This window comes from Marinobacter sp. JSM 1782161 (assembly GCF_011421605.1).
GTDB lineage: Bacteria > Pseudomonadota > Gammaproteobacteria > Pseudomonadales > Oleiphilaceae > Marinobacter_A > Marinobacter_A bohaiensis.
Genome location: NZ_WSSA01000004.1, coordinates 568,337 through 611,887, shown reverse-complemented (window position 1 = coordinate 611,887; position 43,551 = coordinate 568,337). Strand labels below are relative to the sequence as shown.

Here is a 43,551-nt window from a genome sequence, read left to right as displayed (position 1 = left end):
ACGGCCTGCGCGCCGACGCCAGCGTGGGGGAAGGGGAAAGCAACCGCCCCGACTTCGCCGCCGGCTGCCGGGTCAGCCTCACCGACCACGACCAGGCCACCTACAACCGCGACTGGCTGATCACCGGCGTCACCCACACCGGCAAACAGCCCCAGGCCCTGGAAGAGGAAGGCGGCTCCGAGCCGACCACCTACAGCAACACCTTCAAAGTCATCCCCGGCGACAAGACCTGGCGCCCCAAGACGCCGAACCGCCCGATCATGGACGGCCCGCAGATCGCGATCGTCACCGGCCCCGCCGGCGAAGAGATCCATTGCGACGCGCACGGCCGGGTCAAAGTGCGATTCCCCTGGGACCGCTACAGCCAAAATGACGAACACAGCAGCGCCTGGCTGCGGGTCAGCCAGGGCTGGGCCGGGGGCAACTACGGCTTCATGGCCCTGCCCAGAATCGGCCACGAAGTGATCGTCTCCTTCCTGGACGGGGACCCGGACCAGCCGATCATCACCGGGCGCACCTACCACGCCACCAACACGCCGCCCTACGCGCTGCCGGAACACAAAACCCGCACCACCCTGAAAACCCAGACCCACAAGGGCGAAGGTTCCAACGAACTGCGCTTCGAAGACGAAGCGGACAAGGAACAGATCTACGTCCACGCCCAGAAGGACCTGGACCTGCTCACCGAAAACGACCGCACCGAGGTGGTCCACAACAACAGCCACCTGACCGTCGACCAGGACCGTTACACCCAGATCAAAGCCAACGACCACAACACCGTGACCGGCGAGAAGCGGGAGAAGATCGGGGCTGATATGAGCCTGACAGTCGGTGGCACATTCCACCAGAAATCCGGCGCCTCCATCCTCAGCGAAGCCGGCAGCGAAGCCCATTACAAGGCCGGCGCCAAGGTCGTGCTGGACGCTGGCGCGGAACTGACCATCGCCGCCGGCGGCAGCTTCCTCAAAGTGGACGCCAGCGGCGTGACCCTGTCCGGCCCCAGCATCAAGCTGAATTCCGGTGGATCGCCGGGCAGCGGGTCCGGGCAGGCGGCTCTGGTGCCCACTCTGCCCCAGGCCGTCGAACCCGCCGAGCACGAGGTGATCGATCCGCCCCAGTTGCCGCTGACACCGCCGCAGATCGCCAACCTCAAGGCGGACACGCCTTTCTGCGAGGAATGCGTGGCCTGTCAGGACGGAGTCTGCGATGTCTGATCGTTCCGGCGTCAAGGCCGGCCTGGACGCCCTGCTGGAAACCCGCGGTCCCAGCGACAACCTGTACCTCGTGCTGAGCGGTACCAGCGAGTGCCAGCCCGTGCGTCATTACTTCAGCCAGGACGGCGCCAATGCCTTGCCCCTGTATATGGGCACGCCCTACGCGGGTTGGCAGGAAGTCATGCCCTATCTGGCGGCGATCACTCCGGACAGCCCATTCCTCGAATGGATCAAAACCGAGGCGGACGCCGACTGGGGCTGGGCGGCGCTTTCCAGCGCCTACATGGACCGCGTTTTCAGCCACCTGCGCAGCCTCACCCAGATCACCCTGGCCTCCGGCAAGGACGTCTTTTTCCGTTACTGGGACGCCCGCTTCCTCGGCCCGATCATCGACCAGCTGGATCCGAACCAGCAGGCCAGCCTGATGGGCCCAGTCACAGCCTGGGCCGATCCGCATGGCCAGTTGCGCCAGACGCCGCCGGCCCGGCTCGAAACAGAAGCCAAGCCTTTTCCCTGGTTCCATCTGCCCGCTTCGGTGGAAAAGGGCCTCGCGGCCAACAGCCGCGACCAGCTTGTGGACAACGCCCTGACGGCCCTTGAGAAGCTCGAGCCCTCACCCATCGCCCCCTATCCCAAGCCGGTGGCCCGCCAGAAGGTAGCCAGGCAGCTGCGCCGGTTGCTGGGAGACGCGCCGGTGAGCGAACTGGACAGCGCCACATTCAAGACATTGCGAGATCGCCTCCGGCACGAAGCCGGGCGACACGGATGAAGTAAGGATTCGCCATGAGCATTGCGCCAAGGATGGGACGGTCTGCTCCCAGCAACGGTCACCAGGACGTCACCAAACCCGATATCAACGCGCTGACCCGCGAGCTAAGGGAATCCGTTGTCCGCAACTACGATGACTGGAAAGACGACTGGTTCAAATCCGTATTCCTGAGCCACGAGCAGGTGCTGGAAGTGAACGGCGAAAGTACCAGCGAGGGCGCTGATGAAGACGAAGTGGTATCAGCCACCGTCGCCCCCTGTCAGGCGCAGCGCACGCTGAAAATCGCCCATTTCCACGAAAACGTAAAGAAGACACCGATTCCCAGTACTCGGTTTGAGGTTCAGGAAAAGGACGAAGGCTGGGTCTTTGACAGTTGGGAAACCGTGGCTTCCGGTACTACCGATGCCAATGGACTGGCGGAGGTCACCGTAAGCCCCGGTAAAGAATACCGCGTGGTCCTGTCTCCAGACATCTCCAGCGCCGACATGGACACGCTATACAGCAGCTACGACGGCTTCATCGAATCCTGCTGCGGCGTCCTGCAACAGGCCTGGGACGGTGGTATCAACAGCCGCTGGGAAAACTACCTGGCCCTTCCCGAAGATCAGCGCTCCGACGCCGTCTACGCCAGCGCCGTTAACGGCGTGGTGGACGGCTTCAGTGGCGTCGTCGACGATCTGAAGCGCATCTACGACGTGATCTGCGGGATGCTGGATTACGATTTCTCGGATATGCCGGACGATCTCGCATCACAGTTCGAGAAACTGAAAGAGGCCGACGACGCCTATCTCAAAGCCTGCCTGGTGGCCAACGACGAGATTTTCCTGTTCATCGTCCTGTACACCGTTCGCCAGTACTTCCGGTTGTTGACGCCCACACAGCTGGCTGAAGTGGCTGGCGAGCTGGTCGGTCAGATCCTGTTCGACGTCGTCGTGGGACTGCTCATCACCGGCGGCCTCGGCCTGGCTACCAAGTACGGTGCCCGCGTGGGCTCCAAAGCCGCCGCACGTGTTGTTGGCCGCGCCGAGTCCGATGCCGTCGACAACCTGAGTCTGGGCGACTTCATGGCCAGTCTGGCCAACGGTTTCCAGATCTACATGGACGACGTCGGCACCAACCACCGGCGCCTGCAGTTTGCCGGCGATGGCAACCTCTCCCCATCGGGTACCGTCACCGGCGGCGCCTTGCAGCGCCAGCACCCAGCCTACGCCTCGGTGGCCAGTGACGACCGCGCCGCAGCGCTGGAAGCCACCCACCAACGCAGCGCCACGGTATCCGAGCGCGACACCGATTCGGCCGGCCCCAACGAAGACTCTCCGTCATCAACCGATCAGGGCGACGCCACCCAGGACATCGAATCGACCGCGCATTGCGGCGATCCGGTCAGCACCGTCACCGGCGAGGAAGTCCTGGAACTGGTGGACGCCCGCCTGGAAGGCCCGCTGCCGTTCGAGTTCAAGCGGGTCTACCGCTCCGGCTCCAGCGACCGCCAACTCCACATGGGCTACGGCTGGCGCCACAGCCTCAACCACAGCCTGACGTTCGACCGCGACGGCATCACCTGGCACGACCACGAAGGCAAGAACACCCGCCTGCCGTCGCTGGACTTGGCACCGTTCGCCAGCAACGCCCAGGCCGGCATGGCCGCCTGGCGCGACGGCAACACCATTGTCGCCTGCGCCGGCGAAAAAGCGCCGCGCTATCACTTCGAACGCCACGGCGACACCGGGCGGCTGGTGCGCATCAGCGACCGCTACGGCAACGCGCTGCGCATCGACCATGACATGCACGGCCGCGTGCAGCGGATCATCAGCGGAGCGGACCAGGCGCTGGCCTTCGAGTACCAGGACGAGCGACTGGTGCAGGTGGACCTGCTGCACCGCGAGCTGACCCACGACGGCCCGGCCTGGAGCGTGCTGCAAACGGCGCACCGATACGTCTACGACGACGCCGGCGACCTGGTGGAAGCCACCAACGCCGCCGGCGAAACCGAGCGCTATGCCTTCGACAACCACATGCTCACCCGGCGGACGCTGGCCAGCGGCTACAGCTTCCACCTGGCCTGGGACGAGGCCACGCCCAAAGGTCGCTGTGTGCACCAGTGGGGCGACAGCCCGGAAGTGGATACCCGCTTCGCCTGGGACGACGAGAAACACACCTGCACCGTCACCTACGCCGACGGCAGCGAAGAGCACTGGCAGTACGACGGGGCCGCCCAGCTGCAGACCAAGATCGACCCGGACGGCGCCGAACACCTCAACGAATACGACGACCAGGGCCGCCTGACCGCCAGCATCGATCCGCTGGGCGCGAAAACCACCTACAGCTACGACGACAGCGGCCGCCTGATGAGCAAGGTGGGCCCGGACGATCAGCCGATCCAGTTCGCCTACAAACAGGGCCGGATCGCCAGCATTCACCGCCGCGGCCAGACATGGCAGTTTGCCTACACCGCCGAAGGCGACCTGGCCCGGGAGACCGATCCCAAGGGCCGCGTCACCGCTTACCACTACAACCGGCAAGGCCAGCTCAGCCAGGTCGAATTGCCGGACGGCCGCTTCCACACCTGGCAGTGGAACGACAAGGGCCAACTGCTGGAAGAGCGCACACCCACCGGCGCCGTCGAGAAATACCGCTACGATGCCTTCGGCCGATTGCTCGCCCGCAAGGACGCCCGGGGCGCCATCACCCAGTACGTGCACGATTCGCTGGGGCGGGTGATCGAGGAACGTCTGTCCGGCAATCGTTCGCGTCGCTACGCCTACAACAGCTTCGGCAAGGTGACCCGGTTTACCGATGAGCAGGGCCGCGAGACCCGCTACGAGTACGATCGCAACCTGCACCTGCTGTCCCGTCGCATCAACCCGGACGGCAGCGAGCTCAGGTACCGCTACGATCACCACCGGTTCCTGCTGACCCAGATCGAGAACGAGCGCGGCGAAACCTACCGCATCGACTACTACCCGAACGGCCTGGTACGACAGGAAACCGCCTTCGACGGTCGCCGTACCGGCTACAGCTACGACCTCAACGGCCACCTGCTGGAGAAGACCGAATACGGCACCGGCGACGAAGCACTGCAAACCACCGTCTACGAGCGCGACCCGCTGGGCCAACTCAGCAAGAAGATCCTGCCAGACGGTCGCGAGATCGCCTACGCCTACAACCCCGACGGCCAGCTCACCGGCGTCGACGACGGCCACTGGCCGCTGGCGTTCCAGTACGACGAACAGGGCCTGCTGCGCACCGAACACCAGGGCTGGGCGACGTTGCAGTACCACTACGACGACGTCGACCGCCTGACCGGCCTCACCCTGCCCGACGGTCAGACGCTGGGTTACGAGCGGGATGCCGCCGGCCTGCTGGCAGGCATCAACCTGAACAGCGCCGTGCTCACGCGCCACCGCCTGTCGTCCACCGGCGAGGAAATGGAGCGCCAGCAGGGCGCCCTGTTCAGCGCTTACGAATACGACGACGAAGGCCGCCTGACCCAGCACCGCCTGCACCAGCAGAAAGCCCAGGGCATTCTCCAGCAGCGCGACTACCGCTACGACACCAGCGGCAACCTGCAGTCGATCAGCGACAGCCGCAAAGGCCTGCGGGAATACGTCTACGACCCGCGCGACCGCCTCACCGGCGTGCGCGGCGACGTCTACGAACGCCTGGTACACGACCCCGCCGGCAACCTGCTGGAACAGACGGAGAGCGCCGCCGGCCCGGCCCAGGCCAACGTGCAGGGCAACCGCCTGACCATGCATGGCGACTGCCATTACGAGTACGACGATTTCGGCAACCTGATCGCCGAACGGCGCGGCAAGGACCAGAGACTGGTCACCACCTACCGCTACGACTGCGAACACCGGCTGGTGGAAGTCACCCGCCCGGACGGCCTCAGCTTCCGCTACGAGTATGACGCCTTTGGCCGCCGCATCGCCAAGGAAAGCGACTACCAGCGCACCGAATTCGTCTGGCAGGGCGACCGCCTGATCGCCGAGGAAGCCGGCGACCACTACCGCACCTACCTGTACGAGCCGGACAGCTTCCGCCCGCTGGCCCTGGCGGAGGGCTACGGCCCGGACCACAGCCGCGTCTACTACTACCAGCTCGACCACCTGGGCACGCCCCAGGAAATGACCGATGCCAACGGCCAGCTAGTCTGGTCCGCCACCTACCGCGCCTACGGCAACGTGCTCCGGCAGGACGTGGCGGTGGTCGACAACCCGCTGCGTTTCCAGGGCCAGTATTACGATCCCGAAACCGGCCTGCACTACAACCGCCACCGGTATTACAATCCCACTAACGGGCGCTTCATGACGCCCGACCCGATTGGGTTGGCGGGTGGTTTGAACAACTACCAGTACGTGCCGAATCCGACCGGGTGGGTCGATCCGTTGGGGTTGGCTTGTAAACGGACCAACTGCCCGGAAAGGGATGGAAGTCATGTCTCTAATCGGGGTTCAGACGATCGTGATATTGATCCTCCGCTGCCAAGTAGAAGAGCAGCGTTTAGAGAGGCAAAGAGAGATCTAGGAATTCCTCAGAGCCAAAATCCCGAAGAAGTTAACAGAGTGCCTTTGACTGATAGCAATGGCCACTCTATTCTCGGCGAAGACTACATGCCGGTTATGACTAGAGAATATATTTTTAGGCGTTCAGACAATAGCCAAATTGTAATCCAAGACCATTCTGCAGGCCACGAGTTCGGAGATGGTGGCGCAGGCGATCAAGGACCACACTTCAATGTTCGACCTATACAGAACACTCGCACCGGATCTGTATCGGGAACAAGAGCACACTATGAGTGGAGCAGCAAATAACATGGCAAGCTGGTTAAGTCATATTACGAACGCAAACGGTATAAAATCAATATATGGAGAGTCATTGCCAAGCCTGAGCAATTGCGTGATACACGAAGTAACATTTCACCGCGATGGGCCTCGGGCCATGCTAAGAATAGACTTACCGGATTACCCAAAGACAGCGCCCGAAAAATGGAAGGCCTCGGAGTGCAACACTGTTCAGATTAACCTCATGGCCGTAGCTATTTCCGTATCTGAACTGCGTGGCTGGAACACCGATGGAAAAGTTAACATTGAAGTTGGGCAGGCGGATATTGAAAAAACAATATTAGCTCATAGTAACGACGGCTTGATACTAAAAATTCAAGCAAAAAGCCTATTTATAACAGAAATTACAGCATACAGAAATTCATTGAAAAAGAAATCAATTTAACCCGCCACCTTTCAGGCAAATGCAACCCGAATATGTCAAGCGATCATTATTAAGCTGGATTGACATTATCCGATAGGATTACAGAACAAAATCTAAAAGGGATTAGATAATTAATTACTAACTGAAGATAATTATAGAGTTAAGCCACTCCCTCAACGCTTTACAACGCTGAGACACTAGGAGGCTAGCCACTGCAGCTAACAAGACGGATTTCCCAACAGACTGTAGAGGACGGCTGCTTGCTGTTGGAATTCCGGCACGATACTTCGGCCGCCGCATAGCCAAGGAGAGCGACCACTACCGCACCTACCTGTACGAGCCGGACAGCTTCCGCCCGCTGGCCCTAGCAGAAGGCTACGGCCCGGAACACAGCCGCGTCTACTACCAGCTCGACCACCTGGGCTCGCCCCAGGAAATGACCGACGCCAACGGCCAGCTAGTCTGGTCCGCCACCTACCGCGCCTACGGCAACGTGCTCCGACAGGACGTGGCGGTGGTCGACAACCCACTGCGTTTCCAGGGCCAGTATTACGATCCCGAAACCGGCCTGCACTACAACCGCCACCGGTATTACAATCCGGCTAACGGGCGCTTTATGACGCCCGACCCGATTGGGTTGGCGGGTGGTTTGAACAACTACCAGTACGTGCCGAATCCGATCGGGTGGGTGGATCCGTTGGGGTTGGCTTGCGAATCTGGGGCTTGCCCAGGGGAACGGGAGCATAGAACTTGGGGCGATCTCCCCCGCCTTCCAAACGACGAACCTGGACAGTATCTATATCGAGGCGTACACGCAGAGCATCCAGACCTATCCAATGCGTTAGGCGGAAAGGTAACTCCTGGAAATGTAGAGGGCTCGGTCAGCGCCGATGCTCACAACTTAGGTGGCCAATCAGCCAATAGCCCTTTCACTTCATGGACTCGCTCGCCTGAGATAGCCCGTAAATTTGCTTCAGGCAAAGGCGATGGAGGTGTGATACTTCGAGTACCAGTTGGGGCTCCAACCCCAAACGACAACTGGGCGTGGGAATGGTCTCCAGATGAGTGGGGAAAACAGGAAATACTGCTAAAAGGTCCAAGGCAAAATATTGAGGTGTTTCGACCATGACCAAAAAACAGATTGCCGAGCTACTCTCAGACCACCGTTTTTCAACAGAAAGTACCCCTAACATGGCTAAGATCCTCGAAGCTGCGGATTTTAGACTGTTAACGAGTATGCCGGCTGAAGTCGAACCTAAGCTCGAGTTATCTCAATTACGGATTCATCAAGAGTCTGCAAAGCATGAAAATATTGAAAGCTGGGGTTTTGATGCCGCGATTAAGGTACTTTCCAATTTAGATACCAATAAGATCCAGTTTTTTGCATTTAAAGGGGCGGGCTACTCCGCCAAACTGTACATTGATGCACGGTCGGGCTCTCCGATTGCAATTGTCGTTACTCGCAGATCAACTCCTGCTCCGCCTATAAATGCTTCTGGCAAAGTGCTCCCAAACAAGTCGTAACTCTCTTTATTTGGATAAAAACCGGTTCCGACACCCGTATACCCTGCTCCTACAGGCCCCAAGCGGAGACAAAATCTGGCAGCCATATCCGCGCAGGGCACTCGAAAACTGAAAAACCAGGTTCCCAGCAGCGCGGGCTTCATGCCTTAAGGTTGTTAAAAGCCATCAAATCAAATAAAGGAAGGGTTTCATTTGAGTGACCTTCATCAAATTGTGATCAGCAACGATGAATCATGGACTTCCCCCAGTGCAGTGGACACTCCTAGCCTATGATTAGAGCATAGGAGGATTGCCATGAGCAGCCAACGTTACACCCCAGAATTTAAGGATATTGCTTCCGCCCGCTGGCCCTGGCAGAAGGCTACGGCCCGGAACACAGCAGCGTCTACGACTACCAGCTCGACCACCTGGGCACGCCCCGGGAAATGACCGACGCGGCTCGCCAGCTGATCCGCTCTGCTACCTCTTTTGCAACGATAAGCCATTGGCGCAGGACCACTGACACCATCCTCTTCATCTCACTACGCCCAAAAAGCCGCTCTCCCCTTCCAGAGAGAGCGGAAACGTTCTGGCCGGTTTCTACATTCCGCGGCTGACCGACCTTTCCTGAGTTAACGCGTTACGGCAGGTAGGCGTATTCCTCCAGTTTCTCGCAGCTGTAGTTGTCGGCGTCGTTGGTGTCGGTGCCGCTCGCGCTGGTGAAGGCCGGGTAGTACGGGAAGTGGCAGACCGGGCGGCTGCCCAGTTCGTTGCCGCTGACGTCGGTGGACACCAGGCTGTCTTTCGGGGCGACGTCCTGCTCCACCCAGTTTTCCAGGGCCGTGAGCCAGTCGACGCTGGCGGTGTAGTAGCCGTGCCCGTGGCCGAAGCCGGGGATCAGGTAGAAGCTGTAGAAGTCGTTCACCACGCCCTCGTCGATGGTGATCGACGACTCGTCGTTCTGGGACACCGCCATGTTGGTCGTGGCGTCGTCCGTGCCCCAGAAGGGATTGGTACCCAGGTAATCGGTGTTGTCCGAGAACTGGCCGATCATGCGCAGGTAGAGGTCGACGGAGTTGTACGGGGTGATCGAAACGTCGGCCGCCCCGTGATAGTGGATGAGCTTGCCGCCCTGGCTGCGGAACGTCGAGTAGTCGACGCTGCTGGTGTCGATCCAGCCGGACAGTGTGGTGATGCGATCGATCCAGTTGGCCGGATCGAAGTCCTGCAGGATGTCGGAGGGCTGGGTGTAGGCGCTCTGGGTGATGATGTTGTACTGGTCCTGGGAGGGGAAACTCGCCTGGAAGGCGTCGTAAGCGTCCCACTCGGAACCGAAATCTTCCTGATTCCCCAGGTTCTTCGATTCGTCTTCGGCGATCCAGATCCCGTCCAGCATCGGCCAGTGACCGTAGCTGCGCACGCCGCCGTCAAGCACCAGGCCTGTGGGCAGGTTATAGCGCGAGGTGATCCGCGCCAGGGTCTCGATCTGGGGATCGGACAGGCACGTCTCTTCATCGGACACGGCGTGGTCCGTGCTGGTATGGGCGCCGCCGGCACAGCGCATCGGGTTGGTGGCGTCATGGGCCAGCAGATCGTAGCCCTGATCCTGCAGGAGCTGGCGGCAGGCGCCGGCGTCACTGACCATGCCGTCGGCGGCTCCGTCCAGGGCCTCACCGCCATTAGCAGCCAGGCTGTCGTTCTCGCAGGCATCGACAATGTACTGGGACAGCGCGCGGGTCTGGGTGCGGCTGATCCAGCCGTCACCGGCGTCCGCATCGTAACTGTAGCCGTTCACGCCGGCGGTCCGGGCGTTGTAGAGCGTCTTGCCGTAGTCCATGGCGCCCAGGTGCATGGCTTCGGGGTTGTAGGCCGGGTAGCCGGCAATGACGCCGTCGTAGTCATCGGGGTAGAACTGGGCGGCGATCAAAGCCTCGTGCCCGCCCTGGGAGCCGCCCATGAAATAGCTGTGATCAGGCGAGGTCTGGTAATAGGCCCGCACGATGGCCGAAGCCGCATCGTGGGTTTTCTTGATCTGCTCGCGCCCGAAGTTGCGCAGCGCCTCGCTGTTCCAGAGTTCGTTGGGGTCGCCGCCAATCGCCGGGGAGACGTGGCCACTGTCGCTGCCGAGCGTCGTGTAGCCGCGGGCCAGGGCGCTCTCGATACCGTTCTCCGAAGCGCGGTCGACAGAGGGGATGGTGCCGTCAAAGCCGCCACCGCCGTATTGCAGGGTCTTGTAGTTCCAGTCCGCCGGCAGCGCGACGTTGAAGTTGATGTCAGGCGTGGCGACCTCGACTTCATCGGCCGTGCCTTCGTGGATCACTTCCGATTCCGTTTCCGGATGGATCTCGCCGACGACCAGGCAGTAGTCCACGCCTGCCGAGGCGTCCGCCGCGGCCACCTGGCTGGCGGACGTAACGGTGGCGCCCCCGGTAGCCAGGCCAATGTCGGAAGCGGCGATGGTCATGCCTTCCAACGCGGCGCAATCGTTGCTCGCCTGGTCGGCGTCGGACGAGTCGTCGTCCAGTACGCAGCCACCCAGGACCAGCGATACGCCGACGAGCGGGCCCAGAATGAAACCGGCTGTTCGGTGGGAATTCATCTTGTTCATTGTTGGTTCCTCTGCTCCATGCTTTGTTCTTATTCGGTAATAGTTATTTCTTTTTTTGAATAGCCGGGCACACCTCCTTTAAGCTGTAGGATGACGACCGATTCAACTCACCTTCGGCGTATCGCTTCCCTCCAGTGCCACCCTTCCCTGTTTTCCTGACTTTTCTTCAGGCGAAAGAAGGCCCGAGCCATATCATCAACAACTTGAAAAATAGGGCTTTATCTATGGAAAGAAACGCACCTTGTGAATGAAAACAACGCTCAATCAGAATCGGGTCGGTCGATGGTTAGGTATTTTTATTATGTGATTCGAGTATAGGTTCGAGCTCTTCGGGAAAACAAACCCGAATACGGAAACCCTTCGTTTCCAATTTGGAAAACAAAAACGAATGGCCTGGAGACGGTAACGGAAGGGACTGGGAATAGACGTGAATGGCGCCGGAGAGCGGCGAGCAACCGCCGCTAACCGCATGATGAAATGCCGTTAGCGGCGCTGTTTCAGAATCCGGTGAGCCTGTGGCCGTCAGGCTCCCGGCTCCGCAAGGGCTTCCTGAAGCAGGGCCTGCAAGTGCTCCGGTAACCCACCGGCCAGCTTCAACGCCGCCTCATGCCCACGGGGCGACATCTTGCCCCAGGTGCGGCGCACAATGCGCAGCCACTTCTCGCGGTCGTAGTCGTCTTTTTTGTCGTAGAAATCCACGAAGTAGCGCTCCAGGAACACCATGCAGGCCACGTCTTCCAGCAGCTGGGTGTCGGGGTCGTTGCGCAGTTCACGCTTGGTGAGGATGGTGGCAACGCGCTCGCATTCGTCGGCGGGGAAGCCGCAATCGGCCATGATCGACGCCGCGCGCTCGCCGTGGAAGCGGCCGCAGTCCTGGCGCCACTGGTAGTAGCCCTTGCGGCCTTCGGGGTAGTCGGCGCGCGGGCGGGTCCAGCGTTCAATGTGCTGGGCGCGACAGGCGATCTGCATCCGTGGCGACGGGTTTGGCTCCAGCTCGAACAGCCAGCGGGTCATGTGCTGGCTGTAGGCGTATTCCCGGGGCAGGTCCTGGCCATCGACCGTCTCCACGTTCGGGTCGGCGCGATTGGCCTGGTCGATGGCTTGCAGGGCGCAGGTCAGGGAAGCGGATTCATCCATGGGGAAACAACTCGGGTCAGCGTGTACCGCCATGGTAACCGCTGACCCGGGGACAGGCCACTTCACCGGCCCCGAACGACCTCAGGCCGCCGCCGAAGGCCGTGCCTTGATGCGGTCGTACCAGGCGCGCAGGTGCGTCTGATCCGGCTGGATGCGGATGTCGTTCACCTTGTTGAAATCGATGGTGGTGAAGGCGTTGATGTCCGCTGCGGTAAACTGGTCGCCGCAGATGTACTCACGCCCTTCCAGATGTTTGTTGAGGAAGTGGAAGAACTTGGACACGTTCCTGCCGCACTCCTCCCCCCACTCCCTGACCGGGTTCATACGATCCTTGAAGTAGCCGGTGGTGTGCTGGAAGCACATGCCAGTGGGCAGGAAGAAAAAGAGCTCGATCCAGCGCAGCCATTGCTCCACCTGCGCCCGGCCCAGTGCGCCCTCGCCCAGCAACGGCGTGCGGTCGGGATGCAATTCCTCGAAATAGCGGCAGATGGCCATAGTCTCGGCAATGCAGGTGCCGTCGTCCAGCTCCATGACGGGCACCTTCTTCATCGGGTTCATGGCCGTGAATTCCGGGGTCAGGTTCTCGCCCTTTTGCAGGTCGATCTGCACGAACTCGACGCCGTCCAGCAGGTCTTTCTCCGCCAGGAACATGCGAACGCGGCGCGGGTTGGGTGCCGTTCTGGTCTCGAAAATCTTCATGGTGCCTCCTCGGCTCTGTTTGTTGTTGTGGTTCGGGAACAGCGATGACAGGCAGGAACCGCCTTGCGGAACAGCCTGCCGCAAAAATCCTACCGTCCCAGAGACTGCCGCGCCCCCGGCGGAGCGTCAAGCGGCACCCACTTACTTTCCAGATAGCGTCGGATTTCCGCGATGACCCAGTCCGGATCGTCCAGCGGCAGGTCGTGCCCGGCGTCCGGGTGCAGGCGCAAGCTCCAATGCCAGCGTTCAGCCATGGATTCGCTGCAGTACCAGTCGACGATCCGGTCCCGCTGGCTGGCGAGCACCAGCGCATCCGGCAACGGGCGTTCACCGGCCGGCCGGAAACGGGCCGCCGCCCAGAGTTGGCGGAAGGCGTTGCCGGCGCTGACCGGGCGCTGGATCTGGATGCTGTACCAGCGCTGGACCGTAGCGGGATTGAACTGACGGTTGGAACTCAGGGCCAGGATCTGCGCCTCGCGCTCGCGCACATCACGCAGGGTCAACAGGCGCACCAGCAGGGGCCAGATTTTCGGCCGCAACCGGTGCCACGGCTTGTTGAAGCCGCTGCTGGTGTTGATCAGCACCAACTGCTGGATTTCGCCGGCGGGTGCATTCTGGGCCCAGTCCAGCGCCACCATGCCGCCCATCGACAGGGCAATCAGGCCAAACGGCGCCGGGATATGACTGCACTGGCGCTGCACCGCGCGGCGAATGGCGGGAATATCCGCCGGACTGCGCTCGCGAAAGTGCGTGCCGGTGCCGGGCAAGTCGACGGTGTGGAACTGGTGTCCGGGGAAGCTGTCCCGCAGTCGCTGGGGCAACACCCCCCAATGCGCCTGCTCCCGGGTCAGGCCCCGCAGGAGTATCCAGTGCATGCGCCTCCCTAACCGGGATCCCGGTACCAATGCATGATCGCCGCTTCCCTCAGCATGGGCTCCTCAGCGGCACTCGGCAACCAGTTGCCGTGGTTCGCCGCCGCGCGCAGCAGGAAGTCGATAAAACTCAGGTGCGAGCGCAGTACCCGCTGATGGCGATGCGGCACCATGGGGTTGAAAAAGCCCTCCAGCCGCAGCAACTGCCGCGGCCGCTTACGGATCCAGCGCCAGGACCCCATTTCCAGGGTCAGCGGGATAAAGCCGCCGGATTCGGCACGATTGAAGGTTTTGTAGAAGTAATCCCAGAGATCACCGTGGGTAAGGTAATGCCGGGACTGGGGTTCGAACGCGTAGGTGTGATTTGGATACGCCTGCTCCCACAACAGCTTCAGGGCCAGCACCGAAGCGATCTTGCGCATGGGGCGCCGGCGGTAGGCGTAGGGAAACCAGATCTGGTCCTGCCAGCCGAAGCCGGAATGGCAATCCAGCGCCAGACTGAACGGGCGTCCCGGCAACAATTCCCGGATCACCCCTTCCAGGGCCCGGTTTTCCACTTCCATCCCCTCGTCCGGCGTGCCGGTGTACCAGGGCAGACGCCGGGACAACCGCTGACCACCCAGAAACGGCGTGCTGCGCCCCTGGGCCTCGATGGGTGCGTTACGCATCAGATCGACGCCGTTGGGGTTGGAGCGCTGGTTGAGGAACATGCCGCCGGGATTGAGGATCGGCAGCAACGTCACCCGGATGCGACCGAGCAGGTCTTTCAGCTCCTGATCCCAGGTGATCCGGTTCAGCAGGCTCTGCAGCCAGGCGATGATGACCTGGCTGCCGATGCGCTCCAGGCCATGCACGCCGCCCACCAGCAACAGCGCCGGTGCGTCCGGTGACGCCGTGCCGATGTCGATCCGGTAGAGCGGCAAAGTGACGGCTTTGAGTTGGACCCGTTCCACCACCCGGGTTTCCACCCGCGCCGGCGCTTCCGCCAGCAACCGTTCGAGCCCGATCAGCTCCGGCAGGTAATCGCGCAGCAGGCGGCGTTGGTGCTTGTCCCGCGACGCCTGCTCAAGCGGAATGGCAACGTGCGGCGTCAGGTCCCGCAGTTCGGTCATAGCGCTTCCCCAAGGCAGGTCTGGAGCCCAGAGGCTATCAGGCGCAGACTACAGATTGATGACGCCGGGCCTGCGTGTCGGGCCATTTAACTGTAGTCAACATTTACTGACTTACCTATTATGGCCCATAAGGATCGAACAACCATCGTCTCGGGCCATTAAGCCGTTACGCTCGCAGGCGTCTTCAGGGACAACGGGACATTGAACCTCAAGAGCCGATTTTTCCTGCTGGTCAGCGGGTTGATTATCGCTGCCTCGCTGGCGACGTGGGCGGTTTTCCAGCGTATCACCGAGGACATCATCGAACGCTGGGGCGCCAACATCGCCGAGATTCAGGTCCGTTACGACAGCTCGCGCCTGCTGCAGAACATCGAGCGGGAACTGGGCCTGGCGCGCCAGATGACCGACTCGGAAATCATCCAGCGCTGGGCGCGCTATCCGGACGATCCCTTGCTGGAACGCGCCGCCATCGAAGAGATGGAGCGCTTCCGCCAGAACTTCGCCGGACGCAACTACTTCCTCGCCCTGCGGGATTCCGGCGCCTACTACTACAACAATGCCGACAACGAGTTTGCCGACCGCCAGCTGCGCTACAACTTGAATCCGGACACCCCTACCGACGCCTGGTTCTACCAGCTCATCGCCGAAGGGCGCGAGTTCCACCTCAACGTCAATCCGGACGAGTCCCTGGGCGTCACCAAGCTGTGGGTCGATGTGCTGCTGCGGGCCAATGACCGGATCGTGGGGGTGGCCGGCACCGGTATCGACCTGGATCAGGTGCTGCAGAAAATCGTCGATCTGGAGCAACCGGGCATCAACACCCTGTTCGTCGATGCCAACGGCGCCATCCAGCTCTATCGCGACCGGCGCCTGATCGACTACGCCAGCTTCGTCAAACCCGAAGGCCAGAAGAAGACCGTCGACCTGCTGCTGGATCGCCCAGCTGACCGCGCCTGGCTGGGCAACACGCTGCGCAGCCTGAAACAGCTGGACAGCCCCGACCATGGCGTTCACACCGGGTTCGTCCAGGTCGATGGCCGCCGCCACCTGGCGGGCATCACCTACCTGCCATCCATTGGCTGGTACGAGATCACCCTGCTCGATCTGGACGTGGTGCTGCCCATGGGCAACTTCGCACCGTTGCTGCTGGTGTTTGCGCTGACCCTGCTGCTGAGCCTGGCCGCCTTCCACGTCGCCCTGCGGCGCCAGGTGATCGATCCGGTGGTGGCGCTCGAGTCGGCGATGGAGCGCCTGCGTACCGGTCAGCCCCTGCCGCGCAACCTGCCTGATCGGCCGGATGAGATGGGGCGGCTGGTGACCCACTTCGAACGCATGGCGGACAGCATCCACCGCCACACCCGCGAGCTGGAAGATACCGTGTCCGAGCGCACCGAGGCCCTGCACCGCCTGGCGCGCAAGGACGCCCTCACCGAACTGTTCAACCGGCGCGGCATGAACGAGTTGCTGGACGAAGAGATGCACCGTATGCAACGGGAGAACCGGACCTTCGGGCTCATCTGGCTCGACATCGACAATTTCAAGGGCGTCAACGACCGTCTCGGCCATGCCACCGGCGACCGGGTGCTGCAGCGGGTGGCCGCCTGTCTCAATGCCAGCATCCGCCCCTACGACCACGCTGCCCGCTGGGGCGGCGACGAGTTCCTGGTCATCCTGGCGCCCTGCGACAGCGAGTGCCTGCAAGGCATCGGCGAGCGCATTCGCCAGAGCCTGGAAGCCAGCCCCGAAGCGCCGGCCATCACCGTCAGCATCGGCGGCGCCCTGGCCCAATCCGACGACACCCTGGAAGCCATCCTGTTGCGTGCGGATGACGCCCTCTACCAGGCCAAGGAAAACGGCCGCAACCAGTTCTACGTGGCACAACAGGAAGCGCTGGTCCGGGTGGGCGGATGACAGGGTCGCAATGTCCGTCATCTTGCTGTCATACAACGGATTGGTCAGGATAGGAGCTCAACGAAAGAGCGCATCGCGCCTCGGCTAACGTGACGCAACACCTGTCAGGAGGAGCCATCCCATGCGTATTCGGCCGGCCACGATCGAGGATGCCCCGGAAATCGCCCGCCTGTCCCGGGCGCAGGGTTACGCCAGCTCGACCGAGCAGATCCTGGCGCGACTCGATGGCCTGCTGGGCCACCGTGACCGGTTCATCGCCGTCGCCGACCTGGACCGGCAGGCCTTGCTGGGCTGGATCGCCGTCGAACGCCGCCTGCTGCTGGAATCCGGCGAGAAGGCCGAGATCGTGGGCTTGATCGTCAGCCAGGACCGGCATCGCCAGGGAGTGGGCAGCGCACTGGTCGACGCCGCTGAAGACTGGGCCCGGGCCCTGCACCTGCCAACCCTGGCGGTACGCTCCAACGAAGCCCGCATCGCCTCACATCCGTTCTACCAGGCGCGCGGCTTCGAACGCGCCAAGACCCAGCATGTCTACATCAAGACACTGGACCGGGAGAGCCGACACGACCACGCCATGACCCCTTAGCACCGCACGACCGCCAGCCGGTCCGCGCTCGCCTTCCACTCGCAAAAGGAACTGACGAATGATGGAAACGCCCGAGCTTGATGTACCGACCATTCCCCTGCCGCATCCGCCGCACAGCAGCCAGGTGCCCCTGGAAACCGCCATTGCCTCGCGCAGCAGTTGCCGCCATTACGCGCGCCGCATGCTGACGCTGGAGACCCTGTCCCAGCTGCTCTGGGCCGCCCAGGGCTGCGACCCGCAAACCCATCGGCGCACGGCACCATCAGCCAAACAGGCCTATCCGCTGCAACTCCACGTGCTGGCCGGCAACGTCGCTGACCTGTCCGCCGACGTCTACCGCTACGACCCGGCCCACCATCGCCTGCACGGCACCGCCATCGGCGACCTGCGCGACACCCTCCAGACCCTGGCCATCGAGGAGCAACCCTGGCTGCAGGAAGCGCCTCTGGTGATCGCCATCAGCGCCAACATGCCGTTGATGACCAGCCTGTTCGGCGAGCAGCCGCCGGCTGGCGAACGCGGCATCCGCTATGCGTATATGGAATCCGGAGCGGTGGCGGAGAATATCCAGCTGCAGGCCACCGCGCTGCAACTGGGCTCCGTCCTGGTAGGCGCCTTCAGCGACCGCGGCGTGGAACTGGCCCTGGAGCTGGACGACGGTTTCCAGCCCACGGCCCTGCTGTGCATCGGCCACCCGGCGCCATGAGCGAGGCGGGACCCGCGCTCCCGCTCACATGGGCACCGGCGACACGCCGATCAGCACCCGATGCAGCCAGACCACAAACGCGCCGTAAACCAGCAGCCCGCCAACGACCGCGATCAGGTCATTGCGCGGGCTGGCGGGTAGCGCGGGCACGGCTCGCGGCGTGCGGCGCTTGAGGGAGATCCGCTCCGCCACGGCCCAGGCCAGGAACGCCCCGAACAGCACGACGTCCGCCAACATGCCGTTAGCCAGCAGGTGCGCCAAAGCCCAGAGTTTCACCGCAATCAGCGTGGGATGTTTCGTCGCCCGCTGGATGCGGCCGGGCAGGTAGGTGGCCAGCAGCAACGGGAACACCGGCAGCAACAGCAACAGCGCCAGGTGCCGCAGCCACGCCGGCGGCAGGTACACCACCACCGGTTCCTGCCGTGCCAGGCCGTAACCCCAGATGATCAGTATCAGTCCGACCAGGGACGCCAGCGAATACAGGCCCTTGAAGGGCTGCTCGCCCAGCCGCGCCACCAGTCGGTCGCGACCGCCAGACGCCACGATCGACAGGGAATGCACGCCCAGGAAAAGGACCAGCCCGAGAATGAGTACGCCCATGAGTTCTCTCCCGTTTTTTATTGCAGGGAGCTTAGACGAGTCCGGTCGGGCGTCAATGGAAAGGAAATGGCCAAGAGAAAGAGAAGAGGCCAGGCGGTGGGGCGACGGCCGTCGCCCCACCGTGGAACGCCTTAAAGCTCGGCGTTGTGATAGACGTTCTGCACGTCGTCCACATCGTTGAGCATGTCTAGGAATTTCTCGAACATCTCCACATCATCGCCGGTCACCGGCGTGGTGGTCTGCGGCAGGAACTGGATTTCGTCGGCGTCGAAATCGATCTCGCCGAAGGCGTCGAGCAGCGCCTGACGGGTCTTCGCGTATTCGGTGTTGGGGGCGAATACGGTGATGCGGCCGTCTTCACACTCGATGTCGGTGACGTCGACATCGGCTTCCATCAGCGCTTCCAGCACCTTCTCCTCGTCATCCCCGGCAAAGGCAAAGATGGCGCAGTGATCGAACATGTGGCTGACGCTGCCCTGGGTGCCGATCTTGCACTTGGTCTTGGTAAAGCAGGCGCGCACGTCGCCGAAAGTGCGGTTGGGGTTGTCGGTCAGGCACTCGACGATGACCATCGCCTGGCCCGGGCCGAAACCTTCGTAGCGCGCCGCGGCGTAATCCTCGCCGCCGCCGCCCTTGGCCTTTTCGAGGGCCCGGTCGATCACGTGGGTCGGCACCTGGTCTTTCTTGGCGCGCTCGATCAGGCTGCGCAGGGACAGGTTGGCGTCCGGATCGGGGCCGCCCTGCTTGGCACACACGTAGATTTCACGGCCGTACTTGCTGTAGACCTTGGTTTTGGCGTTGGCCGTCTTGGCCATGGATTCTTTGCGGTTTTGGTAGGCTCTGCCCATACCCTTGCCCCACTGCTGTTATTCAACGCGATTGAGGAGCCTCTGAAAAAGGTCGTCTGCCGGACGATTTTCCCGAAACCGGGCCTTTCCCGAAACTTTTTCAGAGGTGCCTGAAGAGAAGCGCCGATTCTACACCCACTCCCCGGCGCATTCTATTCCCGCGCTGATTCCGGATCGGGCCGCCGCAGGGCGCTGATCGACAGTTGCACCGCGGCGCCCACCACAATGCCCCAGAAGGCCGCGCCAATGCCCCACAGGGTCAGGCCGGACGCCGTCACCAGGAACGTCATCAGCGCCGCTTCCCGGCCTTCCACATCGTCGAGCGCCGCGTGCAGACTATTGCCGATGGTCCCCAACAGGGCGAGACCGGCGAGCGCCACCACGAACGCCTGGGGGAAGGCCGCGAAAAGCGCCACCACGGTTGCCCCGAACAGACCCACAACGGCGTAGACAACACCGGCGCACACCGCCGCAAGGTAGCGGGACGAGCGCTTCTCGCCCGCTTCCTCGCCCATGCAGATGGCGGCGGTGATTGCCGCCAGGTTATAGGCAAAGCCGCCGAACGGCGCCAGCACCAGATTGACCAGCCCGGTAAAGGTCAGTACCGGCGACAGCGGCGTCTGGTAGCCGTTGGCACGCAGTACCGCCAGACCTGGCAGGTTCTGAGACGTCATGGTCACGATGAAAAGCGGCACGCCCACACCGATCAGCACGCCCGGGGAAAAGTCCGGCATCACGAACTGCGGCGTGGCCAGCGACAAACTCAGGTGCTGTCCGTGGAACTCCCCCTGCGCCACAACCACCAGCATGCCCACCGCCAACACCAGCAGGATGGCGTAACGCGGCAGGCGTTGGCGACCAACGACGTAGGTCACCAGCATCGCCGCCACCAACAGGAAGTGATGCTCCAGGGCGGCGAAAGCCTCCAGCCCGAACTGGAACAGGATACCCGCCAGCATGGCCGCCGCCAGCGACTGGGGCAGGTGCTTGAGCAAGCGTTCGAACCAGCCCGTCCAGCCGACGATGACGGTCAGCAGGGCGGCGAACATGAAGGCGGCCGTCGCCTCGGCCAGGGAAAACCCCGACAGGCTGGTCGCCAGCAGTGCCGCGCCGGGCGTGGACCAGGCCGTGAGCACCGGTTCGCGGAAGTACCAGGACAGCCCGGCGCTGGTGATGCCCATGCCCAACCCCAGGGCCCAGATCCAGGAACTGACCTGGGCCGAGTCGGCGCCGGCGGCCTGGGCAGCCTGCAGGATAATGACCACCGAGCTGCTGAAGCCGATCAGCACCGCGACGAAACCGGCGGTCAGGTGGGAGATGGACAGGTCGGAAAACGGGGAGGAATCTTTCACGGCGGGCTTCCCGGCATGGCTGGTCCAGATGGGCGTTACGTGCGCTATAGCGCACACTTGGATCGACGATAGCATTGTGCGCTATAGCGCACAACCGTAGAATGCAGGCAAAACCCAAGTGGAACGACCTATGGAAATCGCCCACCATCTCGCCGACACCCTGCGCCAGCTGCGCCGCGAACGCGGCTGGAGCCTGGACCGCACCGCCGCGGCCACCGGTGTCAGCAAAGCCATGCTGGGGCAGATCGAGCGGGGCGAATCGAGCCCGACGGTCGCCACCCTGTGGAAAATCGCCACCGGCTTCAACACCGCTTTCTCAGGGCTGATCACTCCGCCGCCGACGCCCATGGACGCACCGCTGTTCGTTACGCTGGACCAGGACCGCGCCGCCCTGCCCGCCAACGGCCTACAGGTACGACCGATGTTCCCGTTCGATTCCCGCTTCGGCTTCGAGCTGATGGAACTGACGCTGCCGCCAGGGACCGAGCGCCTGTCGGAGTCCCACGAGCCGGGCGTGGTCGAGCACGTCACCGTCATCAGCGGAACCATGGAGCTGTTGCTGGATGAGCGCTGGCATCCGCTGGCCGCCGGTGAAGCCAGCCGTTTTGCCGCCGACCGCCCACACGGCTATCGTAATACGACCGACACGCCGGCAGTGTTCCACAACCTGATTCATTACCCGGCAGGCACTCGTTAACCACCCACAAGGATATCCGGTCATGAAGACACCCCTGGGCATCATCGAAGGCTATTTCGGCCGGCCCTGGAGTTGGACCGAGCGGGCCGACCTGGTCGCCCTGCTGGCGCGCCACGGCTATGGTTTCTATCTCTACGCGCCCAAGGCCGATCCGTTCCTGCGCCGGCGCTGGGACGAGCCCTACCCCGCCGAGGAAGCCGCCCAGCTGCGCCAGTTTGCCCGTCACTGCCGCATCCACGGTGTGCGCTTCGGCATCGGCCTGAGCCCGTTCGAGGTGTACCGGGACTTCAACGCCGCCGCGCGCCAGGCCCTGACCGAGAAACTGGCGTTCTTCGACAGCCTGGGCATCGACGACCTGGCCATCCTGTTCGACGACATGCGCGGTGACACCCCGGACCTGGCCGTCCGGCAACTGGAGATCCTGGACTGGATTCGCGGCCGCAGTGGCGCGTCACGGCTGATCGTCTGCCCTACCTATTACAGCGACGATCCGGTTCTCGACCGGGTCTTCGGCGAACGTCCGCCCCACTACCTGGAAACCCTGGGGGATGCCCTGCCCGATTCGGTGGACCTCTTCTGGACCGGTGAGGAAGTCTGCTCCCGGGAAATATCCGCCGGGCACCTGGCTCGGGTGGAAAGCCTGCTCAAGCGCAAACCACTGCTGTGGGACAACTACCCGGTCAACGACGGCCCGCGCATGTCCGGCCACCTGCACCTGCGCGCGTTCACCGGCCGCAATGCGGCGATTGGCGAGCACCTCGCCGGCCACGCCATCAACCCCGCCCTGCAACCCAGGCTGAGCGCTATCCCGGCCCTGACGCTGGCCGCCAGCTACCGCCAGGGCAACGGCTACGCCTACATGGAAGCCTTTCGCAAGGCCGCCCGGGAAGTGGCCGGGGAAGAGTTGGCGGTGCGGCTGGAGCAGGACCTGATGGCCCTGCAGGACATTGGGCTGGACCAACTCGGCGAGCGGGAGGAACGCCTACGCCGCCACTACGGCGACGTGGACCACGCCGTCGCCCGCGAAATCATCGCCTGGCTCGACGGCACCTACCGGATCAGCGGCGAGGCGGTGCAAACCCAGTAGGGGTCGATAGGGCGGGGCTTCTCCCTATGCATCACGCCGCAATGCGCGGGCACAAAAAAACGGGCCGTAGCCCGTTCTCTGCGTTTCCTGCCCGTCGCGTTCAGCGCGTGCCGTAGACCACCATGGTCTTGCCTTTGACCTGCACCAGTCCCTGGTCTTCCAGGGTCTTGAGCACGCGACCGACCATTTCCCGGGAACAGCCCACGATGCGGCCGATTTCCTGGCGGGTGATCTTGATCTGCATGCCGTCCGGATGGGTCATGGCATCCGGCTCCTTGCACAGGTCCAGCAGGGTACGAGCCACACGGCCGGTGACGTCGAGGAAAGCCAGGTCGCCCACTTTACGGGTGGTCTGGCGCAGGCGCGTGGCCATCTGCTCACCGATGAAATAGAGCACGCGCGGATCCTGCTGGGCGATCTCGCGGAACTTGGTGTAGCTGATCTCGGCCACTTCGCACTCGGTTTTGGCCTTGATCCAGGCGCTGCGCGAATCCATGTTGTCGAACAGCCCCATTTCGCCAAAGAAATCCCCGGCGTTGAGGTAAGCCATGATCATCTCGCGACCGTCGTCATCCTCGATAATGACGGTGACCGATCCCTTGACGATGTGAAACAGCGAATCGCTCTTATCGCCTGCGTAAATAATGGTGCTCTTGGCGGGATAGCGGCGTCGATGGCATTGAGAGAGGAAGTAGTCGAGGTGCTTTGTTTTTTGCTCAACCGGCTTGAGAATGGTTGCCATAATACTGTTGTGCCTCCTTCGATGGCGAGTCCCGGTGTCATTGTAATACCCAGCATCCCTGTGGGCTGTTGTTGTTATGTGACGGTGCCGGCGTGCCCGAATCGCCCCTTACAGAGCGGTGTGTCTGTCGATTCGGCCGGCATACCGTAAGCGGCGAGCCACTTATATCAGGAAGCCTGTAACCCGGCAACTTGCCGCCGGCGGGCTCGACTTTGGAGTATAGAACAAATGCCCGGTTTTTCCGCCACTTGCCCGAACCGGCCCGGGTCCGTCCGTGCGTTGCCCTGTGATAGCATTCACCCTTTACCTTCAGGAGACGGACTATGAAAGCAACCATCGACTGGACCGGTGCGGCCGGTTTCAAGGCGACATCCGGCAGCGGCCACAGCGTGCAGCTGGACGGTCCACCGGATCACGGCGGCACGGACCAGGGTCCGCGGCCGATGGAAATGGTCCTGATGGGGCTGGGTGGCTGTTCGTCTTTCGACGTCATGAGCATCCTGCAGAAATCCCGGCAGGACGTGACCGACTGCCGTGCCGAACTGGAAGCCGAGCGCGCCGACGCCGTCCCGGCGGTATTCACCCGCATTCACCTGCACTTCATCGTGACCGGCCGCAACCTCAAGGAAAACCTGGTCAAGCGCGCCGTTGCCCTGTCGGCGGAGAAGTACTGTTCCGCCTCGATCATGCTGGAAAAAGGCGGCGTGGAAATCACCCACGATTACGAAATTCGCGAGGCGGAATAGGCTACTCCGGAAACGCCATCTAAACTGTCTGGCTAACGGCGAAATCCCCTGGTACCGGCCGTCCTCGCCAGCGGCCGAAACCGCCGCGCACCAGTACGGCAAACCGCTATAAAAAACGGGGGCGGGCGTCTATCCATCCACACCCCGGATAGGCATAATACGCCCCCTCTCCGCCGGTCTGCGCAAATGGTGATCAATCCTGGTCAGACACCGGTGGCGGCCTTCGCGGCACCGGCTTGTGTGTCCGCTGCAATTCATCTCCTTGATTGGGGGGGCTGTAATGGAAACCAAACTCGAACTGCATGGTTTCAATAACCTGACCAAGTCGCTGAGCTTCAATATCTACGATATCTGTTACGCGCGGACCGAAGAGCAACGCAAGGCGTACATCGACTACATCGACGAGATGTACAACGCCGAACGCCTGACCCAGATCCTGTCGGACGTGGTCAAGATCATCGGCGCCAATATCCTTAACATCGCCCGCCAGGACTACGAGCCGCACGGCGCCTCGGTCACCATGCTGATCGCGGAGCACGAACTCGGCGACGGCACTTCCACCGACAACGAAGAGTCCCCTGGCCCGCTGCCGGATGCCATCGTGGCGCACCTGGACAAGAGCCACGTGACGGTGCACACCTACCCGGAAAGCCACCCGTACGAAGGCATCAGCACGTTCCGCGCGGACATCGACGTGTCCACCTGCGGCCTGATTTCACCGCTGAAAGTGCTGAACTACCTGATCCACAGTTTCGATTCCGACGTGGTCACCGTGGATTACCGGGTGCGTGGCTTCACCCGCGACGTGGATGGCAAGAAGCATTACAACGACCACGATATCAACTCGATCCAGAACTACCTGAGCGACGACACGCGCAACGCCTATCAGATGATCGACGTGAACGTGTACCAGGAGAATCTGTTCCACACCAAGATGAAGCTCAAGGAATTCAACCTGGACAACTACGTGTTCGGCGTGAATGCCAGCGACCTGCCCAAGGACGAAGCCGATTCCATCGCCGAGCGCCTGCAGCGGGAAATGCTGGAAATCTTCTACTCGCGCAACGTCGAGTAAGCATCCCCGAACACCTGCGAAGGCGCGCCATCCGGGCGCGCCCGAGCTTCCTTCAAATTTTCTGATCAAACCCGCCAGATTTCTCCGTTTTCATCTTGCCCGCCGAAGCCGTTCAATAGTCTCATCACTTAACGACACCCGTCGGAGGCATTGAACATGAAGAACATCCTCGTTATCACCGCCAGCATCTTCGGTCAGGACGGTCAATCAAGCCAACTGGTCAAACGCACGCTGGATCAGCTGCGCGACACCCACGGCGAGATCCGTGAAACCCATCGCGATCTGGCCGCCGAGCCGGTTCCACACCTTGACGCCGCCCGCTTTGGCGCCTTCCTGACCGGCGACGGCGAACGCGACGCGCAACAGCAACAGGTGGTCGACTACTCCGACGCCCTGATCCGAGAAATCAAGGACGCTGACATCGTCGTGCTGGGCGTGCCCATGTACAACTTCGGCATCCCGTCCGGCCTGAAGGCGTACTTCGACCACATCGCCCGCGCGGGCATTACGTTCCGCTACACCGAGAACGGCCCGGTCGGCCTGCTGGAGGATCGTCCGGTCTACGTGCTGGCCGCCCGCGGTGGCATTTACGCCGGCACGCCGAACGACTCGCAGACTCCTTACCTGCAGGCGTTCCTGGGCTTCCTGGGCCTGAAAGACGTGCACTTCGTCTACGCCGAGGGGCTGAACATGGGCGACGAGCAGAAAGCATCCGCCCTGTCCGGCGCCGGCAAGGAAATCGAAACCCTGACCGCCTGATCCGGCGGTCACCGCTCCGTGAATAACGGAAGGAGGTCACCATGACCGAACGTACCCTCAAACAGGTGATTCCGGGTGCCGAGACATCCGATGGCGCCGGCGTCCGCATCAAGCGCTCGCTGGGTCAACATCCGTCCGTGCGTCTCGACCCCTTCCTCATGCTGGATGAGTTCGGCTCCACCCAGGCCGCCGACTACATCGCCGGGTTCCCGTCCCATCCGCACCGCGGCTTCGAGACGGTGACCTACATGATCGAGGGGCACATGCTGCACGAGGATCATCTGGGCAACCGCGGCGACCTGCGCAACGGCGGCGTGCAGTGGATGACCGCCGGGCGCGGCATCATCCACTCGGAGATGCCCCAGCAGGAGCACGGGGCGATGCGCGGCTTCCAGCTGTGGCTGAACCTGCCGGCGGCGGAGAAGATGAAGGACGCCGGCTATCGCGACATCCAGCCGGAAGAGATCCCCGAGATCGCCCTCGACGGCGCCCGGCTCAAGTTGATCGCCGGCCGCATCGAACTGGACGGCCGCGAGCACACCGGCGCCATCGCCGGCGGCACCACCGCCCCGATCTACGCCGACATCCACCTGGAGCCGGCGGCAAAGGTCAGCCTGCCCCTGGCAGACAGCCACGACGGCCTGCTTTACCTGTACGACGGCGAGGCCAGCCTGGGCGACACGCGGCTGGAACGCAGCGCCGCCAACGTCCTCAGTGACGGCGACCGGCTCACCGTTACCGCCGGCCCGGATGGCGCACGGGTCCTGCTGATCGCGGGCAAGCCCATCGGCGAACCGATCGCCCAGTACGGCCCCTTCGTGATGAACACCCGCGAAGAGATCGAACAGGCCCTGCAGGACTACCGGGACGGTCGCCTGACCGCCTGAGTCAACTCATGGTCCATCCTCTCTCCTTTGGATGGCTGCTTGGCGCAGCGCCCGCTGCGCCTTTTTTATGTCGGCGCTTCCACACCTGACGGCGCGATCCCCTCTGAAACCCTCTTCTATCAATTGATCCCAAAGCTAGCGCCAGGCCCGGAACCGCCTGAGGGGGCGATGGGCAAGGCGTACGCAGCACAGTGAGCGAGGCATACCTCGGTGGTCGATGAGATCACGAGCAGCGCGCAACCCCAGACCTATCGCGGGGTCCGGGACCGCCTGAGGCGACGATGGGCGAGGCGTACGCAGCGCAGTGAGCGAGGCATACCTCGGTGGTAGGTGAGCTCACGAGCAGCGCACAACCCCAGACCTATCGCGAGGCCCGGGACCGCCTGAGGCGACGATGGGCAAGGCGTACAGAGCGCAGTGAGCGAGGCATACCTCAGTGGTAGGTGAGCTTACGAGCAGCGCGCAACCCCAGACCTATCGCGGGGCCCGGGACCGCCTGAGGCGACGATGGGCAAGGCGCACGGAGCGCAGCGCGCGAGGCATACCTGCTTGGTAGATGAGCGCGCGAGCACCGCGCAACGCCGCCCATCGTCGCCTCAGGCGGTCCTTCTAGGCAAACTGCTTTTGGGCCATGAGTTCCAACACCATGGGTCTGACAATGAGATCCATGGCCAAAGACAGCTTCGTCCCCGGAATCACCAGCGTATCGTGCCGCGACATATGACTGTTGGGAATCATCTGCAGCAGGTAGGGAAAGTCGATATCGCCGTGGTCGCGGAAGCGGATGACGATGAGACTCTCGTCGTCGTTGGGCACGTCGCGTACCACGAACGGGTTGGAGGTATCGACCATGGGGACGCGCTGGAAGTTGACGTGGGTGTGGGAGAACTGGGGGACGATGTCGGTGACGTAGTCGTCCATGCGGTTGATGATGGTCTGGACGACGGCTTCCTGGGAGTAGCCGCGCTGGTTGGTGTCACGGTAGATCTTCTGCATCCACTCGAGGTTGACGATGGGGACGACACCGATAAGCAGGTCGACGTACTGGGCAATATTGAAGTGCTCGCTGACGACACCACCGTGGAGACCTTCGTAGAACAGCAGGTCGGTATCGGCCGGCAGCGGGGCCCAGCGTGTAAACGTACCGGGCTCGTGGCCCTGGCGCATCAGGTGGAGATCCTCGTCGTGGACGTAGTCGCGATACTGGCCGGTGCCGCTGGTGCTGTAGTCGTAGAACAGGCCTTCGAGGCGATCGATGTGGTTGGCGTCGAGGGCGAAGTGGTTGCGCTGTCCGTAGCGGCCCTTCTCCGCCAGCACCGACATCTGGCTGCGGGTATAGCGGTGGAAGCTGTCGCCGCTGACGCGGGCGGCGCGGATATTCTCGCCGGCGAAGATGCGGCTGAAGATGCGACCGGTGGTGGTGGTCCCCGCCCCGGACGATCCGGTCACGGCAATGATGGGATGACGTTTCGACATAGTAACAGCAGTCCCGGGACCGCCCTCCCTGTGAATCGGTGGTGCCTGCGTGCAGGCATCGAGAGGGCAGCATAACGGGCTTGGGTCACCGTGTCAGCTCAGAACATTGTCCAGCAGTTGCGGTTTCTCAATCACATAGCCCTGGGCGTAGTCGACGCCGAGGCTGCACAGGGTATCGAGGGTGGCGCGATCTTCCACCTGGGAGGCGATGACTTCGCGGCCGGTGTAATGGGCCATGTCGACCATGGAGCGCACCATGGCGCGGTCGGCTTCGCTGCGGGACACATTGCGGGTGAAGGCGCCGGCCAGCTTGATCAGATCCACGGGCAGGGTGCGCATGTACTCGTAGGAGGTGGGGCCGCTGCCGAAATTGCCGAGACAGAAACGACAGCCGAGCTCCTTCATTTCTTCCATGAAGTCAGCCACTTCCTGCAGGTTATGGATCGCCGCCGCTTCGGTGATCTCGAACCAGAAACGCTCGATGGGCGCGTCTTTCTCGCTGAGCTTCTCGTAGATGAACTCGAGCAGCGATTCGTCGTTGAGCGAGTAGCCGGACAGGTTGATGCACACGCCGCCCAGCTTGCTGGCGCCGGACGACGTATCACGCAGGGCATCCAGCATGTGGCCGACCACCCAGCGGTCCACCGCCTGCATGCGGTTGTAGCGCTCGGCCATGCGTACGAATTCCGCCGCGGTGATCAGGTTACCGGCATCGTCGTACATGCTGATCAGGATTTCGTACTGGGTCGGCATGCGCGTTTCCTGGTGAAGCGGAATCATCTTCTGACAACGCAGCAGGACCGGCTCCGCGTCCAGATTGCCCAGACTGGCCACTTTGGCGGCGATCTGCTCCTGCTGGGAATGGGTCCGGGCATCCAGCACGTAGGTGGCGATCTTGCCGTTGCCCTGCTGCTTGGCCCGCTTGGTGGCCTCTTCCGCCGCCCGCAGCCAGCGCTCCGCGGTCACCAGGGCCGGTAACACCGGTGCGAGACCGGCACAGGCACTGAGATGGTAGCGCCGGCCGTTGAAGGTCAGATCGAGCTGCTCGATGGCGTCGACCAGGGTCCGGGCGACGCCATCGGCCGACTCCGTGGGGCAGAGAAAAGCGAACTGGTTGCCTTCCAGCCGGGCCAGGGGCGATTCATCATCCAGGTTCTGGCGCAGGCATTCGGACACTTTAGCCAGGGTATCGTCGCCGCACTTGTAGCCGGCGGTGTCATTGAGCAGGCGGAACTGGCGCAGGTCGATCAGCACCAGGCTTTCGGACACCTCGCCCGGGCGGGTCAGGTGCTGCTCCAACACCCGCTCGAATTCGCGCCGGGACAGCAGGCCGGTCAACTCGTCGTGGGTGGAGACCCAGGACAGCTGGTCGTACACCTGCTTGACCATGCGGTCGATGCTTTCGTCCACCAGCGGCCGCTCGTACTGGGCGTCGGGCACCAGAATGCCTTGCTGCAGCTGTCGCGCCAGGGGCTCCAGCTCCAGTTCCACGACCCGCATGCCCTGGTGATTGACGAACACGAAGCGGCTGAATTCCCGCGCCACCCACACCAGGCGGATGTAGAACGGATCGTCCGGATTCTCCTGATTGCGCAGCCAGTCCCCGGCGCGCAGACGCTGGGCACGACCGATCCAGCGTTGCAGGCTGCGGCGCTGGCGTTCGTTGGCGCTGTCCGGTGACGCCGGGGCCGGTTTTTCCTCGCGCGGGTAGTCCACCCACTCGGTAGTGGCCGGATCCCGCTTGACCAGGAATGCCTTGAGCTCGTCGCGGATCTGGGCGGACGGCATGTGATTGCTGGAGATTGACGCCAGGCCGTCCTGGATGATGCGCAGCAGCTCGGGCAGGTTGACGTTGGCGTCGGGATCCTCGCCATAGGCGACCAGGGAATCCAGCACGGCCAGGTAATCCTGCCAGAGCTGGCTTTCCGGGCCCTGGCGAATCCAGGTCAGGGACATCAGGTCTCGCCAGCCGCCGTTGAGCAGGCTGATCACCGCCCGGGGCAGGCGTCGCTCACCCAGGCGTTCGTCCAACACCTCGCGCACCGCCTGCTTGGCCAGCCCCACTTTCTGGGCGCCTTCGGCGGCTGCGGCAACCCGTTCAACATTGCGCCGGTACACCAGGTTCTGACGGTCGATCAATTGGTCCAGCTCGCCCTGGACCGATTCGAACACGCGGGTATCCTGCTCGAACCCGGTGGAGATCCGGTGGATCATCTCGTCTACCTTGCGCTGGATCACCGGATTAACGCGGCCGCCTTTCACGCCCAACTGGGCGAGGCGGTTCATCACACCGCGTACGGGGCTAGCTTCGTCGTCGAAGAAGGCCCGGTCACGCAGGACAACCTTGAGCACCGGCACTTCGAGCTGGCGCAACTGGCGGCGGGCACCATCGCTCAGACGCGGACTGCGGGTGACGCTGCGGAAGAACTGGTCGACCACATCCAGGGATTCCTGCTGCTCGTCGTTGAGGCCCACGTCGCCACCGGTCTTGACCTGTTCCACCACCCGGTCGCGCAGGGTGGTCTCGGCCATGGTTTCGGTCGTTACCGGCACCTGCTGCAGGCTCTGCAGCTCGCGCTGGAACTCGCCGGCCGACAGCGGTCGGGCGTTGGGCGCAAACGGCCGCGGGGCGATCTCGCCCTGCTGCTGGCGGCTGGCGCTGAGCGTCGCCAGCAGGTTGCGAACGGTGGCGAAGGCGGTCTGGGCGCTGAGGGAGTAACTGCGGAAACGGTCGCTGCTGGCGCGACCCTCGTCCATGCCGGGCGGCGCGGTTTCGACGCTGGCACCGGACGCCGACGCTTCAGGTCCGGACGGGGACGGTTCCCTGGGCTTCCGGGGTTTCGGCGCCTCGCGCCGGGGCGCGCGGTCGGTGAGGTACTTGCTCAGGTCCAGGTCCGGCAGGATGCCGTGGCGGATCAGGATCTGGTTGAGAGCCTCGTAGAGCGGCCCCAGCGACTTCAGGACCACCTGCTCGAACACCCGCAGGCAGACTTTCTCCACTTCGCGGCTGGCCTTGAGGTGCTGCAGGCTGCCGTGAAAGGCTTCACAGATGAGCGCGGGGCCCAACGGATTATGGTGGCCGGTGGCGTTACCGACACCCAGCTTGTCCAGGCGCATTCGCAACTGCAGCAGGTCGCCGCGATACATCGTGTCCGCCTTGGTCACCATCACCTTGATGGTCAGCCAGTCCTCGAACTCGCTCTTATCCACCAACGACAGTTCACTGCCGGGAAAGCCCTGGCGTTCCGGCTTGAGCGGCGATTCCAGGGCCTGCATCATCTGGTGCCAGATGGCACGTTGGCGCCCCGCCAGCAGACCCGAAGCATCCATCAGTTCGTTGGCCAGCTGATCGGAAAGCGCCGACTGGGCCGCTTCCTTGAGGGCGCCGATGGTGCGCGGAAGACAGTCAGCCATCAGTGGTTCCATATGCTGGATCACTGTCTTGGCGCACTGGTGAAGGACGAACTGGACCCGCTCGCTGGGCGGCTTGAGATGAGCCCGCTCCTGGTCCTGGCCGGCGCCACACTGACCCAGCATGGCGTCGACCGCTTCCGGATTGGAGCGGGTGAAGGCCACACCCACCGCGCCTTCAACGATACGGGCGGCACGCACGTGCAGGCTGTATGTTGAGCGGCCGTCTGCCCCCCGGAAACGCACGACCAACTCCTGCTGCTCATCGTCGCCCAGTACCCGGCGCAACCGCTGATCGGTGTCACCGGAGAAGCGAATGAACAGCCCTTCCGCGCAGAAGTCCGTGATCTGGCAGGGCCAGACCTGGTCGTTTCCTGCCTGCAACTGCGCGGCGAGTTTAATCGGTCGGCGAAGGCTGGCGCGTCGTTCCATCGATGTCCTGGATGAAGTTCAAGTAGACCCTGCAAGCATAGTCATGGTCTACGCGACCGGATGCTGCCCTGTATGATCATGGCCCAGGCACAGCATCGGTGGCATGGGCCAGACTCTGACTCCAGTATAGTGTCTGGCTTCGGGGGTGCCGATCGCGATAACAAGCTTTTACAAACTGAATCCGTTCGGTTGTGGGCGTTCGAACAGGACACATTATGCGACAGCTTAGTCAGCTCTGTCTTTCATTAATACTGGTCTCGGCCCTGTCCGGCTGCCAGTCCGTCAACTATTACCAGCAGGCCGCCGGCGGTCAGTTATCACTGTGGTGGAACAGCCAGCCCATTGACGAGTTGCTGCAGGATCCGGAGACGCCCGAAGCGCTGCGACGCAAGCTGGAACTCGTCCAACGGCTACGCGTTTTTGCCCGGGATGACCTGGCACTGCCGGTGGGTGATACTTTCTCCGATTTCGTCTCACTGGATCAACCCTATGTGGTCTACAACCTCATGGTGGCGCCGGAATTCTCCCTGACGCCACGCCAGTGGTGCTACCCGTTCGTGGGCTGCCAGTCCTACCGTGGCTATTTTCACCTGGAGGACGCCCGCGCCGCCCGCGAGCGCTACTTGGCCGACGGCGACGATACGTTCCTCGGCGGCGTGACCGCCTATTCCACCCTGGGCTGGTTCGACGACCCGGTGCATACTGGCTTCACGCAGCTGCCGGATGATCGCATGGCAGCGCTGATGTTCCACGAGCTGGCCCACAAGCAACTGTACGTGGCCAACGACACCCGGTTCAACGAGAGCTTTGCCACGGCCGTGGAACTGGAGGGGCTCAAGCGGTGGCTGCAGGCGACCGGGCAACCGGAGCAGTACGCCCGCACCCGCGCCCGCCTGCGTCGCCGGGGCGAGACCCTGGCCCTGATCGAGCAGAGCGCACAACAACTCGGCGCCCTCTATGCCCAGCAGGACACCCTGGACATAGCCGAGCTCCGGCGTCGCAAACAGGCGCTGCTTGATGAGCTGAAAACCCGTTACGGGGAACTGGAGGCAACCTGGGGCGAGCCCGGGCCCATGGCGGGTGTGATCGAGCAGGTCAACAACGCCGTGCTGGGGCTGTTCCGTCAGTACAATGGCGACGTCCCGGCGTTCCGCCAGCTGTTGGCGGACACCGGCGGGGATTTCCAGGCTTTCTACGAACAGGTGGAGCGGCTGTCCGAGGCGCCGGCGGATGTCCGCCGGCAACGGCTCGATGCCCTAGGCCAGGCGTTTGACGAAGACCTTTGAATTGCGCTGGCTGTTGTAGTTGGCCAGTTTCGGGCCGGGCAGGGCCTGCACGCTGCTGGGCTCGAAGCCCCGCTCGCGGAACCAGTGCTCGGTCTGGGTGGTGAGCACGAACAGGTTCTCCAGGCCGTGGGCGCGCGCCTGGCGCTCCACCACCGCAAGGATCTCGTCACCGCGCCCGGAACGACGGTAGGAGGGATCCACCGCGAAACAGGACAGCTCGCCAGCCTTCTCCGCCGGGTACTCGTAGAGCGCCGCACAGCCGACGATGGTGCCATCCCGCTCCACAACCGTGAAACGGTCGGTTTCGGTTTCCAGCAGTTCCCGCGAGCGACGCACCAGGATGCCTTTCTCTTCCAGCGGCTGGATCAGTTCCAGGATGCCGCCGATGTCTTCCACCCGCGCGCTGCGGATCTGCTCGTAGTTGTCGTTGCTGACCAGGGTGCCGGCACCGTCCCGGGTAAACAGTTCCTCCAGCAGCGCGCCGTCGCGGGTGTAGCTGATGATCTGACTGCGACGCACACCGCGCACGCAGGCCTCGCAGGCGGCGCGCAGCAGGCTGGCGGCGTCGCCCTGGAGGTCGCCGTCGGCCAGCCGTTCACGGGCCTGGCGCACGGTCAGCTCGCGGATCAGCTGTCCGCTGCTGTCCACCACCCCGTCCTGGCCGGTGAACACAATCAGCTTCTCCGCCTTCAGGGCCGAGGCCACCTGGCTGGCCACGTCCTCGTAGGACAGGTTGAAGATATCCCCGGTGGGGGAATAACCCAGCGGCGGCAGCAGGACGATGTGATCCAGCGCCAGCAGGGATTCGATGCCTTCCACGTCGACCCGACGCACGCGGCCGGTGTGCCCGAAATCCAGCCCGTTGAGCACGCCCACCGGCTTGGCGGTGACCAGGTTGCCGCTGCTGACGCGGATACGGGCGCCGTGCATGGGCGAATTGACCAGCCCCATGGACAGCCGGCTCTCCAGGTGGGCCCGCAACGCGCCCACCGCTTCCATCACCTGCGGCAACTGATGTTCCGGGGTGACCCGCAGCCCGTCGTGGAACTGGGACTCGAAGCCGGACTCGTCGAAACGCTGCTGGATCTGCGGCCGGGCGCCGAACGCCACCACCAGCTTGACGCCCAGACTGCTGAGCAGGGTAATGTCGTGGATGATGTTGATCAGGTTCTCGTGGGCGAGCGCTTCCCCGCCCAGGGTAAGGACAACGGTTCGGCCGCGGTGGGCATTGATGTAGGGGGATGAATGGCGGAAACCGTGCAGCCAGTCATTCGATTTCAAACGCGTTGTCTCCTCATGCTTTCGGTGTGGCCGTCACGGGGACGGCGGCTTCGGGTCAACAGCGGGGCTGTCGACACAGAAATGCTGAATCAGCCGGCTCAGGATATCCACCGCCGGCTTTACCTGGGACAGGTCCAGGTATTCGTCGGGCTGGTGCGCCTGATCGATGTGGCCGGGGCCCATGACCAGGGTTTCCATGCCCAGCTTCTGCAGCCAGGGCGCCTCAGTCGCGAACGCCACCGCCTCGGCGGAATGGCCGGTCAGCCGTTCGCAGACCCGCACCAGTTCCGCATCGGCGTCGGTCTCGAACGGCGGTACGCCGTCGAACAGCGGCTCGAAGCGCAGGCCCAGCTCGCGGCGCTCGGCCTCGGGGGAGACGCGATCCAGGATCGACTGGCGCAGCGCGTCCATGTCCATGCCCGGCAACGGACGCAGGTCGAAGTGCAGCTCGCAGTTGGCGCAGATGCGGTTGGGGTTGTCGCCACCGTGGATGCAGCCCAGGTTCATCGTCGGCACCTGCACCCGGAAATTCGGGTTGCTGTATTGCGCCTGCCACTGATCGCGCAATTCCAACAGGCCGCCGATGGCTGCATGCATTCCTTCTAGGGCATTGCGACCCAGCGACGGGTCGGACGAATGGCCGGACTGACCCTCGAACACCAGCCGCTCCATCATGATGCCCTTGTGCATGCGCACCGGCTTGAGGCCGGTGGGCTCGCCAATCACCGCGTAGCGGCCCCGGGGATGCCCGGCTTCCGCCAGCGCCCGGGCGCCGTTCATGGAGCTTTCCTCGTCGGCGGTCGCGAGGATGATCAAAGGCTGCTGCAGGGGCGTGTCCAGGAACGCGCTCGCCGCTTCGATCGCCAGCGCGAAGAAACCCTTCATGTCGCAGGTGCCCAGACCGTACCAGCGATCGTCGCGTTCGGTCAGGGTAAAGGGGTCGCTTTGCCAGCGGGACTCATCGAACGGCACGGTGTCGGTATGGCCCGACAGCACCAGACCGCCAGGTCCCTGGCCCAGGGTCGCCACCAGGTTATACTTGCCCGGCATCCCCGGCACCGGCAGCGTCTCCACGGCGAACCCCATGGGTTCGAGCCACTCCGCCAGGGTCTGGATCACCGCCTCGTTGCTGTGGTCCCAGTCCGGCGATGCACTACTGATCGACGGCTGAGAGATCAGCCGCGCCAGCATCTGCTGAACGCCCATCGCGGGCTTCTCCCGCTTCTGTGCCTGCTGTGTCATCCGGCGCCTCTCTCGATTCCTGTTCACTCGGTGCCTGTTCGCTCGCTGCCGGCTCGCTCAACGCCTGCCTGCTCGCCCCCTGCTCACTCGATCTCTGTCTATTCGATCCGATGTCAGGGGTTTCCGGTTCGCGGCCGGTGTCGTTCTGTCTGCGCCTTACTTCGAACAGTGTAATGGCTGAGCGGACCAGAGGATAGGCAACGGCGCCGCCATCCACGATGCGCGTGACCTCCAGGCGTCGATCGTCGATGCCGGACAGGCGGCCATCCACCACCCGACCGCTTTGCAGGGTGGCGCGCACATCACGCCCCAGCCAGCGTTCGGCCTGCTCCGGCGCGGTTGGCCGGTAGGTCACGGCATCGTCCGGCACCGCCGGAGCCTCCTCGGCGGGCGCGGCCACAACAGACTCCGGGGCCGGCGGTTGGTGACTGACGAACAGGTCCGGTACCCGGGCGCCGTTGTAGAACACGTCGAAACTCCGCTCCGGCGCTTCCACCTCAACACCGTCCGCGGTGACCGGCTTGCCGCGACGGGGCAAGCCCAACAGAGGCGAGCCGGGCCAGAGCGTGGCCTTGAGTTCGCCGCCGTCACGCAGCCAGACCTTGTACAGGGCCCGCAGCTGATCGCTCAGTTGGTGATGGCTGGCCTGCAGACGCCCGGCAAAATCCGCCGTGGCCCGGGTCGCCCACTGCTCCGGGGACTGGTTGCCTTCACGGGCGCAGTAGGCCGCCAACCGGCGCATGAAACCACCGTCCCGCAGGACCGCCACCACCGGCCCGGGCAACTCCCGCCAGGCGGCGTCTTCCAGCTGTGCCTGGCGCAGGTGCAGGGCCGGCAGCTGCAGTTCCATGCTGCCCAGCTTGCCCGCCTGCAGGTCCACCTGCAGGCCGCCGTGGTCGCCGTCCTGGGCCGGCGGAGTCTGTTGGATGCGCAGGTCGCCGGCGATCCGGTCAACGCCCAGGGCCATCAGGCTGGCCAGGTCGAGCTGGCCGTTGCCGCAGGGAATAACGACCGCTCGGTTGACCGCCGCCGCATGCCCGGGCGCCACCCAGTCGGTCAGCAGCGGGCTGGCCAGAGCCATGTTCAGGTTCTCGACGTGCAACTGCCAGTGCGACGGCAACGGGCCGCCGGCGAGGGATTCAAGCAGGGCCGAGGTGCCGCCGGTCTCGAACGTCAGGCGGGTGGCCCGCACCGGTTCGCTGATGGCGAAGTGGCGATATTCCACGTCGTATATGGAAATCTGTCCGGACAGGCTTGATCCGATGCGCCCCCAGCTCAGGGAACCTTGCGACGCCAGTTCCGTCTGCAGGTGCGTCAGCCCCCGGTTGACCTGGAACCAGGCCGCACCCTTGAAGCCGACGTAGGCCAACAGGAGAAGACCGAGAAGGGACAAAAACAGCTTTTTCATGCCGACTACTCTTTTTGGACGGACCCGTTTCCCGACGGCCCCGGGTTCCGCCAACTGCGTTGTGTTCCATGGAGATCATGCCTGCCATGGCGGGGTGGCCCGGTCTTTGAGGGCACGATTCCCTGTGCCGCCCATTTCGACATATTCGTGATGCGATCCGTGGGTCAGACTGACCCTGGCCGGCTCCACGTGTCGACCGGTTCTATACTGTAGCAGGACAACTGCATCTTGCGATGTGACCAGACCTCATTTCCAGCACGGCACACGAGCGGGGCTCTATGATCCATCAGCACGAACGCGCCTACATCCGTCATCCCGCCGACATCCCCCTGGACGTGGAACCCACCCGCGACTGTGGCTGCACCGGCGCTGTCCGCAACCTCAGCCGCGGTGGCCTGGCGTTTTCATCGCCACAACCCTACCTGCCGGGGGATAGCATCGATCTGATCATCCGCTGCTGCCCCGATCCGCTCAACGTGCGCGGCGAAGTGGTCTGGTGCGAGGGGCACGACAGTCAGTACGTGGTGGGCGTCGCCTTTTTCAGCGCCGGCGACGCCTATCAGGTGAGGATGGTGGAACAGATCTGCCAGATCGAGCAGTACCGGCGCGACGTGCGCCACCGGGAGAAGCGGGAGTTGACGCTGGAAGAAGCGGCCCGCGAGTGGATCGAGCGTTACGCGGGCAGCTTCGCCCAGTCCGGCTGGTCCGACGATCAGTAGCCCGGACCCGTGGGAGCGGCGAATCAGTCGCGGGAAATCAGCGTGCCGACGCCTTCGTCGGTGAAGATTTCCAGCAGGGTGGCGTGGGCCACGCGACCGTCGATGATGTGGGAGGTGGCGACGCCGTTTTCCACCGCGTTCAGGGCGCAGCGGATCTTGGGCAGCATGCCGCCGTGGATGGTGCCATCCTCGATCAGGTCATTGACCTGATGCGCCTTGAGACCGGTCAGCACGTCGCCCTGCTTGCTCTTGAGGCCGGACACGTTGGTCAGCAGGATCAGCTTCTCCGCCTTCACCGCCTCGGCGACCTTGCCGGCCACCAGGTCGGCGTTGATGTTGTAGGAGGCGCCGTCGACGCCCACGCCAATCGGCGCAATCACGGGAATCACGTTGCTGCGGGTCAGCAGGTCGATCACCTCCGTGTTAACCGACTCCACCTCGCCCACGTGGCCGATGTCGACGATCTCGCTGCGCGTCACTTCCGGGGAGCGGTTGACCACTTCCAGCTTGCGCGCGCGGATCAGGTTCGCGTCCTTGCCGGTCAGCCCCACCGCGGTGCCGCCGTGCTGGTTGATCAGGGACACGATTTCCTTGTTCACCTGGCCGCCCAGGACCATTTCCACCACGTCCATGGTCTCGCTGTCGGTCACGCGCATGCCGTTGACGAAGCGGGAGTTGATGTTCAGGCGCTCAAGCAGGTCGCCGATCTGGGGGCCGCCGCCGTGCACCACGATGGGATTGATGCCCACCGTCTTCATCAGCACCATGTCGCGGGCGAAGCTGCTCTTGAGGTCATCGTTCTCCATGGCGTTGCCGCCGTACTTGACGACGACCGTCTTGCCGGTAAACCGCTGGATGTAAGGCAGGCCCTTGCTGAGAACAGACGCCACCTGCATTGCGTTGTCACGATCCATAGCCATGGAAACAACCTTTCAGATCAGGTGGGCCGGCCGGCTCGATGCCGCACCGGCCCGTTGGATTCGGGGAAGGGATATTGTATAGCGGGGCGCCGGCGACGCAACGCCCCGCTCGATCAGAAGTCCGTTGTGACGCTGGGTGCCACGCGCGCAAGCTGATCGCGGAAAATGCCCTTGATACGCTCCAGGGCTTCGTCGGTTTCCGCTTCGAAACGCAGCACCAGCACCGGCGTGGTGTTGGAGGCCCGGCACAGGCCCCAGCCGTCCGGGTAGTCGACCCGCACGCCGTCGATGTCGGACACGTTGCCGTCGCCGAAGTCACCCTGCTCGCTGAGCTTGTCGACGATGTCGAACTTGGTCTCGTCGGTGACCGTCACGTTCAGTTCCGGCGTGCTGATGTCCTCCGGGAACTCGGCGAAGACGTCCTCGCTGTCCCGATCCTCGACACCGAGGATTTCCAGCAGCCGCGCCGCCGAATAAAGGCCGTCGTCGAAGCCGTACCAGCGCTCCTTGAAGAAGACGTGACCGGACATCTCCCCGGCCAGCAGCGCGCCGGTTTCCTTCATCTTGGCCTTCATCAGGGAATGGCCGGTTTTCCACATGATGGGGCGGCCACCGGCCTCATTGACCACGCTGGCCAGGCGGCGACTGCACTTCACGTCGTAGAGAATGTCGGAGCCCGGGTTGCGCGAGACCACGTCCCGGGCAAACAGCATCAGCAACCGGTCGGGCCAGATGATCTTGCCGGTGTTGGTGACCACGCCCAGGCGATCGCCGTCGCCGTCGAACGCCAGGCCGATGTCGGCGCTCTCGGCCTTCACTTTCTCGATCAGCGCCTGCAGGTTCTCGGGCTTGCCCGGGTCCGGGTGGTGGTTCGGGAAGCGACCATCCACCTCGCAGAACAGGGGCACCACTTCACAGCCCAGCTCTTCCACCAGGATCGGCGCCAGTTCGCCGGCAATGCCGTTACCGGCGTCGAGCACCACCTTGAGCGGCGCGGCCACGGCGATGTCACCGACGATCCGGTCCAGGTAGGCGCGACGCACATCCTGCTCGGAATAATCGCCCTGCCCCTGGGTCAGGTCAGCGCTCTGGATGCGGCCCAGCAGTTTCTGGATCGCATCGCCGGACAGGGTTTCCCCGCCCAGCATCATTTTCAGGCCGTTGTAGTTGGCCGGGTTGTGGCTGCCGGTGACCATCACGCCGGAACCGGTACCCAGCTCGTGGGTGGCGAAGTACAGCACCGGGGTCGGTACGGCGCCGACGTTGATGACGTTGCAGCCGGTGCTCATCAGGCCCCGGCTCAGTGCATCGGCCAGCTCCGGGCTGGAGTGGCGGCCATCGTAGCCGACGCAGATGTCGGTCAACTGGCGACTCTGCGCTTCGCTGCCGATGGCCCGGCCAATCTCGTGCACCACCTCGGCGGTCAGGGTCTCGCCCACCACGCCGCGGATGTCGTAGGCGCGGAAGATCGAGGGCGAGACGTCGGCCACGGCGGGCGCTTCCTCGACGCCGAAACCGTCATCACCGCCGGATGCGCCGAAACCCAGTACGTCCTCATCGCTGTCCAGCATGTCGATGTCGAGCATGTCGTTTTCCTGGAACAGCGGCTCCTCCGCCGGAACACTGCCACCGCCCTTGGTCGGGGCCGGTGCGGCTTTGGCCGCTTTCTTAGCCGCTTCCTCGGCCTTGCCGACCCGCTTGTCCACCGCCTGGGACAGGCGATTCAGCACTTCACCGATCGACGCCACCAGATCCCATTTGAAAGCCGGCTGCTTCTGGCGCTCGCCGGCAAACGCCTTGTGCGCCCACTGGATCAGGCCGGACGCGTCCCGGCGCAGGTCCGACTGCGCCCCCTTGAGCAGGAACCAGATCAGCGCCATGGCCACCAGGGCCGGCACCAGGATAACCAGCATCGCCAGCACCGGGTTCACCAGCGGCGCCGATGCCGGTTGGGACTGGTAGGTCACCGACCAGTTGGGCGCCGACAGCGCGCGGGTCAGGGTCTCGCCCTGGCCGTTGCCCCGCGCCAGGATGGTCTGCTCGCTGCCGGAGACGGTCTGCACCAGCGCCCGGCGGCCGCCGTCCGTACCCAGCGCCGGCGCGATCACCGACGGGTCGAACACCACCAGCAGGGTGCCCCGCACTGCCTGGCTGGTCGGATCGCTGATCGGGGTAGCGAACTGCACGTACCATTTGCTGTCCCGGGGGAAAGCATCGGGATGCACCGCGCGACCGGATTCCGCCTTCTTGGCCAGATCCAGGTTGACGAAGCTCAGCTCAAAGCCGGTACCAGCCTGACGCCCCACCTGGCCATACGGGAACAGGAACACCGCCTGGGTGCCGGGCAACATCTGCCTGAGGTCGCTGGTCAGGCGAGCACGTCGATCCGCATCGTCGATCGCCTCCGCCACGTGACGCTGCTGACTGTAGCCCTTGACCACGGCCCGTAGCAGCTCCAACCGCTGCTCCAGCCTTGCCTTGGCGCCGTCCGCCGCCAGCGCCGCCTGCTGGCTCTCGCGCTGCGCCTGGGCCGGCTGCAGTACGAGGAACCACATCAGCGCCGCCGCGGCAATGCCGCTGAGCAGCACCACCGCGGCCTGCTGCCCCCCAATCCCTGCCAGCTTCTTCAGTCCCTTGCGCTTGTCGGCGCCGCCTTTGGAAGCTTTCTTCGGCTTCTCTGATTTCTCCCCCGCCGGGGCGTCCGCTGCCTTTTTCTTGCCGAGTTTCATAGCGATCCCGTTATTCTTCTTGAATCCTGATGTTGCCAGTATAGTTCCCCCGCGCCAGGCCCGGTCGGGCCCGCCGTCACGCCTTGCCGGTGGAGCCGAAGCCGCCCTCGCCCCGCGCGCTGCTGTCGAAGCTGTCGACGATCTCGAAGTCGCCCTGCACCACCGGCACCAGCACCAGTTGCGCGATGCGCTCCCCGGGCTCGATGGTGAATGTGGTCTGGCCACGGTTCCAGCAGGACACCATCAGCTCGCCCTGATAATCCGAGTCGATCAGGCCCACCAGATTGCCCAGCACGATGCCATGCTTATGGCCCAGCCCGGAGCGCGGCAGGATCATCGCCGCCAGGGAAGGATCGCCGATGTGCAGCGCCAGGCCGGTGGGCAGCAGCTCCGTCTGGCCCGGCTCCAGCGTCAGCGGGCCGTCCAGGCAGGCGCGCAGGTCGAGGCCGGCGGATCCTTCCGTGGCGTAGGTGGGCATCGGGATGTCGGTGCCGATGCGGTCGTTGAGGATGCGTACCTGGAAGGTCTGTCGAGTCATTCAGTACACCTTGGCTCTGTGTCTTTCTTGATAGGTTGAAATAAGGTCCGTGTTGAATCGTGCCGCTCGTGATCTACGGCCGTCGTTCATCGAATCAGTGAGAGCCCACCCGTTCGGCGATCAGGGCCACCAGTTCGCGAGCCAGCCCCAGCTTATCGGCCGGCGGGAAGGCCAGGCTGTCATTGCCCCAGTAGACGGTCACCGCGTTGCTGTCGCTGTTGAATCCCAGCCCTGGCGTGGACACATCATTGGCGACAATCATGTCGAGATGTTTACGGGCCATCTTGTCCCGGGCGTAGTGCTCCACATCCCGGGTCTCGGCAGCGAATCCCACGGTGAAAGGTTTATCGCGGCGACCGGCAATGCGGGCGAGAATGTCCTCATTACGCACCAGCGCCACACTCATCTCGGCGTCGGATTTCTTGATCTTGTCACCGGCGCAGTCCGCCGGCCGGTAATCCGCCACGGCGGCGGTGGCAATGAACAGGTCGCAGCCATCATTGACCGCCGTTTCAGTGGCCGCCAGCATCTCCGCCGCGGTGGTGACCGACTCGCACCGCACGCCGGCCGGGCACTCCAGCGTCACCGGGCCACTCACCAGCAGCACCTCGGCGCCGGCGTCCCGGGCGGCCATGGCCAGGGCATACCCCATCTTGCCGGAGCTGTGATTGGTGATGTAGCGCACCGGATCCAGCGGCTCGCGGGTGGGGCCGGCGGTGATCACCACCCGCTTGCCGGCGAGCGGCCTGGGCCCGTCCAGGCGATCCAGCAGGCGGCCAGCCAGGGCATCGGGCTCGACCATACGCCCCGGCCCGACGTCGCCGCAGGCCTGGTCGCCGGCGTCCGGCCCCCAGAGTTCCACCTGGGGATCGCCCACCAGCAGGCGGGCGTTGCGCTGGGTGCGGGCGTTGCTCCACATGGCCTGATTCATCGCCGGGGCGAGGATGATGGGCGCGGTGGTGGCGCTGCACACTGTGGTCAACAGATC

The 43,551-nt window shown here is 63.5% G+C and carries 35 protein-coding genes and 1 pseudogene (1 of these 36 running past the window's edge); 18 read left to right on the top strand and 18 right to left on the bottom strand.

Annotated elements, in window-relative coordinates; genetic code table 11:
* The 7 genes and pseudogenes from GQB00_RS19160 to GQB00_RS22160 form a co-directional block, all read left to right on the top strand.
* Positions 1-1,214: type VI secretion system Vgr family protein (locus GQB00_RS19160; RefSeq protein ID WP_165857449.1), on the top strand; the 1,214-nt coding region annotated here is incomplete at its 5' end.
* Positions 1,207-1,983, top strand: a complete 777-nt coding sequence (locus GQB00_RS19155) for a DUF4123 domain-containing protein (RefSeq protein WP_165857448.1) — start codon at positions 1,207-1,209, stop codon at positions 1,981-1,983. The genes GQB00_RS19160 and GQB00_RS19155, both read left to right, overlap by 8 nt.
* A gap of 14 nt (positions 1,984-1,997) precedes the next feature.
* Entirely contained in the window at positions 1,998-6,800 is a 4,803-nt protein-coding gene (locus tag GQB00_RS19150; RefSeq protein WP_165857447.1) for an RHS repeat-associated core domain-containing protein, read from the top strand.
* A complete protein-coding gene (locus tag GQB00_RS19145) occupies positions 6,781-7,215 on the top strand; it encodes an Imm50 family immunity protein (protein ID WP_165857446.1) in 435 nt (144 codons plus the stop codon). The genes GQB00_RS19150 and GQB00_RS19145 overlap by 20 nt, the downstream gene beginning before the upstream one ends.
* A 205-nt stretch (positions 7,216-7,420) precedes the next feature.
* Positions 7,421-7,927, top strand: a pseudogene (locus GQB00_RS22115) (RHS repeat-associated core domain-containing protein); the annotation flags it as partial.
* A gap of 392 nt (positions 7,928-8,319) precedes the next feature.
* Positions 8,320-8,718, top strand: coding sequence for a hypothetical protein (locus GQB00_RS19135; RefSeq protein ID WP_165857444.1), 399 nt, complete (start codon positions 8,320-8,322; stop codon positions 8,716-8,718).
* A 344-nt stretch (positions 8,719-9,062) separates the two neighbouring features.
* Positions 9,063-9,314 (top strand): RHS domain-containing protein, encoded by a 252-nt coding sequence (locus tag GQB00_RS22160; RefSeq protein ID WP_416234171.1) that lies wholly within the window; start codon positions 9,063-9,065, stop codon positions 9,312-9,314.
* A 23-nt stretch (positions 9,315-9,337) separates the two neighbouring features.
* On the opposite strand, the gene GQB00_RS19130 is transcribed toward GQB00_RS22160, so the two are convergent.
* The 5 genes from GQB00_RS19130 to GQB00_RS19110 form a co-directional block, all read right to left on the bottom strand.
* On the bottom strand, positions 9,338-11,305 hold the full coding sequence (locus GQB00_RS19130; protein WP_165857443.1) for a tannase/feruloyl esterase family alpha/beta hydrolase: 1,968 nt from the start codon (positions 11,303-11,305) through the stop codon (positions 9,338-9,340).
* Between the two features lie 522 nt (positions 11,306-11,827).
* Positions 11,828-12,442, bottom strand: a complete 615-nt coding sequence (locus GQB00_RS19125; protein ID WP_165857442.1) for a DUF4202 domain-containing protein — start codon at positions 12,440-12,442, stop codon at positions 11,828-11,830.
* Positions 12,443-12,523: 81 nt separating this feature from the next.
* Positions 12,524-13,141: a glutathione S-transferase family protein gene (locus GQB00_RS19120; protein WP_165857441.1), complete on the bottom strand. Its 618-nt coding sequence runs from the start codon at positions 13,139-13,141 to the stop codon at positions 12,524-12,526.
* 89 nt (positions 13,142-13,230) lie between these two features.
* Positions 13,231-14,016, bottom strand: coding sequence for an alpha/beta fold hydrolase (locus GQB00_RS19115; RefSeq protein ID WP_165857440.1), 786 nt, complete (start codon positions 14,014-14,016; stop codon positions 13,231-13,233).
* An 8-nt stretch (positions 14,017-14,024) separates the two neighbouring features.
* On the bottom strand, positions 14,025-15,125 hold the full coding sequence (locus tag GQB00_RS19110) for a M14 family zinc carboxypeptidase (protein WP_165857439.1): 1,101 nt from the start codon (positions 15,123-15,125) through the stop codon (positions 14,025-14,027).
* Positions 15,126-15,326: 201 nt separating this feature from the next.
* On the opposite strand from GQB00_RS19110, the gene GQB00_RS19105 reads away from it, so the two are divergent.
* The 3 genes from GQB00_RS19105 to GQB00_RS19095 all read left to right on the top strand — a co-directional run bounded on the left by GQB00_RS19105 (position 15,327) and on the right by GQB00_RS19095 (position 18,328).
* A complete protein-coding gene (locus GQB00_RS19105) occupies positions 15,327-17,036 on the top strand; it encodes a sensor domain-containing diguanylate cyclase (RefSeq protein WP_165857438.1) in 1,710 nt (569 codons plus the stop codon).
* Positions 17,037-17,157: 121 nt separating this feature from the next.
* Complete coding sequence (locus GQB00_RS19100) at positions 17,158-17,622, top strand: GNAT family N-acetyltransferase (protein ID WP_165857437.1); 465 nt, start codon at positions 17,158-17,160, stop codon at positions 17,620-17,622.
* 58 nt (positions 17,623-17,680) lie between these two features.
* Positions 17,681-18,328 carry a SagB/ThcOx family dehydrogenase gene (locus tag GQB00_RS19095; protein ID WP_111496903.1) on the top strand — a complete coding sequence of 216 codons (648 nt, stop codon included), beginning with the start codon at positions 17,681-17,683 and terminating at the stop codon, positions 18,326-18,328.
* A gap of 24 nt (positions 18,329-18,352) precedes the next feature.
* Here GQB00_RS19095 and GQB00_RS19090 read toward each other — a convergent pair whose 3' ends face one another.
* The 3 genes from GQB00_RS19090 to GQB00_RS19080 form a co-directional block, all read right to left on the bottom strand.
* Positions 18,353-18,928, bottom strand: a complete 576-nt coding sequence (locus GQB00_RS19090; protein ID WP_165857436.1) for an NnrU family protein — start codon at positions 18,926-18,928, stop codon at positions 18,353-18,355.
* Between the two features lie 131 nt (positions 18,929-19,059).
* On the bottom strand, positions 19,060-19,776 hold the full coding sequence (locus GQB00_RS19085; RefSeq protein ID WP_111496905.1) for a YebC/PmpR family DNA-binding transcriptional regulator: 717 nt from the start codon (positions 19,774-19,776) through the stop codon (positions 19,060-19,062).
* 152 nt (positions 19,777-19,928) lie between these two features.
* Positions 19,929-21,128: a benzoate/H(+) symporter BenE family transporter gene (locus GQB00_RS19080; protein WP_323127307.1), complete on the bottom strand. Its 1,200-nt coding sequence runs from the start codon at positions 21,126-21,128 to the stop codon at positions 19,929-19,931.
* A gap of 130 nt (positions 21,129-21,258) precedes the next feature.
* On the opposite strand from GQB00_RS19080, the gene GQB00_RS19075 reads away from it, so the two are divergent.
* A complete protein-coding gene (locus GQB00_RS19075; RefSeq protein WP_165857434.1) occupies positions 21,259-21,825 on the top strand; it encodes a helix-turn-helix domain-containing protein in 567 nt (188 codons plus the stop codon).
* Between the two features lie 22 nt (positions 21,826-21,847).
* Positions 21,848-22,912 carry a beta-N-acetylglucosaminidase domain-containing protein gene (locus tag GQB00_RS19070; RefSeq protein ID WP_165857433.1) on the top strand — a complete coding sequence of 355 codons (1,065 nt, stop codon included), beginning with the start codon at positions 21,848-21,850 and terminating at the stop codon, positions 22,910-22,912.
* Between the two features lie 100 nt (positions 22,913-23,012).
* Here GQB00_RS19070 and crp read toward each other — a convergent pair whose 3' ends face one another.
* The gene (gene crp / locus GQB00_RS19065) at positions 23,013-23,654 is read right to left on the bottom strand and encodes a cAMP-activated global transcriptional regulator CRP (protein WP_111496909.1); all 642 of its coding nucleotides are present in this window, start codon (positions 23,652-23,654) and stop codon (positions 23,013-23,015) included.
* A 323-nt stretch (positions 23,655-23,977) separates the two neighbouring features.
* On the opposite strand from crp, the gene GQB00_RS19060 reads away from it, so the two are divergent.
* The 4 genes from GQB00_RS19060 to GQB00_RS19045 all read left to right on the top strand — a co-directional run bounded on the left by GQB00_RS19060 (position 23,978) and on the right by GQB00_RS19045 (position 27,121).
* A complete protein-coding gene (locus GQB00_RS19060) occupies positions 23,978-24,400 on the top strand; it encodes an OsmC family protein (RefSeq protein WP_111496910.1) in 423 nt (140 codons plus the stop codon).
* 280 nt (positions 24,401-24,680) lie between these two features.
* A complete protein-coding gene (gene speD, locus GQB00_RS19055; RefSeq protein WP_111496911.1) occupies positions 24,681-25,475 on the top strand; it encodes an adenosylmethionine decarboxylase in 795 nt (264 codons plus the stop codon).
* 156 nt (positions 25,476-25,631) lie between these two features.
* Entirely contained in the window at positions 25,632-26,234 is a 603-nt protein-coding gene (locus tag GQB00_RS19050) for an FMN-dependent NADH-azoreductase (protein ID WP_111496912.1), read from the top strand.
* A gap of 41 nt (positions 26,235-26,275) precedes the next feature.
* Positions 26,276-27,121, top strand: a complete 846-nt coding sequence (locus GQB00_RS19045; protein ID WP_165857432.1) for a pirin family protein — start codon at positions 26,276-26,278, stop codon at positions 27,119-27,121.
* A 609-nt stretch (positions 27,122-27,730) separates the two neighbouring features.
* Here GQB00_RS19045 and GQB00_RS19040 read toward each other — a convergent pair.
* Together GQB00_RS19040 and GQB00_RS19035 are read right to left on the bottom strand one after the other, a co-directional pair.
* The gene (locus tag GQB00_RS19040; protein WP_111496914.1) at positions 27,731-28,597 is read right to left on the bottom strand and encodes a phosphoribulokinase; all 867 of its coding nucleotides are present in this window, start codon (positions 28,595-28,597) and stop codon (positions 27,731-27,733) included.
* 93 nt (positions 28,598-28,690) lie between these two features.
* On the bottom strand, positions 28,691-32,440 hold the full coding sequence (locus GQB00_RS19035) for a DUF1631 family protein (protein ID WP_165857431.1): 3,750 nt from the start codon (positions 32,438-32,440) through the stop codon (positions 28,691-28,693).
* Positions 32,441-32,655: 215 nt separating this feature from the next.
* Here GQB00_RS19035 and GQB00_RS19030 point away from each other — a divergent pair, with 215 nt between their 5' ends.
* A complete protein-coding gene (locus GQB00_RS19030; protein WP_165857430.1) occupies positions 32,656-33,726 on the top strand; it encodes an aminopeptidase in 1,071 nt (356 codons plus the stop codon).
* Here the strand turns inward: GQB00_RS19030 and argA are convergent.
* Genes argA through GQB00_RS19015 form a run of 3 tightly spaced genes read right to left on the bottom strand, consistent with a single transcriptional unit; the run spans position 33,697 to position 37,657 of the window.
* Entirely contained in the window at positions 33,697-35,007 is a 1,311-nt protein-coding gene (argA, locus tag GQB00_RS19025; protein ID WP_165857429.1) for an amino-acid N-acetyltransferase, read from the bottom strand. The two genes, GQB00_RS19030 and argA, sit on opposite strands and share 30 nt — an antisense overlap.
* A 33-nt stretch (positions 35,008-35,040) precedes the next feature.
* On the bottom strand, positions 35,041-36,213 hold the full coding sequence (gene argE / locus GQB00_RS19020) for an acetylornithine deacetylase (protein ID WP_165857428.1): 1,173 nt from the start codon (positions 36,211-36,213) through the stop codon (positions 35,041-35,043).
* A complete protein-coding gene (locus tag GQB00_RS19015; RefSeq protein ID WP_165857427.1) occupies positions 36,161-37,657 on the bottom strand; it encodes a hypothetical protein in 1,497 nt (498 codons plus the stop codon). Before GQB00_RS19015 ends, argE begins: the two co-directional genes overlap by 53 nt.
* A gap of 278 nt (positions 37,658-37,935) precedes the next feature.
* Between GQB00_RS19015 and GQB00_RS19010 the strand changes: the two genes are divergently transcribed.
* Positions 37,936-38,376, top strand: coding sequence for a PilZ domain-containing protein (locus GQB00_RS19010; RefSeq protein WP_165857426.1), 441 nt, complete (start codon positions 37,936-37,938; stop codon positions 38,374-38,376).
* Between the two features lie 23 nt (positions 38,377-38,399).
* Here GQB00_RS19010 and argB read toward each other — a convergent pair whose 3' ends face one another.
* The 4 genes from argB to coaBC all read right to left on the bottom strand — a co-directional run.
* Complete coding sequence (gene argB, locus GQB00_RS19005) at positions 38,400-39,296, bottom strand: acetylglutamate kinase (RefSeq protein WP_111496921.1); 897 nt, start codon at positions 39,294-39,296, stop codon at positions 38,400-38,402.
* 113 nt (positions 39,297-39,409) lie between these two features.
* Positions 39,410-42,025: a phosphomannomutase/phosphoglucomutase gene (locus tag GQB00_RS22110; RefSeq protein WP_165857425.1), complete on the bottom strand. Its 2,616-nt coding sequence runs from the start codon at positions 42,023-42,025 to the stop codon at positions 39,410-39,412.
* Between the two features lie 76 nt (positions 42,026-42,101).
* A complete protein-coding gene (gene dut / locus GQB00_RS18995; RefSeq protein ID WP_165857424.1) occupies positions 42,102-42,563 on the bottom strand; it encodes a dUTP diphosphatase in 462 nt (153 codons plus the stop codon).
* Between the two features lie 94 nt (positions 42,564-42,657).
* Positions 42,658-43,551, bottom strand: partial view of a bifunctional phosphopantothenoylcysteine decarboxylase/phosphopantothenate--cysteine ligase CoaBC gene (coaBC, locus tag GQB00_RS18990; protein WP_165857423.1) — the 3' portion only. It continues 306 nt past the right edge of the window; the window shows 894 of its 1,200 coding nt (coding positions 307-1,200); its start codon lies off the right edge, out of view — the gene reads right to left on this strand; its stop codon occupies positions 42,658-42,660.

What these genes read in the sequence shown, in the direction of transcription:
- crp (WP_111496909.1), bottom strand. Translation starts at nt 23,654, where the DNA reads ATGGCAACCATTCTCAAGCCGGTTGAGCAAAAAACAAAGCACCTCGAC.
- argE (WP_165857428.1), bottom strand. Translation starts at nt 36,213, where the DNA reads ATGGGCGTTCAGCAGATGCTGGCGCGGCTGATCTCTCAGCCGTCGATC.
- GQB00_RS19075 (WP_165857434.1), top strand. Translation starts at nt 21,259, where the DNA reads ATGGAAATCGCCCACCATCTCGCCGACACCCTGCGCCAGCTGCGCCGC.
- GQB00_RS19130 (WP_165857443.1), bottom strand. Translation starts at nt 11,305, where the DNA reads ATGAACAAGATGAATTCCCACCGAACAGCCGGTTTCATTCTGGGCCCG.
- GQB00_RS19110 (WP_165857439.1), bottom strand. Translation starts at nt 15,125, where the DNA reads ATGACCGAACTGCGGGACCTGACGCCGCACGTTGCCATTCCGCTTGAG.
- GQB00_RS19145 (WP_165857446.1), top strand. Translation starts at nt 6,781, where the DNA reads ATGAGTGGAGCAGCAAATAACATGGCAAGCTGGTTAAGTCATATTACG.
- GQB00_RS22110 (WP_165857425.1), bottom strand. Translation starts at nt 42,025, where the DNA reads ATGAAACTCGGCAAGAAAAAGGCAGCGGACGCCCCGGCGGGGGAGAAA.
- GQB00_RS19085 (WP_111496905.1), bottom strand. Translation starts at nt 19,776, where the DNA reads ATGGGCAGAGCCTACCAAAACCGCAAAGAATCCATGGCCAAGACGGCC.
- GQB00_RS19090 (WP_165857436.1), bottom strand. Translation starts at nt 18,928, where the DNA reads ATGGGCGTACTCATTCTCGGGCTGGTCCTTTTCCTGGGCGTGCATTCC.
- GQB00_RS19115 (WP_165857440.1), bottom strand. Translation starts at nt 14,016, where the DNA reads ATGCACTGGATACTCCTGCGGGGCCTGACCCGGGAGCAGGCGCATTGG.
- speD (WP_111496911.1), top strand. Translation starts at nt 24,681, where the DNA reads ATGGAAACCAAACTCGAACTGCATGGTTTCAATAACCTGACCAAGTCG.
- GQB00_RS19010 (WP_165857426.1), top strand. Translation starts at nt 37,936, where the DNA reads ATGATCCATCAGCACGAACGCGCCTACATCCGTCATCCCGCCGACATC.
- dut (WP_165857424.1), bottom strand. Translation starts at nt 42,563, where the DNA reads ATGACTCGACAGACCTTCCAGGTACGCATCCTCAACGACCGCATCGGC.
- GQB00_RS19070 (WP_165857433.1), top strand. Translation starts at nt 21,848, where the DNA reads ATGAAGACACCCCTGGGCATCATCGAAGGCTATTTCGGCCGGCCCTGG.
- GQB00_RS19015 (WP_165857427.1), bottom strand. Translation starts at nt 37,657, where the DNA reads ATGAAAAAGCTGTTTTTGTCCCTTCTCGGTCTTCTCCTGTTGGCCTAC.
- GQB00_RS19135 (WP_165857444.1), top strand. Translation starts at nt 8,320, where the DNA reads ATGACCAAAAAACAGATTGCCGAGCTACTCTCAGACCACCGTTTTTCA.
- argB (WP_111496921.1), bottom strand. Translation starts at nt 39,296, where the DNA reads ATGGCTATGGATCGTGACAACGCAATGCAGGTGGCGTCTGTTCTCAGC.
- GQB00_RS19150 (WP_165857447.1), top strand. Translation starts at nt 1,998, where the DNA reads ATGAGCATTGCGCCAAGGATGGGACGGTCTGCTCCCAGCAACGGTCAC.
- GQB00_RS19120 (WP_165857441.1), bottom strand. Translation starts at nt 13,141, where the DNA reads ATGAAGATTTTCGAGACCAGAACGGCACCCAACCCGCGCCGCGTTCGC.
- GQB00_RS19050 (WP_111496912.1), top strand. Translation starts at nt 25,632, where the DNA reads ATGAAGAACATCCTCGTTATCACCGCCAGCATCTTCGGTCAGGACGGT.
- GQB00_RS19125 (WP_165857442.1), bottom strand. Translation starts at nt 12,442, where the DNA reads ATGGATGAATCCGCTTCCCTGACCTGCGCCCTGCAAGCCATCGACCAG.
- GQB00_RS19060 (WP_111496910.1), top strand. Translation starts at nt 23,978, where the DNA reads ATGAAAGCAACCATCGACTGGACCGGTGCGGCCGGTTTCAAGGCGACA.
- GQB00_RS19100 (WP_165857437.1), top strand. Translation starts at nt 17,158, where the DNA reads ATGCGTATTCGGCCGGCCACGATCGAGGATGCCCCGGAAATCGCCCGC.
- GQB00_RS19030 (WP_165857430.1), top strand. Translation starts at nt 32,656, where the DNA reads ATGCGACAGCTTAGTCAGCTCTGTCTTTCATTAATACTGGTCTCGGCC.
- GQB00_RS19035 (WP_165857431.1), bottom strand. Translation starts at nt 32,440, where the DNA reads ATGGAACGACGCGCCAGCCTTCGCCGACCGATTAAACTCGCCGCGCAG.
- GQB00_RS19040 (WP_111496914.1), bottom strand. Translation starts at nt 28,597, where the DNA reads ATGTCGAAACGTCATCCCATCATTGCCGTGACCGGATCGTCCGGGGCG.
- GQB00_RS19155 (WP_165857448.1), top strand. Translation starts at nt 1,207, where the DNA reads ATGTCTGATCGTTCCGGCGTCAAGGCCGGCCTGGACGCCCTGCTGGAA.
- GQB00_RS19045 (WP_165857432.1), top strand. Translation starts at nt 26,276, where the DNA reads ATGACCGAACGTACCCTCAAACAGGTGATTCCGGGTGCCGAGACATCC.
- GQB00_RS19095 (WP_111496903.1), top strand. Translation starts at nt 17,681, where the DNA reads ATGATGGAAACGCCCGAGCTTGATGTACCGACCATTCCCCTGCCGCAT.